General features: G+C 68.1%; 36 protein-coding genes and 1 pseudogene. 25 read left to right on the top strand and 12 right to left on the bottom strand.

Going from position 1 to position 54,829, the window contains the following annotated elements:
• Positions 1-475 (top strand): hypothetical protein (locus tag RLN94_RS18895; protein WP_350169440.1); only part of this gene is annotated, 475 nt, incomplete at its 5' end.
• Here the strand turns inward: RLN94_RS18895 and speB are convergent.
• From speB to RLN94_RS18920, 5 genes are all read right to left on the bottom strand, one after another.
• A complete protein-coding gene (speB, locus tag RLN94_RS18900; protein ID WP_350079549.1) occupies positions 472-1,320 on the bottom strand; it encodes an agmatinase in 849 nt (282 codons plus the stop codon). The genes RLN94_RS18895 and speB overlap by 4 nt on opposite strands.
• On the bottom strand, positions 1,317-2,486 hold the full coding sequence (gene nspC, locus RLN94_RS18905) for a carboxynorspermidine decarboxylase (RefSeq protein ID WP_350079547.1): 1,170 nt from the start codon (positions 2,484-2,486) through the stop codon (positions 1,317-1,319). The genes speB and nspC overlap by 4 nt, the downstream gene beginning before the upstream one ends.
• Positions 2,487-2,778: 292 nt before the next feature.
• Complete coding sequence (locus RLN94_RS18910) at positions 2,779-3,987, bottom strand: saccharopine dehydrogenase family protein (RefSeq protein WP_350131928.1); 1,209 nt, start codon at positions 3,985-3,987, stop codon at positions 2,779-2,781.
• 11 nt (positions 3,988-3,998) lie between these two features.
• Complete coding sequence (gene speA / locus RLN94_RS18915; protein WP_350131931.1) at positions 3,999-5,900, bottom strand: biosynthetic arginine decarboxylase; 1,902 nt, start codon at positions 5,898-5,900, stop codon at positions 3,999-4,001.
• A 160-nt stretch (positions 5,901-6,060) separates the two neighbouring features.
• Entirely contained in the window at positions 6,061-7,629 is a 1,569-nt protein-coding gene (locus RLN94_RS18920; RefSeq protein ID WP_350169443.1) for an asparagine synthetase B family protein, read from the bottom strand.
• Between the two features lie 284 nt (positions 7,630-7,913).
• Between RLN94_RS18920 and RLN94_RS18925 the strand changes: the two genes are divergently transcribed.
• Entirely contained in the window at positions 7,914-9,023 is a 1,110-nt protein-coding gene (locus RLN94_RS18925; protein WP_350131936.1) for a glycosyltransferase, read from the top strand.
• A 12-nt stretch (positions 9,024-9,035) separates the two neighbouring features.
• The gene (locus tag RLN94_RS18930) at positions 9,036-10,010 is read left to right on the top strand and encodes a glycosyltransferase family 2 protein (protein WP_350131939.1); all 975 of its coding nucleotides are present in this window, start codon (positions 9,036-9,038) and stop codon (positions 10,008-10,010) included.
• Here the strand turns inward: RLN94_RS18930 and RLN94_RS18935 are convergent.
• Positions 10,007-10,798 (bottom strand): WecB/TagA/CpsF family glycosyltransferase, encoded by a 792-nt coding sequence (locus RLN94_RS18935; protein WP_502949424.1) that lies wholly within the window; start codon positions 10,796-10,798, stop codon positions 10,007-10,009. The genes RLN94_RS18930 and RLN94_RS18935 overlap by 4 nt on opposite strands.
• 86 nt (positions 10,799-10,884) lie before the next feature.
• Between RLN94_RS18935 and RLN94_RS18940 the strand changes: the two genes are divergently transcribed.
• The 9 genes from RLN94_RS18940 to RLN94_RS18980 all read left to right on the top strand — a co-directional run bounded on the left by RLN94_RS18940 (position 10,885) and on the right by RLN94_RS18980 (position 29,794).
• Positions 10,885-12,321, top strand: a complete 1,437-nt coding sequence (locus RLN94_RS18940) for a hypothetical protein (protein ID WP_350131945.1) — start codon at positions 10,885-10,887, stop codon at positions 12,319-12,321.
• Between the two features lie 55 nt (positions 12,322-12,376).
• Positions 12,377-12,994 (top strand): DUF3800 domain-containing protein, encoded by a 618-nt coding sequence (locus RLN94_RS18945; RefSeq protein WP_350131947.1) that lies wholly within the window; start codon positions 12,377-12,379, stop codon positions 12,992-12,994.
• 485 nt (positions 12,995-13,479) lie between these two features.
• Positions 13,480-19,926, top strand: coding sequence for a type I polyketide synthase (locus RLN94_RS18950; RefSeq protein ID WP_350131950.1), 6,447 nt, complete (start codon positions 13,480-13,482; stop codon positions 19,924-19,926).
• Between the two features lie 5 nt (positions 19,927-19,931).
• Positions 19,932-20,942 (top strand): glycosyltransferase family 2 protein, encoded by a 1,011-nt coding sequence (locus RLN94_RS18955; protein ID WP_350131953.1) that lies wholly within the window; start codon positions 19,932-19,934, stop codon positions 20,940-20,942.
• Positions 20,939-25,540: a MupA/Atu3671 family FMN-dependent luciferase-like monooxygenase gene (locus tag RLN94_RS18960; RefSeq protein WP_350131956.1), complete on the top strand. Its 4,602-nt coding sequence runs from the start codon at positions 20,939-20,941 to the stop codon at positions 25,538-25,540. The genes RLN94_RS18955 and RLN94_RS18960 overlap by 4 nt, the downstream gene beginning before the upstream one ends.
• A complete protein-coding gene (locus tag RLN94_RS18965; protein ID WP_350131958.1) occupies positions 25,537-26,271 on the top strand; it encodes a 4'-phosphopantetheinyl transferase family protein in 735 nt (244 codons plus the stop codon). Before RLN94_RS18960 ends, RLN94_RS18965 begins: the two co-directional genes overlap by 4 nt.
• Positions 26,272-26,296: 25 nt before the next feature.
• The gene (locus tag RLN94_RS18970) at positions 26,297-27,262 is read left to right on the top strand and encodes a hypothetical protein (protein WP_350131961.1); all 966 of its coding nucleotides are present in this window, start codon (positions 26,297-26,299) and stop codon (positions 27,260-27,262) included.
• Positions 27,259-28,947 carry a hypothetical protein gene (locus tag RLN94_RS18975; protein ID WP_350131964.1) on the top strand — a complete coding sequence of 563 codons (1,689 nt, stop codon included), beginning with the start codon at positions 27,259-27,261 and terminating at the stop codon, positions 28,945-28,947. The genes RLN94_RS18970 and RLN94_RS18975 overlap by 4 nt, the downstream gene beginning before the upstream one ends.
• Position 28,948: 1 nt before the next feature.
• Complete coding sequence (locus tag RLN94_RS18980) at positions 28,949-29,794, top strand: glycosyltransferase family 2 protein (RefSeq protein ID WP_350131966.1); 846 nt, start codon at positions 28,949-28,951, stop codon at positions 29,792-29,794.
• A 214-nt stretch (positions 29,795-30,008) separates the two neighbouring features.
• Here the strand turns inward: RLN94_RS18980 and RLN94_RS18985 are convergent, their stop codons facing one another.
• Entirely contained in the window at positions 30,009-31,208 is a 1,200-nt protein-coding gene (locus tag RLN94_RS18985) for a glycosyltransferase (protein ID WP_350159244.1), read from the bottom strand.
• A 175-nt stretch (positions 31,209-31,383) separates the two neighbouring features.
• On the opposite strand from RLN94_RS18985, the gene RLN94_RS18990 reads away from it, so the two are divergent.
• Entirely contained in the window at positions 31,384-32,751 is a 1,368-nt protein-coding gene (locus RLN94_RS18990) for an oligosaccharide flippase family protein (protein WP_350131971.1), read from the top strand.
• Between the two features lie 4 nt (positions 32,752-32,755).
• On the opposite strand, the gene RLN94_RS18995 is transcribed toward RLN94_RS18990, so the two are convergent.
• The 3 genes from RLN94_RS18995 to RLN94_RS19005 form a co-directional block, all read right to left on the bottom strand.
• The gene (locus RLN94_RS18995) at positions 32,756-34,018 is read right to left on the bottom strand and encodes a GumC family protein (RefSeq protein ID WP_350131974.1); all 1,263 of its coding nucleotides are present in this window, start codon (positions 34,016-34,018) and stop codon (positions 32,756-32,758) included.
• Between the two features lie 71 nt (positions 34,019-34,089).
• Positions 34,090-34,965 carry a CpsD/CapB family tyrosine-protein kinase gene (locus RLN94_RS19000; RefSeq protein ID WP_350131977.1) on the bottom strand — a complete coding sequence of 292 codons (876 nt, stop codon included), beginning with the start codon at positions 34,963-34,965 and terminating at the stop codon, positions 34,090-34,092.
• Between the two features lie 153 nt (positions 34,966-35,118).
• A complete protein-coding gene (locus RLN94_RS19005; protein ID WP_502949448.1) occupies positions 35,119-35,820 on the bottom strand; it encodes a sugar transferase in 702 nt (233 codons plus the stop codon).
• Between the two features lie 617 nt (positions 35,821-36,437).
• Between RLN94_RS19005 and RLN94_RS19010 the strand changes: the two genes are divergently transcribed.
• Complete coding sequence (locus RLN94_RS19010; protein ID WP_350131980.1) at positions 36,438-37,721, top strand: NAD(P)/FAD-dependent oxidoreductase; 1,284 nt, start codon at positions 36,438-36,440, stop codon at positions 37,719-37,721.
• Between the two features lie 24 nt (positions 37,722-37,745).
• Here the strand turns inward: RLN94_RS19010 and RLN94_RS19015 are convergent, their stop codons facing one another.
• Positions 37,746-38,627: a LysR family transcriptional regulator gene (locus RLN94_RS19015; RefSeq protein ID WP_350131983.1), complete on the bottom strand. Its 882-nt coding sequence runs from the start codon at positions 38,625-38,627 to the stop codon at positions 37,746-37,748.
• A 101-nt stretch (positions 38,628-38,728) separates the two neighbouring features.
• Here RLN94_RS19015 and RLN94_RS19020 point away from each other — a divergent pair, with 101 nt between their 5' ends.
• The 11 genes from RLN94_RS19020 to RLN94_RS19070 all read left to right on the top strand — a co-directional run bounded on the left by RLN94_RS19020 (position 38,729) and on the right by RLN94_RS19070 (position 54,571).
• Entirely contained in the window at positions 38,729-39,949 is a 1,221-nt protein-coding gene (locus RLN94_RS19020) for a pyridoxal phosphate-dependent aminotransferase (RefSeq protein WP_350131986.1), read from the top strand.
• A 20-nt stretch (positions 39,950-39,969) separates the two neighbouring features.
• Positions 39,970-42,174 (top strand): dehydrogenase E1 component subunit alpha/beta, encoded by a 2,205-nt coding sequence (locus tag RLN94_RS19025; protein WP_350169450.1) that lies wholly within the window; start codon positions 39,970-39,972, stop codon positions 42,172-42,174.
• A complete protein-coding gene (locus RLN94_RS19030; protein ID WP_350131991.1) occupies positions 42,171-43,214 on the top strand; it encodes an ACP S-malonyltransferase in 1,044 nt (347 codons plus the stop codon). Before RLN94_RS19025 ends, RLN94_RS19030 begins: the two co-directional genes overlap by 4 nt.
• The gene (amaB, locus tag RLN94_RS19035; RefSeq protein ID WP_350131994.1) at positions 43,211-44,707 is read left to right on the top strand and encodes an L-piperidine-6-carboxylate dehydrogenase; all 1,497 of its coding nucleotides are present in this window, start codon (positions 43,211-43,213) and stop codon (positions 44,705-44,707) included. Before RLN94_RS19030 ends, amaB begins: the two co-directional genes overlap by 4 nt.
• Positions 44,708-45,134: 427 nt before the next feature.
• Complete coding sequence (locus RLN94_RS19040) at positions 45,135-47,543, top strand: GcvT family protein (RefSeq protein ID WP_350131997.1); 2,409 nt, start codon at positions 45,135-45,137, stop codon at positions 47,541-47,543.
• A complete protein-coding gene (locus tag RLN94_RS19045; RefSeq protein ID WP_350132000.1) occupies positions 47,544-49,094 on the top strand; it encodes a trimethylamine methyltransferase family protein in 1,551 nt (516 codons plus the stop codon).
• Entirely contained in the window at positions 49,095-49,769 is a 675-nt protein-coding gene (locus RLN94_RS19050; protein ID WP_350132003.1) for a TetR/AcrR family transcriptional regulator, read from the top strand.
• Positions 49,766-51,016, top strand: coding sequence for a sarcosine oxidase subunit beta family protein (locus RLN94_RS19055; protein ID WP_350132006.1), 1,251 nt, complete (start codon positions 49,766-49,768; stop codon positions 51,014-51,016). Before RLN94_RS19050 ends, RLN94_RS19055 begins: the two co-directional genes overlap by 4 nt.
• 9 nt (positions 51,017-51,025) lie before the next feature.
• Positions 51,026-51,292, top strand: a complete 267-nt coding sequence (locus RLN94_RS19060) for a sarcosine oxidase subunit delta (RefSeq protein ID WP_350132008.1) — start codon at positions 51,026-51,028, stop codon at positions 51,290-51,292.
• A complete protein-coding gene (locus RLN94_RS19065) occupies positions 51,289-54,072 on the top strand; it encodes a 2Fe-2S iron-sulfur cluster-binding protein (protein ID WP_350132011.1) in 2,784 nt (927 codons plus the stop codon). The genes RLN94_RS19060 and RLN94_RS19065 overlap by 4 nt, the downstream gene beginning before the upstream one ends.
• Positions 54,065-54,571: a hypothetical protein gene (locus RLN94_RS19070; RefSeq protein WP_350132014.1), complete on the top strand. Its 507-nt coding sequence runs from the start codon at positions 54,065-54,067 to the stop codon at positions 54,569-54,571. The genes RLN94_RS19065 and RLN94_RS19070 overlap by 8 nt, the downstream gene beginning before the upstream one ends.
• A 139-nt stretch (positions 54,572-54,710) precedes the next feature.
• On the opposite strand, the pseudogene RLN94_RS19075 reads toward RLN94_RS19070, so the two are convergent.
• Positions 54,711-54,829: pseudogene (locus RLN94_RS19075) on the bottom strand (IS110-like element ISRfsp2 family transposase); the annotation flags it as partial.

Consider the following 54,829-nt stretch of genomic DNA (forward strand, 5'->3'; position numbering starts at 1 on the left):
CTATTCCTTCGGCAACAAGGGCATGGTCTTCCGCTCGCTCGCCACCATCTACCGCGACGAGGGGCGCTATTACTGGAAGAACATCGAGATCCTGCGCGACCAGTCCACCGGCCGCACCACCGGGCTGAACAAGTACGAGGGGCTGGTCTTCTTCCTCGCCGACCGGATCTACATCATGGAATACGAAAGCCTCGAGGTGAATTCGATCACCCAGATGACGCTCTACCCCAGCTACCAACACCGGCTGGATTGCCTCTACGGCATCCAGACCGGCGGGCCGACGCGCCGCGGCCGCAAACCCGGCGCCTCCCGCGTGGCGCTGGAATACCTCGGCCGCAACATCGACGTGAAACAGGCCCTGCGCCAGACCGGCCTCTTCGACCCCTCCACCGGCGCCATCCGCGACGACATCGCCAGCGCCATCGTCAACACGATCGAGCCCGGTGATTTCGTGCTGGAGATCGACGCGCCCTAGGGGCGGCACCCCGCCATCAACCGATAGACAATCTGGGCCGTGGTGAAATCCCACGCCGTGTTGCCGTCGGGCGCCAGTTCCACCACGTCGAACCCCACGCAGCGCCGCCCCTTCAGCGCGTGCTCCACCAGGTGCAACGCCTGGTAATAGCCCAGCCCCCCCGGCACCGGCGTCCCCGTCGCGGGCATCAGCGAGGGGTCGAGCCCGTCCACGTCGAAACTGACATAGACCAGCTCCGGGAAATCCTCCGGCAGGTCGACCGCGTGGATATTCCCCGTCACCAGCTCCTCGGCATCGGTGAAGAACACCCCGTTCCGGTCGCGGCTCTCCACCTCCTGCTGACAAAGAGCCCGCACGCCGAACTGCGCCAGCCTGACCCCATCCTCGGCCAGCAGATGCATCACCGAGGCATGCGAGTGCTTCTCCCCCTGGTAGGCAATCCGCAGATCCGCATGGGCGTCGATCTGCACCAGCCCCACCGGCTTTCCCAGCGCCCGGGCCACGCCGCTCACCGCGCCATAGCTCAGCGAATGCTCGCCCCCCAGCGTCACCGGCACCCGGCCGGCTTTCACCGCCGCTTCCGTCCGTGCCGCCAGCCGTTCCATCACCTCCGGCAACGGCCCGTCGCAATCGACCGGTGCTTCGGTGTAAATCCCGTCCGCGCAAGGCTCCGCAGACCCGACCAGGCGCTCCAATTCATTCGACGACTCGATGATCGCCGCCGGCCCCTTGGCCGTCCCGGCCCCGTAAGACACCGTCCGCTCCAACGGCACCGGGATCACGCGAAACCGCGCCTCCTCGCCCCGCTCCGCCTCGGTCAACTCGCTGTCGAGAAACACGCTCATGACAACCGCCCCCTGAAATCCTCGTAGCCGAATTCGCGGATCATCCGCAGCTCGTCCGTCCGGCTGTCCCACAGCGCGATGGCGGGCAGCGGCACGCCGTTGAACGTGTTGGTCTTGACCATCGAGTAATGCGCCTGATCGAGAAACGCGAAGCGGTCGCCGATCTTCAGCGGATGCGGCCAGGTATACTCCCCGATCACGTCGCCCGCCAAACAGGACGGCCCGCCCAAACGGTATGTCTGCCCCTTCTCAACCTCGCCCATCAGCGCGGGCCGATAAGGCGCCTCGATCACGTCGGGCATGTGGCAGGTGGCGGAGATATCGGTGATCGCCAGCGGCATCCCGTTCACCGGCAGGTCGAGCACCTCGCCCACCAGTATCCCGGCATCCAGCGCCACCGCCTCGCCCGGCTCGAGGTAGACCTCGACGCCATAGGTCTCGCGGATGTGCCGGATGAAATCGACCAAGGTATCCCGATCGTAATCCCCGCGCGAAATATGATGCCCGCCGCCGAAATTCAGCCATTTCAACCCTTTGAGCCACGGCTGCAAGCGCGGCTCCACCGCTTCCCACGTGCGCAGAAGCGGGTCGACCCCCTGTTCGCACAGCGTGTGCATGTGCAGCCCGTCCACGCCCTCCAAGGCCTCGGCGTTCAACTGGCTCACCGGCGTGCCCAGCCGCGAACAGGGCGCGCAGGGGTCGTATTTCTCGACCTCGCCCTCGGAATGCTCGGGGTTGATCCGCAGGCCCACCTGCCGCCCCGCCGCCTGGCATTTCTCCAGGAACCGCGCCTTCTGCGCCGGGCTGTTGAAGATCACGTGATCCGACAGCGCGACAATCTCGTCGATCTCGCTGTCCTTGTAGCCGGCACAGAAGGTGGCCACCTCGCCGCCATACTCCTCGCGCCCCAGCCGCGCCTCGTAGATGCCGCTGGCACAGGTGCCGCCCAGGTACTGCCGCACCAGGGGCGCCAGCGCGAACATCGAGAACGCCTTCAAGGCCGACAGTACATGCGCCCCCGACCGCTCCGACACCTCGGCCAGAACCGACAGGTTCCTTTCCACCGCCGCCGCGTCGACCACGAAACAGGGGCTCGGCACGCGGTTCAGGTCGAACTCGAGAAACGCCCCGGCCTCCCCGGCCTGTGTCTGCATCATGTCAGGCATGTCGCCCTCCCATCTAGAGTGCGGAGCCGCGCATCGACGGGCCGCGGTGCGGCGATCCAACGACAGTGGCTGCCACTTTATGCCCGCCAAGCACATCCAAGCTCACGACGTCGCGCCTACCTCGCCAAATCGCCGTGCCGTCGGGGCGGCCCGTCGATGCGCGGCGGCCTTCGGCCTTGATTCCGCGCGCCTCATCAAATCACCCGCCCCGGGCTCGACCCGGGGCCTCGCGCCTCATCAAACCACCCGCCCCGGGCCTGATCCGGAGCCTCGCGCCTCAGCCCCAGCGCCCTCAGAATTCCACCGGCCCGCCCAGCTCATGCACATGCCACGGCAGGCCCTGCGTGTTCAGCATGTCCATGAAGTCATCCGGGTCCAACTGCTCCATGTTCCACACCCCCGGTTCGACCCAGTTGCCCTTCAGCACCTGCGCCGCCCCGATCATCGCCGGAACGCCGGTGGTATAGCTCACCGCCTGGCTGCCGACCTCGCGGTAACATTCCTCGTGGTCGCAGATATTGTAGATGTAATAGGTCTTCTCGCCCCCCTCCTGCGACTCGCCGGTGACGATATCGCCGATGCAGGCCTTGCCCTTGGTCTGTTCCCCAAGATCGCCCGGATCGGGCAGCAGCGTCTTCAGGAACTGGATCGGGATGATCTCGACCCCGTTATGCATCACCGGGTCGATCCGGGTCATGCCCACGTTCTCCAGCACCTTGGCATGCATGATGTAGGCATCGCCGAAGGTCATCCAGAACCGCGCCCGCTCGATCTCGGGGAAGTGCTTCGACAGGCTCTCAAGCTCCTCGTGATACATCAGGTACATGTTCTTCGGTCCGATGCCGGGAAAGTCGAACTCCACCTTGTGCGTCATCGCCGGCGTGAACTTCCACTCGCCGCCTTCCCAGTGCTTGGCCTCCTGCAACACCTCGCGCAGGTTGATCTCGGGGTTGAAGTTGGTGGCAAACGCCTGGTCGTTCGAGCCGCCATTGGCGTCCAGCACGTCGATCTGCCGGATCGACTTCAGCTTGTGCTTCTTCAGCCACGTGGCGAACACGCTCGTCACCCCCGGATCGAACCCCGAGCCGAGGATCGCGACCAGACCGGCCTCCCTGAACTTGTCCTGGTAAGCCCATTGCCACTTGTATTCGAACTTCGCCTCGTCCTCCGGCTCGTAATTCGCCGTGTCGAGGTAATGGCACCCGGCTTCGAGACAGGCATCCATCAGCTTCAGATCCTGATAGGGCAGCGCGAGGTTCACCAGAAGCTCGGCCCCCGTCTCCTTGATGAGCGCAACCGTCGCCGCCACGTCCATCGCGTCAAGCTGGGCGGTCTTGATATCCACCCCCACCCGCTCCTTCACGCTCTCGGCAATCGCATCGCATTTCGCCTTCGTCCGGCTGGCCAGCGTGATATCCGTGAAGATATCGCTGTTCATCGCCATCTTGTGCACCGCCGCGTGGCTGACGCCGCCGGCGCCCACAACTAGCGTCTTGCTCATGGGTCTTCTCCTCAGCCTGAATGTCTCTCGTAATAGGTATAGCCGTTGATCGAGTCGCGATAGGCGTCGAGCAGCAGCTTACGTTCGCGGGTCTTGACCGTGCCGGCCGATGTCGCCTCGTCCACCATCTTGCGGAAGGCGGCGACGCAATCGTTCGGGTCGAACTCCACCGCCGCCATCACCTCGGCAATCGTGTCGCCCTCCTGCTCATGCAAAAGGTCGAACCCGCCATCGGGGCGCAGGTCGATCGTCACCACGTTGGTATCGCCGAAAAGGTTGTGCAGATCGCCCAGCGTCTCCTGGTACGCGCCCACGAAGAACACGCCGAAATAATAGGGCCTGTCCTCGGGCAGCGAATGCACCGGCAGCGAGGGCGCAATCCCGTCGCCAAGGATGAACCGGTCGATCTTGCCGTCGCTGTCACAGGTGATGTCCGACAGAACCGCCCGCCGGTCGGGCGCCACGTCGAGCATCTGCAGCGGCACGATCGGGTGCAACTGGTCGATGGCCCAGACATCCGGCAGCGACTGGAACAGCGAGAAGTTGCAGTGATACACATCCGCGATCTTCTGCATGTCCTCGCCAAGGTCGCCCTCGTCGCCCTGCGCCGCCACGATCCCCTTGATCCGCGACATCAGCGACAGGTAGATCCGCTCGCCCCGCGCCATCTGCCGCAGGTCCACCACACCCCGCCGGAACAGCGCCCGCAGCTCGTCGCGATAGTAGATCGCATCGTTCCAGCATTCCTGCACCCTCTGCGGGCCAAGGTAGCCCGCCACCGCCGCAAGGTCGGAAATGAGGTGATGATCCTCGGCCTCCGGCTCCGGCGTGTCGGGCGCGTCGTAATTGGTGCTCTCCATCGCCTCGAAGATCAGCATCGACGACGTCGCCACCAGCGCCCGCCCGCTTTCCGTCACCAGAACCGGATGCGTCAGCCCGGCCTCGTCCATCGCATAGGTCACGGTCTCGACGATGTTGTGGCAATATTCCTCGACCGTGTAGTTGATCGAGTTGTCACTGGCCTTCTTCTCGCCGGTGTAATCCACCCCAAGACCGCCGCCCAGGTCCAGATGCGTCAGCGGCGCCCCCTCCGCCGTCAGCGCCACGAAATACCGGCACGCCTCGGCCACCGCCCGCCGCACGTCGATCACGTCCGGCACCTGGCTGCCCAGGTGCGAGTGCTGCAGCTTCAGGCAATGCAGCAGCCCCTCGTCGCGCAGCCGGTCCACCACCCGCAGCAACTGGTCCGAATTCATCCCGAAGGCCGACCGGTCGCCCGAGCTTTCCTGCCACTTGCCGCCGATCTTCTGGGTCAGCTTCACCCGCACGCCAAGCAACGGCTCCTCGCCCAGCTCGCGGCTCACCTCGATGACCGTCTCGGCCTCCTTGGGGCTTTCCAGCACGATCACCGTGTTGAAGCCCAGCCGCCGCGACAGGATCGCCAGCCGCACGAACTCGGCATCCTTCACCCCGTTGCAGACGATCAGCGCCTCCTTCGACAGCCGATGCGCCAGCGCGATCACCAGTTCCGGCTTCGACCCGGCCTCGAGCCCGTAGTGATAGGGCTTGCCGAACTCGACGATCCGGTCGATCACCTGCGCCTGCTGGTTCACCTTGATCGGGAAAACGCCCCTGTACGGCGCCTTGTAATTCATCCGCGCGATGGCATCGGCAAAGCTCTGGTTCAAATGCCTGATCTCGGCCTCGAGGAACGAGCTCACCCGCAACAGAAGCGGCGCGGCGATCCCCCGCTCGTCGAGGTCGTGCAGGATACCGGGCAGCGGAATCGGCGCGGCGTCGGGATGCGCCGGATCGCAGAGCGCGATCTCGCCCTCGGCCGTCACGGTGACAAGCCCCCGGCTCCACCTCTCGACGCCATAGATATCCTCGGGAAGGGGACGCGACTGATCCATGAAAGCGGCCTTTCCTGCTATCGGCGGGGTCAGGGCGTGTGTCGCCCGGCGTCGTGCGGCTTATAGGGATAACAGCTAGGCTTTCCAAGCGTCCAGTCACGCGCTCGCCAGGGTTGGCGGCAATAAATCGCGGCTCTCCCCGCCCCGGCCCCGCGGCCGCTCACGCCCCCTCGTACCGGTCCGACACCAGCCGCCCCGGCCGCCGCTCCGTCAACAGCGCGGCAAGGTCCAGCAGCCGCCGCGCCTTGGCGGCATCCAGCCCGGCCAGACTCAGCGCGTGAAGCGCGTAGATATCGCCGTGATGCCGGGTCAGCTTCTCGGGCGCCCGCACGAAACCAAGCAGGTCCGCCGCCCGGTTCTCATGCCCCAGCGCCCGCACGATCCGCACGGCATCCCCCAGCCCCCGCAGCTTGCCCAGCCGCGAATTGCGCTGTACCGGCGGCTCTGCGAACCCTTCCTGGTAGGGGATGTCGGCCACCTCCGGATAGGCCCGCGCGATGGCGTCGTTGTGCAATTGCTGGTCCTTGGTCACGCCGTAGGGCAGCGAGATGCAGAACTCCACGAATTCCGGGGCGAGATAGGGGCAGAACACCTGCCGCGCCGGGCCCAGGATCGCCTGCGGCACGAAATTGATCTCGCGCCGCGTGCGGTGGAACATCCAGAACATCTGGTAGGGGTCGGGCGCGTCGGCATATTGCGATATGGCGGGGGCCACGTAATCGCGCACCTCCGCGTCCATTCCCGGCGAATAGATCGGGCCGGCGCCCTTCCCCCAATGGGGTTGCGAGACCACCTTGCCATGCCCGTCCATCATCCCCTGCGCGATCCCCTTCCAGTCGCCCTTCCGCGACAGGCCCATGAACCAGTCGGCGGAATCGTCGGGGTTGGTCAGGATATCGCCGGCGATCCCGTCGAAGCTCACGGCATCGCGGCCAAGGAAGTAATCGTTGAGCGGCATCATCTGCGCGTGCTCGTCGGCACACAGGCTGGTCATCACCAGCGCCCGCACCACGTCGCCCAGCCTCGGCCGGCCAAAGCCCAGCATCTCGTGCGTCACGCCCAACCGTTCGCACAGCGCCCGCGCCGCCATCGCCTCGCGGTTGGGAACGGCGCCGTTATGGTGGAAGGTCACGCAGGTCTCGGGCCGCCGCCCCTGGTGCAGAACCTCCAGCAGGATGTGCCGGCTGTCCCGCCCGCCGCTCAGCGGCACGTGGAACGGGCCGGGGTGTTCCTCCAGCGCCCGGGCCACGGCGCTGCGGAAATGGGTGATCATCCCCTCCACGGCGCCCTCGCGGCTGATCTCCTGCGTGCCGGGCACTTTGGCGCCGCTCTCCACTCGCACGGCGCCCGTGCCGTCCCATGTCAGCACCCCGCCGGGCGGCAATGTCTTCACGTGTTTCAGCGGCGTGTCGTCGTTGACGAAAATCCCGATCCGGTGAAACACCGCCAACGCGCGGGCGTCCTGCGTGGCGTCGCACCCCTCGGCCACCAGCTTCACCAGCGAGGGCGAGACCGCCACCACCCCGTCCTTCTCGTACCAGAAGAGGTTGTAGAACCCGTAGCGGTCGACCTTCGCGGTCAACCGGCCATCGGCCCAGCCCCACTCGGCCCAGACCGTCGCCGCCCTGCCATGCGGGCCCGAGGCCCAGCGCTCGGCCCCCCGCGCGACCACCCGCTTCCCCTCGCGGCGCAGGATCAGGAACGGCGGGTCATCGGGCAATGCGGGCACGTGCGGCGTCCTCTCGGGCGGTTCGGCGGCATGGAACGCAAAACATGCCCCGGCGGCAAGAGCGCAATTCACCGCCCCCGCCCCGGCGATGCGCGATAGCCACCACACAGACCGATTTTCGCCATTTTTCTGGCCCTTGGCCGTGGTTTTCTGCGACAATCCGAGCAGGAAAGACAGATGACCAGACCTCGTCTTGCCCTTCGCCCCGCCCCCCGGCGGGTTCACGTGCCGCTTGTCACGGGCGGTCCGGAGGTGTTTCCTGCGCGCGGAAACGGAGTGACGGCATGATCGCGTGGCGAATCAGTCGGAAAATCAACGCGGCCCTGCATCAGCGCAGGCGGCGCGGCGCGTTCCGCAAGCCGTTCAGCGGCAAGTCGGCCCGGCGCCTGCTGCTGCTGACCATCGGAGAGCGCATCCCGCAAAGCCAGATCTTCCCGTTCCACTACTACGCCCGCGATTTCCGCGACGCGCTCGACACCGAGATCCGCGAGGTCGAGATCACCGATTACGTGGCCGGCCTGCCCGACGGGCCGCGCGATGCCACCACCGTCTGCTTCCAGACCCCGTTCGACATCCCCGATGACGAGCTGGCCCGCACCCTCGCCGCCATCCGCGAGAAGAACCCGCAGGCCCGCCTCGCCTATCTCGACTGGTTCGCCCCCACCGACCTGCGCATGGCCCACCGCCTGCCCGGCATCGACTACTACGTCACCAAGCACGTGCTGCGCGACCGCGACCGCTATGCCCGGCCAGTCTACGGCGACACCACGCTGATGGATTACTACGGCCGCAAGTACGACCTGCCGCATGACGAAACCCGCTTCCCCATCCCCCCCGGTTTCCGCAGCAAGCTGCATCTCGGCCCGTCCTTCGTCACCGCCGATTTCATGCTGCCCGCCTTCGCCGCCGGCCAGCGCCCCGACGGCCCCCGCCCGATCGACCTGCACGCCCGCATCGCCGTGGGCGGCTCGCCCTGGTACGAGGCGATGCGCGCCGAATCCCTCGCCGCCGCCGAATCCCTGCCCGACACCGAAACCGTCACCGGCACGGGCATCGGCCACCACCGCTTCATCTCGGAACTGCAGCAAAGCAAGATCTGCTTCAGCCCCTTCGGCTATGGCGAGGTCTGCTGGCGCGACTTCGAGGCCGTGCTGACCGGCGCCGTCCTGCTCAAGCAGGACATGAGCCATGTCGAGACCCAGCCGAACATCTTCGTACCCGACGAAACCTACGTCCCCCTGCGCTGGGACCTGTCGGATTTCGAGGAAAAGGCCCGCTGGCTGATCGAGGATCCCGCCGCCCGCGACCGCATCGCCCGGCAGGCCTTCGAACGGCTGCACGACTATGCCCGCTCGGGCCGCTTCGCCGCCCAGATGGCCCCGCTGGTGGCCTGAGGACGCGGGCCAATGACTTCCGCCCACCCCCGCATCGCCGCGGTCGTCATCGGCCGTAACGAGGGCGCGCGCCTCCGCGCCTGCCTCGCCTCGCTCGAGGGCGCCTCCCCCGTCATCTACGTCGATTCCGGCTCCACCGACGGCAGCGACGCGCACGCCCGCAGCACCGGCGCCCGCGTCATCGACCTCGACACCACCCGCCCCTTCACCGCCGCCCGCGCCCGCAACGCCGGGCTCGCCGCGCTGAACCGCTCCGAAACAGACCTCGTCCAGCTCGTCGACGGCGACTGCACCGTCGAACCCGGCTGGCTCGCCACCGCCTCGGCCTACCTGAACGCCCACCCCGACACCGCCATCGCCTGCGGCCGCCGGCGCGAGGATCACCCCGAGGCCTCGCTCTACAACCGGCTCTGCGACATCGAGTGGAACACACCCCCCGGCGACACACGCGCCTGCGGCGGCGATATCCTCGCCCGGCTCTCGGCGCTCGACGCCGCGGGCCTCTACCGCGACGACCTGATCGCCGGCGAGGAGCCCGAGCTCTGCGTCCGCCTGCGCCGGCAGGGCTGGAAGATCCACCGCCTCGACGCCCCCATGACCCGCCACGACGCCCGCATGACACGGCTCGGCCAATGGTGGAAACGCACCCGCCGCGCCGGCCACGCCTTCGCCGAGGGCGCCCACCTGCACGGCGCCCCGCCCGAACGCCACTGGGTGGCCGAGACGCGCTGCGCGCTGCTCTGGGGCGCCGCCCTGCCGCTCGCCATCCTCATCGCCGGGCTGATCCACCCGGCGGCGCTGCTGCTGACACTCATCTATCCGCTGCAGGTCGCCCGCCTCGCCGCCCGTCGCGGCCTGACCTCACGCGCCGCATGGGAATGGGCCGCCTTCACCGTCCTTGGAAAATTCGCCGAGGCCCAGGGCGCCCTGCAATTCCACGCCTCCCGCCTCCTGCGCCGCCGCGCCACGCTGATCGAGTACCGCTAGTGCCCGCCGCTCGACATACGCAGGCGCAGCGCCCCGATGACCAGCCGCGGCAGTATCGCGATACAGCGGGCATAGCGCGGCCCCAGCCGCCTTATATCGCTCAGCGCGCGCCAGACCCATTCCACCGCCAGCCGGCGCACCCATATCGGCGCCCGCGTCTGGCGGCCGGAAATGAAATCCAGCCCCGCCCCGATCGAGGCAAAGCCCACATGCGGCGCCAGCTCGCGCCCCCGTGCGGCAAAGCGCTCCTGCTTTGGCGCCCCCAGCGCAAGGAAGCACAGCCCCACACCCTCGGCCTCCAGCCGCTCCAGTATCTCGCCCGCCGCCGCGCCATCCGGGTCGAACCCCATCGGCGGGGCATGGCGCAGGACAACCCGCAGCCCCGGCATATCGGCCTCCAGCCGGTCGCCCGCTTCCTGCAATGTCGCCTCGTCGCTGCCCACCATCGCCACCGGCACGCCGGCCTCCCCGGCCATCCGGCACAGCGGGCGGATCAGGTCGGAGCCCGGCAACAGCTCCACCGGCCGCCCCGCCAGCCGCGACAGCCAGACGATCGGGTTGCCATCGGCCACCACCATGTCCTGCCGCGCATAGGCGCGCGCAAACGCCGCATCGCTCCGCATCTTCACGAGGTGATCGAGGTTGATCGTCGCCAGCGCGAACCCCTCGCGCGCGGCAAACCGTGCCCCGACCGCCTCCGCCAGTTTGGCGAAGTCGCGCAGGTTCACCCGAACCACCTGATCCCGAACCCTGAATTCCAAGAAAGGACGACCCCGCTTTCGCCGCATCCGACACCTGACCGGCCCGTCCACCTATACCGGGAAAGCCCGCCCGGGCCACCGTCAAATGCGCGCCTGCGGACGATCCCCGCCTGATGCCCAACGCCTTCGCATATCTCATGCTGATGATCTGGCCCGTCGCCTGCGTGGTGATGTTCCGCCGGATGGGTATCGAACGGGCAATCATCTGGGCAATCCTCGGCGGCTACCTCCTGCTGCCGCCGCAGGCGGTATTCGACCTGCCGCTGGTGCCCGACTTCAACAAGACCTCGATCCCCAATCTCTGCGCGCTGGCCTGCTGCCTCTGGGTGGCCAAGCGCCGCGTGCCGATCTGGCCGGAAAGCCGGGTGATGAAGGTGCTGCTGTTCCTCTTCCTCGCCGGCACCATCCCCACCGTTCTGACCAATACCGACCCGATCCTGTTCTACTCGGTCTTCGATGCCGAACCGGTCTCCTTCGTCACCGGCGGCCTGCCGGGGCTGCGCCTCATCGACGTGCTCTCGATCGCCTCGCAACAGGCGATCACGCTCATCCCCTTCGTGCTGGGCCGCGCCTTCCTGTCCTCGCAGACGGGCCAGCGCGAGCTGCTGCTGGCGCTGCTGGTGGGCGGGCTGGTCTATTCCCTTCCGGCGCTGCTGGAAATCCGGCTCAGCCCGCAGATCAACATCTGGGTTTACGGCTTCTTCCAGCACGATTTCGGCCAGATGATGCGGCAGGGCGGCTTCCGCCCCATCGTCTTCCTGCCGCACGGGCTGTGGATGGCCTTCTTCTTCATGACCTCGGCCGCCGCTGCCGCGGTGCTCTTCCGCATGGCCGACCGCAAAAGCCGCCCGCGCCTGCTGGCGGCCACGGGCTATCTCTTCTGCGTGCTGATCCTCTGCAAGAGCCTCGGGCCGCTGGCCTATGGCGTGGCCGTGGTGCCCGCCATCCTGCTTGCCGCCCCCAAGGTGCAGATCCGCATCGCGGTGCTCTTCGCCGGCATCGCGGTGCTCTACCCGGTGCTGCGCGACTACGGCCTCGTCCCCCTCGACCGTATCCTCGGCTGGGCCGAGGCGATCCACCCCGACCGCGCCCAGTCGCTCGGCTTCCGCTTCCAGAACGAGGAGCTGCTGCTCGAACGCGCGCACGAGAAATGGCTCTTCGGCTGGGGCGGCTGGGGCCGCAACCTCGTGCGCGACCTGACCACGGGCGAGATCATCTCGATCCCCGACGGCGAATGGATCATCGTCTTCGGCACCTTCGGCTGGCTGGGTTACCTCAGCAAGATGGGCCTGCTGGCCGTGCCGCTCTTCCTGCTCCTGCGCCATGCCCGCCAAGACCGGCCCACCCGCGCGGTGGCGGCGCTGGCCCTGATCCTCGCCATCACCCTGATCGACATGCTGGTGAACGCCATCCTCACCCCCTACACCTGGCTCATCGCCGGGGCGGTTCTCGGCTACACCGAATCCACCCGCCGGCAGGACGCCGAGGACGAGAGCCACCTGCGCCCCGGGGCGGGCCGGCCCGGCCTGGCGAAACCCCTGATCGGGTGAGGGGCTGGGGTGGCGGGCATAGACCGCGCGCCGTCAAACACGCTAATAATCGTTCATGTATGTTTTCATTGATGAATCCGGCGACCCCGGCTTCAAGGTCGAAAGGGGTAGCTCCCCCATCTTCGTGACATCAATGGTGATCTTTGACACCGCTGAGGATGCGAACCAGGCCACGAAAGAGATTTCTGCTCTTCGCGGGCGGCTCAGGGTGAAGCCCGAGTTCAAGTTCAACAAGTCTCACAGGGCGGTACGGGACGCCTTCTTCGAGGGCGTCAGCGACCTGCCCTTCCGTACCCGCTACGTGGTCGTTCAGAAGAACCTGATATATTCCGACGCCCTGAGGACCGTGAAAGATTCCTTCTACAAGTTCTTCGTCCGGAACATGATGCAGCACGATGGCGGCGCGCTCGTGCGGGCCAAGGTTGTCATCGACGGGTCGGGTGACCGGCAGTTCAAGCGCGCATTCAGAAGCTATCTTCGCAAACATATTGATGCGGATTGCGTCCGGAAGGTAGACCTGAAGGACTCCGTGAAAGACCCGTTGGTGCAATTGGCGGACATGACCGCCGGCGCCATCGCGAGATCATACAGACAAGACCGCGCCGACAGCAACAGATGGCGGTCCGCCCTGTACAGAGCCGGCAAGATCGAGAACGTGTGGGAGTTCAGGTAAGGTGCGCCCCGGTCCCTATCTGGCCGTTCGGTCCAGCACGCACACCATACGGTGACAGTTCGGGAACCAGGGGCGACTTGCAGTTTCCATATGGGCGCCTGTCGCGCAAAAGTCAATCCGTGCTCAGATATCTCACCTGTTTGACCGCCCTCCGCACCGACGCAATACCGACAAAATACCGACGTTATACCGACGTCGGTTTCCCGGCCAAAACCGCCCGTCCCGGGCCCGCCGGAAAGAATCGCCCCGCCCTTCGGTCAGGCTCGCAGAATCGATTGTTCTGGTATAGAAAACAATTTGGAACCGAATAGGAAATTGTCGCATCCGGAATGATGTTCAGCCTCAGGTTGCTGAACTTTTTAGTAAACATTTTCAGATGCTTGGCGAAAAATGCGACTTCGACTTCAACATGAACATGGGCGGTTGGCCGCGTTCGATGCAAAACCGTTGCGGGGGCCGAAGTCACGACTTCGCGCAGGTTGAGTATGATTGGTAAACGAGTGAATGCGAACGGTGGTCAGGACATAGCAATCGTGGGCATGGCACTGAAGGTGCCGGGCGCCCTAAATGTCTCTGATTATTGGAAAAATCTGGTCTCCGGCACCGAGAGTATCGACCGGCTGGACCCCGAGTCCCTCAAGGCCGCCGGCGAGCGCCCCGACCGCATCGCCGACCCCAACTATGTCCCCGCCACCGCCCGCCTCGACGGCTACGACCAGTTCGACGCCGAGTTCTTCGGCTTCGGCCCCAAGGACGCCGCCATCCTCGACCCGCAGCACCGCAAGTTCCTCGAGGTGGCATGGGAGGCGATGGAGCAATCGGGCCACCTTCCGGGCAATAAAACAAGGGATATCGGCGTCTTCGCGGGCTGCGGCATGGGCAGCTATTTCTACTTCAACATCTGCTCGAACCCCGACCTCGTCGACGACGTGGGCATGTTCCTCCTGCGCCATACCGGCAACGACAAGGACTTCATGACCACCCGCGTCAGCCACGTCTTCGACCTCAAGGGCCCCAGCGTCAACATCCAGACCGCCTGCTCAACGTCCTTGGTCGCCGTCCACTACGCCTGCGAAGCCCTGCGCTCGGGCCAATGCGACATGGCGCTGGCCGGCGGCTCGACCATCGAGCTGCCCCAGGGCCGTGGTTACCTCTTCAAGGAAAACGAAATTCTCTCCCCCGACGGCCACTGCCACGCCTTCGACCACCGCGCGAAAGGCACCGTGTTCGGCAGCGGCGCGGGCGTCGTGGCGCTGCGCCGGCTGGAGGATGCCATCGCCGATGGCGACCATATCTGGGCCGTGGTGAAAGGCTCCGCGATCAACAATGACGGCGCCGCCAAGGCCGGCTACCTCGCCCCCAGCGTCGACGGGCAGGCCGCCGCCGTCTCGCGCGCCATCGACACCGCCGGGGTCACCGCCGATAGCATCGGCTACGTCGAATGCCACGGCACCGGCACCTATCTCGGCGACCCGATCGAGGTCGCCGCGCTGACCGAGGCCTACCGAAAAACCACAGATAAATCAGGCTTCTGCCGCATCGGCTCTGTCAAAACCAATATCGGCCACCTCGACACCGCCGCCGGTGTGGCCAGCCTCATCAAGACCAGCCTCGCGCTGCATCACAAGGCGATGCCGCCCAGCCTGAGCTTCGAGAAGCCGAACCCGACCATCGACTTCGAAACCAGCCCCTTCCGCGTCAACGACAGGCTGACGGAATGGCCGCAAGGCCCCACCCCCCGCCGCGCCGGGGTCAACTCGCTGGGCGTCGGCGGCACCAACGCCCACGCAATCCTCGAGGAAGCGCCCGAGCGCGCCGCCTCGGAAGAAGGCGACTGGCCCTTCCACGTGCTGTGCGTCTCGGGGAAGGGCAAAGCCGCCCTCGACGCCAACACGCAAGCCCTCGCCGCCCACCTTCGCGCCCATCCCGAGCAGCCGCTCGAAGACGTGGCGCACACCCTGAAAACCGGCCGCCACGCCTTCGACGACCGCCGCGTCGTTGTCGCCGAAACCCACGAGGAAGCGGCCGCCCTGCTGGAAGAGGGTAACCCCCACCGCGTCTTCACCCACAGGAAGCTGGGCGAGAAGCCCGACACCGTCTTCATGTTCCCCGGCGGCGGCGCGCAATATGCCGGCATGGCCCGCGACCTCTACGAGACCGAGCCGGTCTTCGCCGAATGGATGGATCGCGGCCTCGACCATCTTGGCCCGAAGCTCGACTACGATATCCGCGCCATCTGGCTCCCCGAGCCGGGCGAGGTGGAGGCCGCCAACGCCACGCTGAAGAAGCCCTCGGTCCAGCTTCCGCTGATCATGATCGTCGAATTCGCACTGGCGAAACTCTGGATGTCCTGGGGCATCAAACCCGCCGCCCTGATCGGGCACTCCATGGGCGAGAACACCGCCGCCGCCCTCTCGGGTGTCATGAGCTTCGAGAACTGCATCGACCTCGTCCTCCTGCGCGGCCGCCTCTTCGACACGGTCGCCCCCGGCGGGATGCTCAGCGTCTCGCTGCCCGCGGCCGAGGTGCAGGAGATCATCGGCGATGCGCTCGACATCGCCTCCATCAACGCCCCCGACCTCTGCGCCGTCACCGGCCCGCAGGACCGGCTCGACGCGCTTCAGGCCGAGCTTGACGCCAAGGAGGTCGACTGCCAACGCATCAATATCGACATCGCGGCCCATTCCCGAATGCTCGACCCGATCCTGCCCGATTTCCGCGCCTTCCTGCAAAGCCTCGACCTGCAGGCGCCCGAGATCCCCTTCATCTCCAACCGCACCGGCGACTGGATCACCGAGGACGAGGCCACCGACCCCGACTACTGGACAGGCCAGCTGCGCAACTGCGTCCGCTTCGCCGACGGTATCACCACGCTCGCCACCAAGCGCGACCGCGTGTTCTTCGAGGTCGGCCCCGGCCGCGCGCTCAGCTCGCTGTCGCAAATGAGCGACGCCGTCCAACCCGGCCAGGTGTTTTCCGCCCTGCGCCACCCCGACGACGCCATTGCCGACGACAAGTTCCTCCTCGGCGTGATCGGCCGCTTCTGGGCCACGGGGATCGAGGCCGACTGGAGCCAGATCTGGGGCGAGGCGCGGCGCAACCACGTGATCCTGCCGACCTACGCCTTCCAGACCAGCCGCTATTTCATCGAACCCGGCAAGGCCCGGCTGGCCGAGGCCGCGCCCGACCTGACCCGCAGCGACGATATCGCCAACTGGGGCTTCCGCCCGGTCTGGCAACCCCGCTATGCCGAGTGCGATGCCGAGACGCTCGCCACTTGTGGCGCCGAAAAACCGCAAACATGGCTCGTCTTCACCGACGACACCGGCCTTACCGATGCTGCCACCGCCCGCCTGACCGCCGCCGGCCACACCGTCACCACCGTCCGCCCCGGCGACAGCTTCGCGCGCCTCTCGGACGACGCCTACCGCCTCGCCCCCGACCAGGGGCCCGAGGGCTACGCCCAGCTCTTCCGCGCGCTCGCCGCCGAGAACCGCCTGCCGACCCGGATCGTCCATGCCTGGCTGGTCACCGACAAGGAGAGCTTCCGCCCCGGCAGCAACTTCTTCACCCGCAACATGGAGCATGGCTTCCACAGCCTGATGCACCTCGCACAAGCCATCGAAAGCGTCGACCGCCCCGATACCATGCACCTCACCGTGCTCACCACCGGCGCGGCTCAGGTCCGGGACGAGGCGCTGCCCTACCCCGAGAAAGCCACCATCGCCGGCCCCGCGGGCGTGATCCCGAAAGAGCTTCCGGGCACCACCGTCGCCACGCTCGACATCGCCCTGCCCGCGCCGGCGCCCTCGCGCCGCCGCAAGCCCGCGCCGGTCGCGTTCCCCACCGAGCAGCTTCTCGAGGACTTCCTCGCCGAGCCCGCCAACAGCGTCGCCGCCCTCCGCGACGGCCGCCGCTTCGCGCAGGCATGGAAAGCCGCGGACCTGCCCGCCAGGCCCGAGGACACCGTCTTCCGCGACGGCGGCACCTACCTGATCACCGGCGGCATGGGCGGCATCGGCCTGACCGTCGCCCGCGACCTCGCCCAAACCCACGGCGCCAACATCGTGCTGCTCTCCCGCAGCGCCCTGCCGCCGCGCCACCAGTGGCAGACGCTGATCGACACCATGCCGGCCAGCAACCCCGCCGTCGCCCGCATCACCGCGATCCGCGAGATCGAGGCGCTCGGCGGCGCCGTCCGCGTCGAGGTGGCCGATGTCTGCGATATCGAGCAGATGCAACAGGCCGTCGCCCGCGCCAAGGCCGATTTCGGCGCCATCAACGGCGTCATCCACGCCGCCGGCCTGATCGACGACGCGCCGCTTCTGGGCAAGACCACCTTCGATGTCGAGCGCGTGCTGGCCCCGAAACTGCATGGCCTCCGCGTCCTCGACAGCCTGTTCGAGACAGACGAGCTCGACCTCATGGTCCTCTTCTCCTCGACCAGCACGATCACCAAACCGGAAGGCCAGATCGACTATATCGCCGCCAACGAATACCTGAACGCCTTCGCCAGGTCGCGGCAGGGCGGCAAGACCCGCGTGCTCGCCGTCGACTGGGGCGTCTGGAACACCGTCGGCATGGCCGCCACCGCCGTGGCCGAGCGCAACGCCGAAGGCGCGGCGCCCGAGTGGCAGCCTGCCGCCCAGCCGCTCCTCGACGAAACCGCCCAGCACGCCGCCGACCGCATCGCCCGCCTCACCCTCGACGCGGGCGAAAGCTGGATCGTCAACGAACACCGCATGTCCACCGGCGCAGCCGTCCTGCCCGGCACCGGCTTCGTGGAACTGGCGATGGAATCCTATCTCGCCTCGGGCGGCGCCCTGCCGGTCGAACTGCGCGACCTGGTCTTCCTGCGCCCGCTCGACGTGCCGGAAACCGCGCCGCGCGGGGTGGAAACCCGCCTGACGCCCTCGGGCCCCGACATGGCCTTCGAAACCCGCAGCGCCTGTAGCGTGGATGGCCGCGACGGCATGGTCCTGAACGCGCAAGGCACAATGGGCGCCATCGACGAGGTGCCCGCCAAGATCGACCTCGCCGCCCTTTCCGCCCGCTGCACCACCCTCATGGCACATCACGGCCCCGACGGCTTCGTCTCCCCGCAGGAGGCGCATCTGAATTTCGGTCCCCGCTGGCGCGTGGTGCAGGACGCCAAGACCGGCACCGGCGAAGGGCTGGCCCGGCTGGTGCTCCCGCAAGCCGCCCGCGGCGACCTCGACGCCGGCTACATCCTCCACCCCGCCATGCTCGACCTCGCCACCGGCTGGGCCATCGAGCTGATCGACGGCTATGCCGGCAACCGCCTCTGGGTGCCGGTCTCCTATGGCTCGATCCGCGTCTTCCGCCCGATGCCGGCGGAGGTGTTCAGCTGGGTGCAGGTCCGCAGCGAAAGCGACTGGGACACCGGGATGGCCGGCTTCGACGTGGTGATCTGCGACGCGCAAGGTCATGTCATCGCCGAGATCGCCGACTTCCAGATGCAGCGCCTCACCGGCGAGGCGACGCTCGGCGTCACTGCCGTCACCGCCAAGGAGGACGTCCGCTTCCCCGAGGACCGCACGGCGCGCGCCCTCTCGCCCGCCGAGGCGCAGATGCAGCGTATGGTGGCACTCGGCATCCGCCCCGAGGAAGGCGCCGAAGCCCTGCGTCGCGCGCTCGCCCGCCCCGGGGCCCAGATCGCCATCTCGCCGATCGACCTGACCACGCTGGTGCAACTGGCTGAGGCGCGCGACGAGGCGAAGGAGACGCAATCCTTCGACCGCCCGGAACTGACCTCCGACTACGCCGCCCCCGAAACCGCCACCCAGATCAAGCTGGCCGAGACATGGGAACACCTGCTCGGCGTCAAGCAGATCGGCGTCGATGACAGCTTCTTCGACCTTGGCGGTCACTCGCTCCTCGCCGTCCGCCTCTTCGCGGCGGTCAAGCGCGACTTCGGCGTGCAGTTCCCCCTCTCGGTGCTGTTCGAGGCCCCCACCATCGCCGGCCTCGCTACCATGCTCGACGCGCGCACCGGCGGCCCCACCGACACCGCCGCGCCTGAGGCCGCCGCACCGACCTCCTTCCGCTATGCCGTGCCCCTCAACGGCACCAAATCCGCCCGCATGCCCTTCTTCATCGTCGCCGGCATGTTCGGCAACGTCCTGAACCTCCGCCACCTTGCCCTCAGCATGGAGGATCGCCCGGTCTACGGCCTTCAGGCCCGCGGCCTGATCGGCGACGAGGCCCCGCATGACACGATCGAGGAGGCCGCCGCCGACTACATCGCCGAGATGCGCGCCATCCAGCCCGAGGGGCCTTACATGATCGGTGGCTTCTCGGGCGGCGGCGTCACCGCCTACGAGATCGCCCGCCAGCTCGGCGCCGCCGGGCAGGAGGTGGCCATGCTGGTCATGCTCGACACGCCCCTGCCCGTGCGCCCGTCCCTCAAACCGGCCGACAAGGCGCTGATGAAGCTGCACGACATCCGCCGCAAGGGCCCGGCCTACCTGCTGGAATGGGCCCGCAACCGCTGGGCCTGGGAAAAGACCAAGCGCGCGCAGGCCCAGGGTCTGGCGGGCGGCACCGCCCCCGCCACCGACAGCGGCAATTTCAACAACCGCCAGATCGAAATGGCCTTCCGCGGCGCCGTCGCCCGTTACGAGCTCGCCCCGTGGGACGGCCCGCTCACCCTCTTCCGCCCGCCGCTCGACCGGCACTGGAAGGTGACCGGCGGCAACTTCGTCAGCCGCGTGCGCGAATACGTCTTCGCCGACAACCAGTGGACCCCATGGGCCCCCAACCTTCAGGTCATCGAGGTGCCGGGCGACCATGACAGCATGGTGCTCATGCCCAATGTCAGCGTTCTGGCCAAGCACCTGAACGGCCTCGTCCGCGACATCGAACGCCAAAAGCCCGGCGCCCCCGCCCCGGCGCGCACGGCGGCGGAGTGACGGCCATGACAGACCCCACCGTTCTCACCATCATCCTCAACTACCGCACGCCCGAGCTGACCCTGAAATCGCTCGACGCCGCCCTGCGCGAGATGGCGGGCATCCGCGGCGAGATCCTCGTGGTCGACAACGGCTCGGGCGACGATTCCCGCGATGTGCTGACCCGCGCCATCGAGGGCCTCGCCAACCCGCCCGTGCCCGTCCGTTTCAAGGCCTCGGCCCGCAACGGCGGCTTCGGCGCGGGCAACAATTTCGGCATGCACGCGGGCCTCTCCGACGGCTCGCAGCCCGATTTCTACTCCATCCTCAACTCCGACGCCTTCCCGCAGAAAGGCGCGATCCGCCACCTGATCGCCCACATGCAGACGCACCGCCATTGCGGCATCGCCGGCAGCGCGATCCGCGGCGTCGACGGCGAACCGCACCAGACGGCCTTCCGCTTCCCCACCATCGCGGGCGAGTTCGAGGGCGCCATCCGCACCGGCCTCTTCACCCGCCTCCTGCGCAACTCCGTCGTGCCCCTGCCGCTGCCCGACAGCACGATCCGCGTCGACTGGGTCGCCGGCGCCTCGGCCCTGCTGCGCCGCCGGATGCTGAACGAGATCGGCCTCTTCGACGAGACCTTCTTCCTCTATTTCGAGGAAACCGACCTCTGCCTGCGCGCCGCCCGCGCCGGGTGGGAAACCTGGTACGTGCGCAACAGCGAGGTGCTGCACGAAGGCTCCTCCTCGACCGGCATGAAGCTGTGGAAACGGACGCCGACCTACTGGTTCGATTCCCGCCTGCATTACTTCACCAAGAACCACGGCCGCGCCTATGCCGCCGGGGCCACGCTGGCCCGGCTGACCGGCGCGCTCTTGTGGCGGACCCGCGCGATCCTGTCGCGCCGGTCGATCGGCGACCCGCCGCATTTCCTGCGCGATCTCGTCACCCATTTCGCCGGCAACATCCGCCGGCGGCCCGACCATGTCGCGGCCACCCCGATGACAAAACCTCTTGTGGAGGAGTCGAAATGACCCGGTTTACCAGTGCGCTTGTTGGCGAAGAAACCCTCCTGATCGGCTGTGGCGACCAGCTGCTCGACCACGGCCATGGCATCGCCGCCGTGATCACCACCAACCCGCAGGTGCGCGGCTGGGCGGCGGCCAAGGGCCTGCCGGTGCATGACACCACGTCCGCCCTGCGCGGCGGCACGGCCTTCGACTGGCTCTTCAGCATCGCCAACCTCTCGGTCATCCCCGACGACATCCTCGCCCTGCCCGCCAAGGGCGCGATCAACTTCCACGACGGCCCGCTGCCCCGTATGGCCGGGCTCAACACGCCCGCCTGGGCGCTCCTGAACGGCGAGGCCGAGCACGGCATAAGCTGGCACGTGATCGAGGCCGGCATCGACACGGGCGACCTGCTGGTCACCCGCGAGTTTGCCATCGACGCCGACGAGACCGCCCATTCGCTCAACGCGAAATGCTATGCCGCCGGCCTCGACAGCTTCGCCGAGCTGCTGGGCCAGATCGAGACCGACACGCTGGCCCCCCGCCCGCAGGATTTCGCCACGCGCAGCTATTTCGCGGGCTCCAAGCGGCCCCACGCGGCAGGTTTCCTCGACTTCACCCAACCCGCCGCAACGCTCGCCCGCACTGTCCGCGCGCTCGATTTCGGCGGCTACTGGAACCCGCTCGGCCTGCCCCGCCTGTTGACGGCGAAAGGCACGCTCTTCGCCCGCAGCGCCACCGCTCTTCCGGCTGCGCCCGACGCCCAGCCCGGAGACGTGACCGAGGCCACCGCCGACAGCCTGACCGTCGCCACCGCCGACGGCGCCATCCGCCTGACCTCCCTCCTTGACGCCGAGGGCAAGCCGGCCACCCCGAACGCCCTGTTCAACACCGGTGATGTCCTTCCCGCCCTCTCCCCGGAAACGGCGGACCAACTCACCGCCACCGCCGAGCGCCTCGCCAAGCACCAGCGCCACTGGCGCACCCGCCTGACCGACATGACCCCTGTCCAGGTCCCGCTCGCCCGCGCCACCACCCAGCCCGCCGACTGGGCCGTGGAAGACGTGGCCCTGCCCGCGGGCCTCGACCGCGCAACCGCGCTGACCGTGCTTGCCGCATGGGCCCTGCAGGGCGCCGGCCAGCGCACGGGCGATATCGCCTACGCCCCCGCCAGCCTCAAGCGTGACGCCCACGCGCCGTCAATCACCGCCCCGTGGATGCCTCTGCACATCGGGACCACAGACGACACCACCCTCGCCGACCTCACCGCCGCCGTCGCGCAGGAGATTGCCATCGCCGAAGCCAAGCCCGGCTTCCCCGACGACCTCGCCCTGCGCGACCCGTCGCTCGGTACGCTGCAAACCCCCGCCATCGCCATCACCGACGGCCCGGCCACCATCCCCGGCGCGGTCATCATCGCCGCGCTCAATGACAGCGGCACCTGCCACCTGCATATCGACCGCGCCCGCCTCGACGACGCCGCCATCGGCCTGCTGACCGCGCGCCTCTCGGCCATGCTGACCCGCGCGGCCAATTGCGTGCCGGACACCTTCACCATGCAGGCGCTCTGCACCCTGCCCAAGGCGGAACGCCTCCTCCAGCTCCACACCTGGAACGCCACGCAAGCCGACTACGACCCGACCCTCACCATCCACCGTGCCTTCGAACAACAGGTCGAGAAAACCCCCGACGCCACGGCACTGGTCTTCGAGGACACCGCGCTCACCTATGCCGAACTGAACGCCCGCGCCAACCGCGCCGCGCTGGCCCTGCAGGACGCAGGCGTCGGGCGCGGCGTCAATGTGGGGCTCTGCCTGCGCCGCTCGCCCGACCTGCTGATCGGCGCGCTGGCCATCCTGAAAGCGGGCGGCGCCTATGTCCCGCTCGACCCCGACCACCCGGCCGACCGCCTGGCGCATATCATGGGCGACAGCGGCGCGCGCGTGCTGCTGGCCCACGGGGCGACCCAGGGCAACCTGCCCGACACCGACGCCATGGTGATCCTGCTCGACAAGATCGACCACGACGCCGCCCCCGCCAATATCGACGGCGGCAGCGGGCCGGATGACCTCGCCTACCTGATCTACACCTCCGGCTCGACCGGCAAGCCCAAGGGCGTGATGGTCGAACACCGCAACGTCGCCAATTTCTTCCGTGGCATGGACGATTGTGTCGACCGTGATGCCGGCTCCGTCTGGCTGGCCGTCACCTCGATCTCCTTCGACATCTCGGTGCTGGAATTGTTCTACACCCTCGCCCGCGGCTTCAAGGTCGTCATCACCGGCTCGGAAAACCGCGCCGCCGTGTCGAACGGGCCGATCACCGCCTCGGGCGAACCGATGGATTTCTCGGTCTATTTCTGGGGCAATGACGACGGGCCGGGACCGAAGAAATACCAGCTCCTGCTCGACGCCGCCCGCTATGCCGATGCCAACGGCTTCGCCGCCGTCTGGACCCCCGAGCGCCACTTCCACGCCTTCGGCGGCCCCTACCCGAACCCCGCCGTCTCGGGCGCGGCCATCGCTGCCGTCACGGAAAACATTGCCGTCCGCGCGGGCAGTATCGTGGCCCCTCTCCACCACCCGGCCCGGATTGCCGAGGACTGGGCGGTCATCGACAACCTCACCAACGGGCGCACCGGCCTTGCCTTCGCCTCCGGCTGGCACCCGGACGATTTCGTCCTCCGCCCCGAGAACACGCCGCCCAACAACAAGCCCGCGCTCTACGACGCGCTCGATAAGGCTTGCGCGCTCTGGCGCGGCGAGGCGGTCGAGTTCCCCACGCAATCGGGCGAGATGCTCCCGGTGAAAACCCTCCCCCGCCCCGTGTCGCAAGAGCTGGAATGCTGGATCACCACCGCCGGCAACCCCCAGACATGGCGCGAGGCCGGCGAACAGGGCGCGCATATCCTGACCCACCTCCTCGGCCAGTCGATCGACGAGGTCGCCGAGAAGATCACGATCTACCACGACGCCCTGCGCGGCGCCGGTCACGACCCGGCCAACCACAAGGTCACGGTGATGCTGCACAGCTACATCGCCGACAGCCGCGAAAAGGCCCGCGCCGTCGCCCGCGAGCCGATGAAGAACTACCTGCGCAGCGCAGCGGGCCTGATCAAGCAATACGCCTGGGCCTTCCCGGCCTTCAAGAAACCCGAAGGCGTCAAGTCGCCCTTCGAGATGGACCTCGGAACGCTGAGCGAGGACGAGATGGAAGCCATCCTCGACTTCGCATTCGAGCGCTACTTCGAGGACTCCGGCCTCTTCGGCACCGTGGCCGACGGGGTCGCCCGCGCCGATCAGCTTCGCCGCATCGGCGTCACCGAGATCGCCTGCCTGATCGACTATGGCATCGCGCCCGAGACGGTGATGGACGGCATGGACCTGATCAAGCAGGTGATGGACACCGCCAACGCCCCGGCGGACCTGGCCGATGACGATTTCTCGCTCGCCGCCCAGATCATCCGCCACGACGTCACCCACCTGCAATGCACGCCCAGCATGGCCCGCATCCTGACGCAGAACGACGAGGCGCGCATGGCCCTGCGCCATGTCCGCCAGCTCCTGATCGGCGGCGAGGCCTTCCCCGCCGACCTCGCCAGTGACCTGCGCAGCGCGACGAAGGCCCGGATCGACAACATGTACGGGCCCACCGAAACCACCGTCTGGTCGGCGCATCATCTGGTCGACCCCGGCACCGGCGGCCACACCGTGCCCATCGGCACGCCCATCGCCAACACGCAAACCTACATCCTCGACGACACCGGCAACCCGGCCCCCATCGGCGTCGCCGGCGAGCTCTGCATCGGCGGCGACGGCGTCACCCGCGGCTACTGGCAGCGCGACGAGCTGACCGCCGAGCGCTTCGTGCCCGACCCCTTCGCCGGCGGCACGGCCCGCATGTACCGCACCGGCGACCTTGCCCGCTGGACGGCCACGGGCACGCTCGATTTCCTCGGCCGCGACGACTTCCAGGTGAAGATCCGCGGCCAGCGGATCGAACTGGGCGAGATCGAGGAGGCCATGAAACGCCTCCCCGGCGTGACCGAGGCGGTCGTCGTGCCGCTCACCTCCGACACCGGCGACACACGGCTGGCCGGTTACTTCACCGGCCCCGCCTCCGAGGAAGCCCTGCGCGCCCATCTCAAGGCCCACCTGCCCGAGGCGATGGTGCCCGCCGACCTGATGCCGCTCGACGCCATGCCGCTGACCCCCAACAAGAAGATCGACCGCAAGGCCCTGCCCGCACCGGTGCGCAAGGCAAAACCCGCCGCCCGCACCGCCGCCCAGACCACGGGGCTGGAAAGCCGCATCGCCGCCGTATGGTCCACCGTGCTCGGCATCCAGCAGATCGCACCGGAGGACAATTTCTTCGACCTCGGCGGCCATTCCCTGCTGGCCGTGCAGGCGCATCGCGACATCCGCAAGGCGCTCGACGCGCCCACGCTGTCGATCACCGACATCTTCCGCTTCCCGGTGCTGCGCGACCTCGCCCGCCACCTCGAAGGCGGCAGCGGCACCGATCCCATCCCGCCCGAGCGCGAGGAGGCCAGCGAGGCTCGCGCCGCCACCATGTCGAAACGCCGCGCCATGCGCGCCGGACGGGAGCGTCAGCTGTCATGAGCGTACATCCCGGAACCCTCTCGACCGGCTCCCTGCAGGACGACATCGCGGCCCTCTTCGCGCCCGCCGTCTCGGTCGCCCTGACCGACCCCGCGGCCGAGCACGACGCCCCCTTCGCAGAGGAGGAGACGACCCTCGCCCGCGCCAATGACAAGCGCCGCCGCGAATTCCGCGCCGGGCGCACCGCGGCCCGCGAGGCGATGCAGGAGATGGGCCTGCCGCCCCTCGCCATCCCCGCCGACGAGACCCGCGCGCCGGTCTGGCCCGAGCCCGTCACCGGCAGCATCACCCACAACGAAACGCTCTGCATCGCCGTCATCGCCGAGCGCCGCAACGTGCCCGGCATCGGCGTCGATATCGAGGAGGCCACCCCCCTCGACCCCGAGCTTTTCCCCGATATCTGCACCCTGCCGGAACGCGCGTGGCTGTCCCTGCAGACGGAAGAGACGCGCGGCATGCTCGCCAAGCTGATCTTCAGCGCCAAGGAATGCGCCTACAAGTGCCAGTTCCCGCTCAGCCGGACCTTCCTCGAATTCCACGATCTCGAGATCACCGCCGACCTCGAAACCGGCCAGTTCGAGGCGACCTACCTGCGCTCGGTGCCGGGCTTCGAGCGCGGCGCGCGGCTCTATGGCCGCTACATGGTGACCCGCGGGCAGATCATCACCGCCATCACCGCCGAACAGCACCCGACCCGCGCCGCGCAACGCCGGCGCGTGTCGTGGTGGTAGGCAGGGCGGCGACCGGATAGCGATGATGATCGACCGCACGACCCTTCTTCTCGGGCTGGCCGTCCTGGGCGCTGCCGCCGTGGCGCTCTGGATGGTGCTGTGGCGCCCCGCGCTCTCGCCCGAGAAGCTGCGCGAGGCCTATGCCGATCCCGCCCCCGCCCCGTCGGGCCGGGGGCTGCACGTCTTCCACCTCGGCCACAGCCTCGTGGGGCGCGACATGCCCGCCATGCTGGCCCAGCTTGCCCATGAGGGCCACCGCTATGAAAGCCAGCTCGGCTGGGGCACCTCGCTCAAGGAACATTACGAGCCCGGCGAAACCATCAACGGCTTCGAGGCCGAGAACGACCACCCCCGCTTCCGCCCCGCGCGCGAGGCCGTGGGATCGGGCGACTACGACGCCATCGTCTTCACCGAGATGGTCGAGATCCGCGATGCCATCAAGTACCACCAATCCGGCAAGTACCTCGCCCGCTGGGCCGCCCTCGCGCGCGACGCCAACCCCGAGACCCGCCTCTACCTCTACGAGACGTGGCACAAGCTCGACGATCCCGATGGCTGGCTCGACCGGCTCGACCGCGACATCGACCGGCACTGGATCGGCGAGCTGCTGCAACAGGACCTCACCCGCAACACACCCGAACGCCCGGTCTACCTTATCCCCGCCGGCCAGGTCATGGCCCGCTTCGTGCGCGCGGTCGAGGCGGATGGCGGCACCGGCGGCACCGGCGGCATCACCGGGCGCGAGAACCTGTTCCAGCGCAAGGAGGATGGCACGCTCGACCCGATCCACATCAACGACCTCGGCGCCTACCTCGTGGCGCTGACCCATTACGCGGTGCTTTACCAGAAATCGCCCGTGGGCCTGCCCCACCGGCTCGACCGCGCCGACGGCACCCCGGCCGACGCCCCCACCGAGGCGACCGCCCGCCTGATGCAGCAAATCGTGTGGGACGTGATCACAAGCCGCCCGGAAACCGGAGTACCGCAATGATCCGCATCCTCGCCTGCCTCGCCCTGTTACTCACCGGAGCCCCGGCCCTCGCCCAGTCCGAACCCCGCGAATTCCCCCTCGCCATCAACCTCGCCGAGGTCAATGACTGGAGCGCCGAGCAGCCCTTCATCGACGTCTTCAAGACCGCCCGCCGCTGGATCGGCCACAAGCCCGGCCAATGGGGCGGCGTCGAGTTCGAGGAGCTGGAAGAACGCGGCCTGCTCGACGCCCAGGGCTGGCCCACCTCCGTGCCGCACGACCTCGGCTCGATCGGCACGCTGATCCTCACCGACCTGCCCGCCGAGGCCGAAATCTATGCCGGCCGCTACGTCCTCAGCTTCGACGGCGAAGGCATCGTCGAGGTCGGCGGCGCCGCCAGCAACGTCCGCTACGGCAAGGGCAGCGTCGCCTTCGACTTCACGCCCCAGACCGGCGGCATGGTCCTGATCAAGATCCAGCGCTCCGACCCGATGAAGACGGGCGATTACGTGCGCAACATCACCGTCGTCCGCGAAGAACATCAGGAGGCGTTCGCCAACGGCGCCATCTTCAATCCGCTCTGGCTCGACCACATGCAGGGCTTCACCGTCCTGCGCTTCATGGACTGGATGCACACCAACAATTCCCACCAAAAGGACTGGGCCACCCGCCCGAAACCCGACGATTTCTCCTACACCCGCCACGGCGTGCCCGCCGAGATCATGATCGCCCTCGCCAACGAGCTGGGCGCCGACCCGTGGCTCTGCATGCCGCACCTCTCCGACGACACCTACCAGCGCAGCTTCGCCGAGATGGCCCTCGCCCGGCTCGACCCCGGCCGGACGGCCTATGTCGAATATTCCAACGAGGTCTGGAACTGGCAATTCACCCAGGCCGAATGGACCGAGGCCCAGGCACAGGAACGCTGGGGCCAGCGCTACAAGGGGCAGGATTACTATGGCATGAAGACCGCGCAGATGGCGGAAATCTGGGCCGACGTCTTCGCCGATGCCCGCGACCGGCTTGTCACCGTCATCTCCACCCAGACCGGCTGGCTGGGGCTGGAGCGCGCCATCCTCGACGCACCGCTCTGGGTGGCCGAGGGCAACGAACCGCCCCATAGCTTCGCCGACGCCTATGCCATCACCGGCTATTTCGGCTCCTATCTCGGCCGCGACGAGATGCACGACATTACGTTGGCCGCGATCACCGAAAGCATCGAGGCCGCCGAGGCCGACGCCCGCCAGCAGGGCCTCACCGGCGAGGCGCTGGCCGCCCATGTCGAGGCGCACCGCTACGACAGGGCCACCGACTGGGCCGTCGACGCGCTGACGAACTCCCGCCAGTACGGCGACGAGTTCGACGGGCTCGACCGCGCCACCGACACGTTCTTCACCTACCAGGCCGATATAGCGCAGGAATACGGGCTCGATCTCATCGTCTACGAGGGCGGCACCCATATCGTCGGCGTCGGTGCGCAGGTGGGCGACGACACGCTCACCGCCTTCTTCACCCATTTCAACTACACGCCCGAGATCGCCGCCCTCTACCGCACGCTGTTCGAGAAATGGGCCGAAATCAGCGATGGGCCCTTCGCGCTCTTCAACGACGTGAACGTGCCGATGAAATGGGGAAGCTGGGGCCACCTCCGCCATCTGGGCGACGCCGACAACCCGCGTTGGCAGGTGGTGGAAGAGTTCAAGTAGAATGGCCCCCCAACCCCCCGCCCCGAAGGCCACGGTCATCATCCCTGCCAACAACGAGGAAGCCTATATCGGCGCCTGCCTCGACCGGCTCGCCGCCTCCGCCGGCGATACCCCGTTCGAAACCATCGTCGTCGCCAATGCCTGCACCGACCGCACCGTCGAAATCGCGCGGCAGGTCGCCGACCTCTCGCCCGACCCGGCCCGCCCGGTCCGCATCATCGACACGCCCCAGGGCGGCAAGCTTGCCGCCCTGCAACTGGGCGACGACGCGGCCCGCGCGCCCATCCGCATCTACCTCGACGCCGATGTCACCGTCAGCCCGGCCCTGATCCCGGCGCTGATCGCCACGCTCGACACCGATGCCCCCCGCTACGCCAGCGGCACGCCCGAGATCGCCCCGGCCCAAAGCCCCGTCACCCGCGCCTATGCACGGTTCTGGCAGAAGCTTCCCTTCGTCTCGACCGGCGTGCCGGGCTTCGGCATCTTCGCCGTCAACGGCCCGGGCCGCGCCCGCTGGGAGGCATGGCCCGAGATCATCTCCGACGACACATTCGCCCGACTGAACTTCGCCCCCGCCGAACGGGTCCAAGTGCCGCAAACCTACCGCTGGCCGATGATCGAAGGCCTCTCCGGCCTGATCCGCGTCCGCCGCCGGCAGGATCGCGGCGTGCGCGAGATCGGCACGAAATTCCCCCGCCTCCTGCAGAACACCGACCCGGCGGCGTCCTCCAGCGGGGCAAAGCTGAAAGCCATCCTGCGCGATCCGCTGGGCTTCCTCGTCTACGGCTTCATCGCGCTATGCGTGCGCCTTCCCGGCGGAAAGGGCGACTGGGCGCGGGGGCGATAAGTACGCACGCCCGGAAACATCGCTGACTTCACAGGACGGCACCTGCGCGGAACAAGGGCGAAGCCCGCCGCGCATCGCTGGGCCGTCCCACGGCACGGCGATTTGGCCATCGAAGCGCCACGCTCTCAGGTTCGAAGTGCTCGGCAGGCATAAATTGCCCATCACCAATGTTGGTTCGCCGCACCACGGCCCACCGATGCCCGGCGCCTCACCGTCAGGGCTGATCCACCGCCGCCCGGAAATGCCCCGCCAGCCTCTCCGCCTCCCGGTACATGTCATGCCGCTCCAGCACCCTCGCCCGCCCGGCACGTCCCAGCTCGGCCCGCGCCTCCGCCGGCATCGCCGCCAGCGCCTCCACCGCCTCGGCCAGCGCCGCGTCATCCCCCGCCGGCACCAGCCAGCCGGTCACGCCGTCTTGCACCAGTTCCGGAATGCCCGCCACGTAGGTGGCAATCACCGGCCGCCCCGCCGCCATCGCCTCCATGATCACCATCGGCAGCCCCTCGGCGAAGCTCGGCAGCACCAGCGCATGACACCCCGCCAGCGCATCCCGCACCTCCGCCTCGGTCTGCCACCCGGCCAGCGTCACCTGCCCCTCAAGCCCGCGCGCCGATATCTCCGCCTCCAGCGCCCCGCGCAGTTCGCCATCGCCGATCAGCGTCAGGTGCACATCCGCACCGGCCACCCGGCCCATCACCGGCATCAGGATCAACTGCCCCTTCTGCTCCGACAGCCGCCCGATATTCACCAGCCGCAAGGCCCCTTCCGGCATCGGCCCCGGCTCCGGAAACGCCTCCGGGTCGATCCCGCAATGCACCACCTTCACTCGGTCCCACGCCTCATGCGGCAGCCACCGGCACAATTGGCTCCGCCCGTAGGAACTGACCGCGACGGTAAACGCCGCCCGCTCCATCTTTTTTGCCAGCGACAGGGAATGCACCGCGTCGAACTCCTCCGGCCCGTGCACGGTGAAGCTATAGCCCGGCCCGCCCAGCAGCCTGACCAGCATCGCCACGGCGGCGGCATTGGTGCCGAAATGCGCGTGCATATGCTCGACGCCCTTCACCAGCCGCAGCACATGGCAAGCCTCCACAAGGTAAACGAGATGCCGCAACCGCCCCGCGGGCGACACCCGGCCCAGCTCCAGCGCCCCCTTCAGCGCCGCGAAAAACGCCCCCGGCCGCCCCAGCATCGCCGCCAGAAGCGAGACCAGCAGCGCACCCTTGCCCGCCTCCAGCACATACTGTGTCCGCCCCTGCTCCGCCCGGTCCTGCGGATCCTTCAGCGGCACGTCCCCCCGCCGCATCGCGATCCGCTCCACCGACAGGCCCAGCCGCTCGAGCCCCTTCAGCTCGCGCCGGATGAAGCTTTGCGACGGTTGCGGATAGGTGTTCAGGATATAGGCGATTTTCACGGGCGACACCGGACGAGGGATATTTCCGCCTCACGCTACAGCCGCCACGACCTCAAGAAAAGGCGCGACATCAGGGACATACCCCACGGCCCCGCGCCCGTGTGCAATTGACCACGCCACCGCCTGCCCGTAGCGTGCGAAAAGGCACGCAACAGGCATCCGGTCACCCCTACTGATGAAACGCATCCTCCATGCATTCCAGGGCGCGACCCTGACCGGCCGGATCCTGCGCAGCACGTCCTGGGTCGTGGTGGGCTATGGCGGCGCACAGGCCATCCGCCTCGGCTCGAACCTGATCCTGACCCGCATCCTCTTCCCCGAGGCGTTCGGGATCATGGCGCTCGTCACCATGGTCACCGTCGGGCTGATGATGTTCTCGGACATGGGCATCGGCCCGGCCCTGGCGCGCAGCCCGCGCGGCGACGACCCGGAATTCCTCAACACCGCGTGGTCACTCCAGCTCATCCGCGGCTTTGCCCTCTGGCTCGTCACGCTGGCGCTGGCCTACCCCTTCGCAGACCTCTACGGCTACGAGGAACTGGCGCTCTACCTCCCCGTCGCCGGGCTCTCGCTCGTCCTCACCGGGTTCTTCCCCACCCGCATGGAGCTTGCCCGCCGCCACCTGCAGATGGGCCGCGCCACCATGCTCGACCTCACGAGCCAGCTTCTGGGCCTCGCCATCATGGTGCTGCTCGCGCTCTGGACCCGCTCGGTCTTCGCCCTCGTGGTGGGCAGCGTGCTGACCAACCTGATCAAGCTTCTGGTCATGTGGTACGGCCTGCCCGGCCGCCGCGACCGCTTCCAGATCGAGAAACCGGCGCTCACCGAGCTGGTCAGCTTCGGCAAGTGGATCTTCCTCGGCACCGCCTTCGCCTTCGTCAGCACACAGGGCGACAAGGCGGTCCTCGGCAAACTCCTCAGCCTCGAGATGCTGGGCATCTACAATATCGGCTTCTTCCTCGCCAGCTTCCCCATGGCGCTGGGGCAGGCGGTGGCGCAGGACCTGCTGATCCCGATCTACCGCAACAAGCCCCCCGCCGAATCCGAGGCCAACCGTCGCAAACTGCAACAGATGCGCGCCCTGCTCACCGGCGGGCTCTGCGCACTGCTGCTGCTGATGGCCTATGCGGGGCCCCCGCTCGTCGACTTCCTCTACGACGCCCGCTATATCGAGGCCGGGCCGATCATCGTGATCATGGCCTGCGGCTTCCTGCCCAAGATCATCGGCATGAGCTATGACCAGGCGGCGCTGGCGGCGGGCGACTCCCGCAGGGTGTTCTTCCTGACCGGCCTCCGCTCGACACTGCAGATCGTGCTGCTGATCCTCGGGCTGCACTGGTTCGGGCTGGTGGGCGGCGTCGCCTCCTACGGCGTCGCCATGGTGCTGGCGCATCCCATCCTGATCGCCCTCGGCCTGCGCCACAAAGCGTGGGACCCGCTGCACGACATCATAAGCTTCACCCTCGCCGGGCTGCTGGCGGCCGGCGCCATCTGGCTCCACTGGGACGCGCTGCTGGGCATCTCCTCGATCCCCGTCGGCTGACGCCTCAGAACGCCCGCCGGCGCCCCCGGAACGCCCGCATCAGCATCGACCGCCGCTTGCTGGGCGGCGCCTCGGGAATGACCGCCACCGGCGCAAAGCCAAGGTCGCGCTCCATCACCGCGGCGCTGCGGATGACCGGGTTCATCAGGTCCAGCAACAGCGCGATACCGAACGCCACCATCAGGCTCGCGAACGCCCCCAGCACGGCGAATTTCGTCCGCGACGGGGTCGACGGGTAATCCGGCCACGAGGCCGGCTCCAGCACGCTCAGATGCTCCGACTGCCCCTCCGATTCAAGCTGGAACCCGATCTCGGCGGCCTTGCGGCTTTCGCTCACGCTGGCCAGCTCTTCCCTCTTCGTCTCCAGCATACGTGTCAGCCGGGTCAGCTCCGCCTGCAGGGCCGGGTCGATCTCGCCCGCGGCCGACACGGTCGCAAGGCTCTCGCTCAGGTAATCGCGCTGCTCGGTCAGGTCGTTGAGCCGGGCGATGTTCTCATCCCTTTCCCGCTCTTCCAGCCGCGTCAGATTGCCGTCCCCGGCCTCCCGCTCGAGCTGCCGCTCCAGCACGATCATCTGCCGCTCGACCGACAGGATCTCGGCCCGCAGCGCCTCGATCTCGCGCTCCTGCGAGGCGCGCGCGCCCTCCTCGGGCATCCCGTTCTGCCGCCGGAAATTGGCCAACCTCTCTTCCAGGTCGGCCACCTCGGCCTCCAGCCGGCTCTGCCGCAGGGTGAAGAACGACAGCGTCTCCTCGGCCCGCTCCAGCCGCTTGTTCTGGCTCAGGTCCACCGTCCGGCGGGTCACTTCCTGCGCCAGCGCCTGCGCGGTCTCGCGGTCGCCCCATGTCGCCGTCACCCGCACCAGCGAAATCGCCCCGTCGCCCGTGGTGCCCGTCCGCGCCGCGGCCACGCCCGATACGCTCAGCGACCGGCGCAGAACCGACACCTTCTCGCTGTCCGGCAAACCCGCAAGCTCGTCCAGCACGCCCACCTCGGCGGCCATGTCGAGGATCGCGTCATGCGACATCACCCGCTGTTCGACGATCTGCAACTGCCGCGCATCCGCCCCCGACACGGTCGGCGGGGCCAGCGCGTCGGCCACCTTGGCATCCTCGACCTGCAACACCGCCTGCGAAGTATATTCATGCGCCTGCGACAGCGCGTAGAGCAGCGCGGCCACACAGCCCAGAACCGTCAGCCGCACGATCAGCCAAAAGCGGCGGCGCACCATGTCGCGAAGTTCGTCAATCCAGTCCGAAAGGCTCATCAGATACGTCCTAACCTGTCACGAAGTCACTCGTTACCAAACACCACCGGCGCGCCCCGCGCCGGCCGGCCTCACCGCCGCCGCGCCTTCTTGCGCGGCAGCCGCCCCCGGTTCAGCACCACGCCCAGCAACGGCACCCGACCGTTCAGCATCTTCTGGCACTGGGCGATATCCTCGGCCACCGTCTTGGTGCCGTCGACCACCAGAAGCACACCATCGACCTGCGGCAGGAAGGCCAGCACGTCGTCATACTCCAGAAGCGGCGGCATGTCGCACAGTATCACGTCGGGCGTCAGCCCGCCGGTGATCTCGTCCAGCACGTCGGCCGTGCTCTGGCTCTGCAACAGCTCCGAGGGGTTCTCCGGCACGTCGGAATTCAGCCCCACGGCCAGGTTCTCGCCATAGCGCTCCAAGTAGTCGTAATACGCCACCTCTCCGCCCAGCAGCGCGGCCATGCTCTGCACCGGCTTGTGGCCCAGCGCCTCGCCCAGTCCGGGCTTGCGCTGGTTGAGGTCCAGCAGCACCGTCGTCACGTCCGGGATGGCCGCCATGCTGAGCGCGAGGTTGAGCGTAGTATAGGTGGTCCCGCAGCCCGAGGTCGGCGCGGTCACCGCGACCCGGCCGATCCCGTGCGACTTCATCGTCTGCAGAAGCTGGGTGCGCAGCGTGTCGGTGGCCTGCTTGACGCTGTCCGACCGGCTCCGCAGCTTCAGCGCGGCACTCTGATGCCCGCGCCATGCGGGCTTCAGGATTTGCCACGAGCCAAGCTCGAGAAGGTCCGTTCCGGTCTGCATCATCCGGTCTCCGTCATCCTCTTCGCCCCCTGCCGACCGCACGACCATGGCCCCGCCAGTGGCGCCCGGGCCCGGCGCGACGACCGGTGCGGCGCCGGCCTCGATGGCCTCGGCGCCCAGAAGAGAATGCTTCAGCTTGCGGTCAAACGGCAAGCCCGGTTCGGGCGCAGGGCCGGAACCGGTGTCCTGATCGTCTCTCGGGCCCTTTGATTTTGCCCAGTCGAACGACACTTGGTACCTCTCGAACATCTTCCATCCATTCCTTCCGGCCCGACCCCTCGGGCACGCCCCCACCCCCTTTTTACTTCAATGGCCGGTCCGCCTCAGGACCACGCCGATCGTCTGCCACAGCACCCTGGCATCCTTCGGCAGCGACAGCTCGGCATCATAGGCGGCATCGTAATGCGCCCGGTCGGCGAACGAGCTTTCGTTGCGGCGATCGACCTGCCAGTAGCCGGTGATCCCCGGCCGCACCGCGAAGTAATGCTGCGGGTCGCCGTAAAGCGGCAACTGGTCCGGCATCATCGGGCGCGGGCCGACGAGGCTCATCTCGCCCTTCAGGACATTCCACAATTGCGGCAGCTCGTCCATCGACGTCATCCGCAGCAGCGCGCCCACGCGGGTGATCCGCGGATCCTTCTTCAGCTTCTGCGACACGTCCCATTCGCGCTTCAGCACCGGGTCGGCCGCCAGCAGGTCGTTCAGCTTCTTGTCCGCGTCGCGCACCATCGTGCGCAGCTTCAGGATCGAGAAGCGCTCGCCGTTCAGGCCCAGCCGCGGCTGGCGATAGAACGGGTTGCCCCCCTCGAGGAACAGCAGGCAGGCCGCGACGGCGACCAACGGCAGGTAGATCGGCACGAAGACCAGCACCAGAAGGATGTCGAGGGCCCGCTTGCCCGCGAGGCGATAGACCGAACGCCGCCGCGGCAGGTCGACCGCCCCCGCCGACGCGGCTGCGGGGGCCCTTGCCGCCGCGTCCAGACCCCGGATCGCTGCGGGCGCAGCCACCCGGGCCGGAGCAGAATGAAGATAAAGATCAGCAGCCACGTCACACCCCAACTGATTACACAAACACACTCGAACAGAGACGAAACCGCGCGGATCGAACCGGCCCGCAAGGCCCCGCATCCAGACACAAACCCACCACCCCGGCCGCGATCGGTGCGGCCGGCCAAACTTACCAACTCGGGCAGCGGTCCCCATTTAAGGCGGAATTTCGCCTTGAACTTGACACAATTGAACCTAACGGAACCCCGAAAATCTTAAACTTTCTAAATGGAAACAGTTTGTTTCCTTATACTTTAACACTCCCTGTACGTCCTTGTAAATAAACCATTTTTGCATTAACCATGGCAGTCAACCTGACGTTAATGCACGCCTTTCGCGCAGAAGTGGTGTTCTCGCTGCCGGGCATAAAAGGCCAAATCTGGCCAGATTGTGCATTCTGGCCCAAAAGCTGCCACATTTCTCCGCCCGATTCCCTGCCCCTACGTCAGCCCCGACCCGGGAATGTGGCCGCCCCGCAGCACCCCCTTGCCCGCTCCCGCCCGCAGGAGGGCTCTTGCAGCCGGTGCCGAATGGCCACTAGAACCGGGAACAGCGACCATCCGAAAGGGCGACACCCCGTGACCTCCGACACCAACCGCAGCCTCTGGCGGACCACCGCGACCGACCCCGTACCGTCGACCCGGTTCGATGCCGATGCCGAGGCCGACGTCGCCGTGATCGGCGGCGGCTTCACCGGCTGCGCGGCGGCGCTCGACGCCGCCCGCCGCGGCGCCGCGGTCACTGTGTTCGAGGCCGATACCGTGGGCCACGGCGGCTCGGGCCGGAATGTCGGGCTGGTCAATGCCGGGCTCTGGCTCCCCCCGGACGAGATCATCGCCCATGCCGGCGAATCCGACGGCATGCGCCTGATGTCCGCGCTGGCCGAGGGCCCGTCGACGGTCTTCGACATCATCGAGCGCGAAGGCATCGACTGCGAGGCCACCCGCGCCGGCACCCTGCATCTCGCCCACGCCCCCTCGGGCCTCGACGACCTGCGCGAACGCTTCCGGCAAGGCAACCGCCTCGGCGCCCCGATCCAGCTTCTCGACGCCGAGGAAACCGCCCGCCGCACCGGCACCACCCGGTTCCACGGCGCCCTCTGGGATCCCCGCGCCGGCACCATCCAGCCGCTCGCCTATTGCCGCGGCCTCGCCCGCGCGGCCATCGCCGCCGGGGCCCATATCCACGAGAACACCCCCGTCACCCGCCTCAGCCGCGACAGCGACACCTGGGTGATCGAGGCCGCGGGCCACCGCCTCCGCGCCCGCCACCTGCTGCTGGCCACCAACGCCTACCACCGCGAGGTCAGGGGCGCCGCCGCCCCCGGCTTCGTGCCCGTCTGCTTCAGCCAGTTCGCCACCGCCCCCCTGCCCGACAGCCTGCGCGAAAATATCCTGCCGGGCGGCGAGGGCTGCTGGGACACGGCGCTGGTGATGTCCTCCTTCCGGATGGACAAGGCCGGCCGCATGATCGTCGGCGGCATCGGCGACGCCACCGGCCCCGCCAGCCCGATCCACGCCGCCTGGGCCCGCCGCAAGCTGCGCGAGGTCTACCCCGAACTGGCCGACCAGCCCTTCGAGCACTCATGGAGCGGCCGCATCGCCATGACCAGCGACCACATCCCCAAGATCGTCTCCTTCGGCCCCAACGCGCTGGCGGTCTTCGGCTATTCCGGCCGCGGCATCGCGCCGGGCACCCTCTTCGGCACCGCCGCCGCCAAGGCGCTCCTGACCGACGACCCCTCGCACCTGCCCCTGCCGGTCACCACCGGCCATGCCGAGCGCTTCACCACGATCCGGCAGGCCTATTACGAAACCGGCGCCGCCCTCACCCACCTGACCAAGCCGCTGCCATTCACGTGAGCGGCGGGCCGGCACTCCGGGCCGTCACAAGATCCCCCGCAACCACCCGGTGAACTTCTCCAGCGGCGGCCGCACCGCCGCCTCCGACGGCCAGACAAGGTAATACCGCCCCTCCACAAGGCTCGCCTCCCCGTAGGGCACCACCAAGGTCTGCCGCTCCAGCTCCACCTGCGCCAGGTAATCCGGCAACAGCGCCACCCCCATCTCGTGCACCGCCGCCTGCGTCATCGTCGCGAACTGGTCCACCAGCATCCCCGTCACGCTGCCCACCTCGACCCCATGCGCCGCAAACCACTGCTCCCACGCCCCCGGCCGCGTCTCGAGTTGCAAGAGCGGCAAATCCAGCAAATCCGCCGCAGACCCCAGCGGCTCCGGCGCCAGCCGGGGCGAGCACACCGGCACCACCCGCTCCTCCCGGATCGGCAAATACTCCACATCCTGCCAGTCCCGCCCCCCGAAATGGATCGCCGCATCGAAACTCTCCTGCCCGAAGTCGAACGGCGCCAGCCGCGTCGACAGGTTCACCGTCACCTCCGGATGCGCCCGTGCGAAATCCTGCAGCCGCGGCGCCAGCCAGTGCATCCCGAAGGCCGGCAAGATCGCAAGGTTCAGCCCGCCCCCCGTCGGATTCGCCTTCAACTCCAGCGAGGCATGCGCCAGGTCGCGCAGGTATTTCCGCACCTTCCGGCAGTAATCCTCCGCCGCCGGCGTCAGGTGTAGACGTGTCCCCCGCCGCTGCACCAGCGTCGTGCCCAACTGCCCCTCAAGCACCTTCAACTGCCGGCTCACCGCGCTATGGGTCAGCGACAGCTCCTCCGCCGCCGCGCTGGCGCTTCCCAGCCGGTCCACCGCCTCCAATGCCAGAAGCGAACTGATCGAGGGCAAAAAGCGGCGCGGCGTCAGCATTGTGAGTTTTTCTCCAGGTTATGTCAGCTAGTTTCGCTTTTCCTTTCCCGAGATTCCACCCAAATTGCGCGCAAACGCGTCAAACAGGGCCCCGCACCACCATGACGAAAGCGAACAGTTCCGCCCCCCACCGCCCGGCCGACCGCCTGTCGGGCATCGCCCTGTCCGAAATCGTCCAGGTCTCCGAGCGCGCCCGCCAGATGCGCGCCGAGGGCCGCGACGTCATCGCGCTCAGCACCGGCGAGCCCGATTTCCCCACCCCGCCCGAGGTGATCGAAGCCGCCCACAAGGCCGCGCTCTCGGGCCAGACCCGCTACACCCCCACCGCCGGCACGCCCGAGCTGCGCGCCGAGATCGCCCAGCAATCCGGCACCGCGCCCGCCAATGTCATCGTCTCCACCGGCGCCAAGCAGGTGCTGGCCAACACCATGCTCGCCACGCTGAACCCCGGCGACGAGGTCATCATGCCCGCCCCCTTCTGGACCAGCTATGCCGACATGGTGCGCATGGCGGGCGGCACGCCGGTCGTCCTGCCCTGCCCGCTTTCGCAGGGCTTCAAGCTGACGCCCGAGCAACTGGCCGACGCCATCACGCCCAACACCCGCTGGCTGATGCTGAACTCACCCTCCAACCCCTCCGGCGCCATCTACACGGCCGGGGAATACGCCCAACTGGCCGATATCCTCGCCGCCCACCCCCATGTCTGGATCGTCGCCGACGAGATCTACGAACATCTCAGCTACACCCCCTTCACCAGCTTCGCCGAGGCCGCGCCGCAGCTCCGCGACCGCGCCCTCATCGTCAACGGCGTCTCGAAAGCCTGGTCCATGACCGGCTGGCGCATCGGCTGGGGCATCGGCCCGGCCGAGCTGATCCGCGACATGACCGCCGTGCAGGGCCAGACCACCTCCGGCGCCCCCTCCGTCTCGCAGGCCGCGGCGCTCGCCGCCCTGCAATCCGACCGGCAAATCGTCGAGGACCGCCGCGCCACCTTCCTTGCCCGTCGCGACGCCACCATCGACGGCCTCAACGCCATCCCCGGCCTCACCTGCCCGGCCCCCGACGGCGCCTTCTACGCCTTCCCCGATTGCTCCGCCCTCATCGAAACCCGGTTCGACAACGACGCCGCCCTCTGCCAGTGGCTGCTGGAAGAAACCGGCGTCGCCCTCGTTCCCGGCCGCGCCTTCGGGATGCCGGGCCATGTGCGCCTGTCCTTCGCCTACGCCGAATCCCAGATCCGCGAGGCGCTCGCCCGCATGAAAACCGCCATCGACCGGTTGACCTCCACCCCCGCCCCGGCCTTCGCTGGCCACAGCGGCTGACGACAGAGCGAGGCGCCCCGATGGACAGAGCCCAGATCGTACATGACAACTTCCTGCGCCGCGTGGCCGCGGGCGACCTCCCCGCAGGCGCCCCCCCGGCCGACGGCCTGAGCCGTTCGGAAGCCGTCTCCCTCTTCCGCTCCCAATGCCTCTCCCGCGCCCTCGACCGGCACAGCCGCGCCATGCAGAAGGCGGGCCAGGGCTACTACACCATCGGCTCCTCGGGGCACGAAGGCATGGCCGCCATCGCCGCCGCCACGCGCCCCACCGACCCGGCCTTCCTCCATTACCGCGACGCCGCCTTCCAGATCGCCCGCGGCGCACAGGTGCCGGGCCAGACCACCACGTGGGACATGCTCCTCTCCTTCGCCTGCTCCGCCGAAGACCCGATCTCCGGCGGCCGCCACAAGGTGCTGGGCTCCAAAGCGCTCAACATCCCCCCGCAAACCTCCACCATCGCCAGCCACCTGCCCAAGGCCGTCGGCGCCGCCTATGCCATCGGGCTGGCCAAACGCCGCCCGCCCGAACACCGCCACTATGCCGAGGATGCCATTGCCATCTGCTCCTTCGGCGACGCCTCGGCCAACCACTCCACCGCGCAGGGCGCCTTCAACACGGCCGGCTGGACATCCTACCAGTCGATCCCCCTGCCCCTCCTCTTCGTCTGCGAAGACAACGGCATCGGCATTTCCGTCAAGACCCCCAAGGGCTGGATCGCTGCCGGCTTCGCCCACCGCCCGGGCCTGAAATACTTCTCCTGCGACGGGCTCGACATCTTCGACACCTACCGCGCGGCCCGGGAAGCCGCCCACTACGTCCGCACCCGCCGCAAGCCCGCCTTCCTCCATGTCCGCACCGTCCGCCTCTACGGCCACGCCGGCGCCGACATGCCCACCACCTACATGCCGAAATCCGAGGTCGAGGCCGAAGAGGCCAACGACCCCCTTCTCCACTCCGTCCGCCTCCTCTCCCAATCCGGCGCGCTGGAGCCGCAACAGGCGCTCGACATCTACAACGACACCTGCACCCGCGTCGAACGCGTGGCGGAGGAGGCCATCACCCGCCCCCGCCGCAAAACCGCCTCCGACGTCATGGCCAGCCTGATCCCCCCGGCCCGCCCCTGCAAACCCACCAACGGCCCCGACGCCGCCACGCGCGAAGCCGCCACGCGCGAAGCCGCCCTCGGCCCCGACCTCAAGGCGCAATCCGAGCCCCAGATCATGTCCCGCCTTATCAACTGGGCGCTCACCGACCTGATGCTCGAACATGGCGAAATCGTCATGATGGGCGAGGATGTGGGCCGCAAGGGCGGCGTCTACGGCGTCACGCAAAAGCTCATCACCCGCTTCGGCCCCGACCGCGTGATCGACAGCCTGCTCGACGAGCAATCCATCCTCGGCCTCGCCATCGGAATGGCCCAGAACGGCTTCACCCCGATCCCGGAAATCCAGTTCCTCGCCTACCTCCACAACGCCGAAGACCAGATCAGGGGCGAGGCCGCCACCCTGCCCTTCTTCTCCAACGGCCAGTTCACCAACCCGATGGTGATCCGCATCGCCGGCTTGGGCTATCAGAAGGGCTTCGGCGGGCATTTCCACAACGACAACTCCGTCGCCGTCATCCGGGACATCCCCGGCATAATCCTCGCCTGCCCCTCCAACGGCGCCGATGCGGCCCGGATGCTGCGCGAATGCGTCCGCCTCGCGCGCGAGGAACAGCGCGTCGTCGTCTTCCTCGAACCCATCGCCCTCTACCCCATGCGCGACCTGCATGACGAGAAAGATGGCGGCTGGATGACCACCTATCCCGAGCGCGGCGAAACCATCCCCTTGGCCTCCGTCGGCACCCATGGCGACGGCACCGACCTCGCCATCGTCAGCTTCGCCAACGGCCACTACCTCTCCCGCCAGGCCGCCAAACGCCTCGAGGCCGACGGCATCACCACCCGCACCATCGACCTCCGCTGGCTCTCCCCCCTGCCGGAAGAGGCGCTGCTCGACGCCATCAAGGGCGCCAAGCGCGTCCTCATCGTGGACGAGACCCGCCGCACCGGCGGCATCGCCGAGGCGCTGATGGCCCTGATCTCCGAGCGCACCAACCTCCCCCACGCCCGCCTCACCGCCGAGGACAGCTTCATCGCCACCGGCCCCGCCTACGCCGCCACCATGCCCTCGGTCGACAGCATCGTCGACGCGGCCACGAACCTCGTGAGGGGCAAGACATGAAAACAGCCGTCATCATCTGCCCCGGCCGCGGCACCTACAACAAAGCCGAACTCGGCTACCTCTCCCGCCACTTCCCCGACGCGGGCCTCCTCGCCAAGTTCGACGCAATCCGCGAGAACGCCGACCAAAAACCGCTGACCGCCCTCGACGGCGCCGCCCGCTTCTCGCCCTCCGAATTCTCTCGCGGCGACAACGCCGCCGGCCTGATCTACGCGGCCACGCTGGGCGACTTCCTCTCAATCAACACAGAACAAATCCGCCCCGTCGCCGTCACCGGCAACTCGATGGGCTGGTACTCCGCGCTCGCCTGCGGCGGCGCCACCACGCCCGAGAACGGCTTCGAGATCGCCAACACCATGGGCACGCTGATGAACGAGGCCCTGATCGGCGGCCAACTCGTCTATCCCTTCCTCGGCAACGACTGGCGCCCCGACCTCGCCCGCAAATCCGAGCTTCTGCAGCAGGTCGCCGACATCGACACCCGCGACGACCACACCCTCGCCCTCTCCATCAACCTCGGCGGCATGCTCGTCCTCGCCGGCGACACCAACGGCCTCAAGGCCTTCGAACAAGCCGTCCCCAAAATCGACGACCGCTTCCCGATGCGCCTCAAGGGCCACGCCGCCTTCCACACCCACCTGCAACGCCCCGTCGCCGAAAAGGGCCGCGCCGCCCTGCCGCAATCCCTCTTCACCCAGCCCGACCTCCCCCTCATCGACGGCCGCGGCGCCATCTGGTGGCCCGGCGCCACGGACACCGCCGCGCTCCACGACTACACGCTCGGCCACCAGGTCACCGAACCCTACGATTTCACCCGCGCCATCACCGTCGCGGCCCGCGAATTCGCCCCCGACCTCTTCATCGTCACCGGCCCCGGCACCACATTGGGCGGGGCGGTGGCGCAATCGCTGGTCCTCGCCAACTGGCGCGGGATCGGCAGCAAACAGGACTTCACCCAACACCAGAACGCCACGCCCCTTCTGGCCGGCATGGGTCATGCCGACCAGCGCGCGTGGGTCACGAAAGGAGACGCCAAATGAACCACCAAGACGCCCTCACCGCAGCCGGCCTCACCGAGAAGGACCTCACCGGCGGCACCCTCGCCGTCCGCTCGCCCATCGACGGGGCCGAGGTGGCGAAGATCCACGAAACCCCCGCCGACAAGATGCCCGAGGTGATCGACCGCGCCCAAAAGGCGTTCAAGCAATGGCGCACCGTTCCCGCCCCGCAACGCGGCGAGCTTGTCCGCCTCCTCGGCGAAGAGCTTCGCAACGCCAAGGAAGAGCTCGGCGCCATCGTCACGCTCGAGGCCGGCAAGATCACCTCCGAAGGCCTAGGTGAAGTGCAGGAGATGATCGACATCTGCGATTTCGCCGTCGGCCTCTCGCGCCAGCTCTACGGCCTCACCATCGCCTCCGAGCGCCCCGGCCACCGCATGTCGGAAACCTGGCACCCGATGGGGCCCTGCGGCGTCATCACCGCTTTCAACTTCCCCGTCGCACCGTGGTCGTGGAACGCGGCCCTTGCGCTGGTCTGCGGCGACCCGGTGATCTGGAAACCGTCGGAAAAGACCCCGCTGACCGCGCTGGTCACCCAGCGCATCTTCGATCGCGCGCTGGCCCGCTTCGGGTCCGACGCGCCGGCCGACCTGCTTCAGGTTGTCATCGGCGGAGCCGACATCGGCGAAGCCCTCGTCAACAGCCGCGACGTGCCCGTCCTCTCGGCCACCGGCTCCACCCGCATGGGCGCCGTCGTCGGGCCCAAGGTGCAGGCCCGCTTCGGCCGCCCGATCATGGAGCTTGGCGGCAACAACGCCATGATCGTCGCCCCCTCCGCCGATCTCGACATGGCGGTGCGCGCCATCGTCTTCTCGGCCGTCGGCACCGCCGGCCAGCGCTGCACCTCGCTGCGGCGACTGATCGTGCATCACTCGATCCGCGAGGAACTGACCGAGAAGCTGAAACAGGCCTACGCCTCGCTCACCATCGGCGATCCGCGCACCGAGGGCACCCTCGTCGGCCCCCTGATCGACGAGACCGCCCGCAAGGCCATGACCGCCGCGCTCGAGGCCGCCCAATCCGAAGGCGGCACCGTCCATGGCGGCGGCGATGCCAAGGGCGTCGACGGCGGCATCTACGTATCCCCCGCTCTGGTCGAAATGCCCCGCCAGACCGAAACCGTGCAGACCGAAACCTTCGCGCCGATCCTCTACGTCATGGGCTACGATACGCTCGAGGAGGCCATCGAGCTGCAGAACGACGTGCCGCAAGGCCTCTCCTCCTGCATCTTCACCCTGAACGTGCGCGAGGCGGAAACATTCCTGTCGGCGGTCGGCTCCGACTGCGGCATCGCCAACGTCAATATCGGCCCCTCCGGCGCCGAGATCGGCGGCGCGTTCGGCGGCGAGAAGGAAACCGGCGGCGGCCGCGAAAGCGGCTCGGACGCCTGGAAAGGCTACATGCGCCGCCAGACCTCGACGGTGAACTACTCCTCCGAACTCCCGCTGGCCCAGGGCGTGAAGTTCGACATCTGAGGGGCCTGTGGATGGAACGGTGATCCATCCGCCGGAACCGCCAAATCCCCAGATGAACCCCGGCTCAAGGTCGGGGTTCTTCAATTCTGGCTTTTCACGATCCCACCGAAAGCCACCAATCCGGGCAGCGCCCGACCGCGGGTGGGCGCACCAACGCCCATGATGGTTGATTTATCGCGCAGCCCGCATCTGACGATGGCTCTGCATGTATCCATCGCAGAAGCGCCCGCCCGGGGGGCGGTCGGGCGCTGCCCGGCGGCGAGCCCCGGGGTCGCCTTGACTCCGGGCACAGCAACTTCTTCGCCCCCCCCAAAAAAAACCTCCCCCTAGACAAACCTGTCCAGCCATGCTCTGACCATTGGACATAACTGTATAGACTCCGCCCGCGAGTCGCTGCACCGCGGCGGACCAGCACAGGGAGCGTGCCATGAAATCTCACTACCGCGTCGTTGTCATCGGCGGGGGCGTCGTCGGCGCCTCCGTTCTCTACCACCTTGCCCGCGAAGGCTGGTCCGATGTCTGCCTGATCGAACGCTCCGTTCTGACCGCCGGGTCAAGCTGGCACGCCGCCGGCGGTTTCCACGCGCTCAACGCCGACCCCAACATCGCCGGGCTTCAGGCCTACACCATCGACCTCCTCTCCGAGATCGAAAAGGAATCCGGCCAGTCCGTCGGCATGCACATGACCGGCGGCATGACGCTCGCGGGCACCCCCGACCGCTGGGAATGGCTGCAATCGGCCTACCGCACCTTTCAGTCGATCGGCATCGAGGATGTCCACCTCATCACGCCGGAGGAGGCGGGCGAGCTCTGCCCGATCATGTCCACCCACGGCATCTTGGGGGGCATGTGGGCCGAGCGCGAGGGCTATATCGACACAACCGGCACCGTCCACGCCTACGCGGGCGCGGCCAAGAAACGCGGCGCGCAGGTGATCGAGCACAACCGCGTGCTCGAGCTGAACCAGACCGCCGAGGGCTGGGAAGTCGTCACCGAGAAAGGCACCATCCAGACCGAACACGTGATCAACGCCGCCGGCCTCTGGGCCAAGCAGGTCGGCCGCATGGCGGGCATCGAACTGCCCGTCTCGCCCCTCAACCACCACTACCTCATCACCGACACCATCCCCGAGATCGCCGCGCTCGACAGGGAACTGCCCCTCGTCGTCGACCTCGAAGGCTTTACCTACATGCGGCAGGACCAGAAGGGCATGCTGCTCGGCATCTACGAGATCGACCACCAGCACTGGATGATGGACGGCGCCCCCTGGGAATACGGGTTCGAGCTGCAACAGGAAGACCCCGACCGCATCGAGAACGAACTGACCCTCGGCTTCCAGCGCTACCCCGTCCTGCAGGAGGCCGGCATCAAGTCCTGGGTCAACGGCGCCTTCACCTTCTCGCCCGACGGCAACCCGCTCGTCGGCCCCGTGCGCGGCAAGCCCGGCTACTGGTGCGCCTGCGCCGTGATGGCGGGCTTCCTGCAAGGCGGCGGCGTGGGCAAGTCGCTTGCCGAATGGATCATCCACGGGGAGCCGGAAGCGGATGTCTTCGGCATGGATGTCGCCCGCTACGGCGACTTCGCCGAGAACAAGGAATTCATCCGCCAGACCACGGGCCAGTTCTACACCCGCCGCTTCGTGATGACCTACCCCAACGAACAGCTCCCCGCCGGCCGCCCGCTCAAGATGGCCCCGGCCTATACCGACATGACCGCCGCCGGCGCCCGCTGGGGCGCAAGCTGGGGGCTGGAGCTGCCCCTCTACTTCGCCCCCTCCGAGGATTTCGAGGAAAGACCCACCCTCAAACGCTCCAACGCCTTCCCCATCGTCGCCGAGGAATGCAAGGCGGTGCGCGACACCGCCGGCCTGCTCGACATCTCTGGCTTCTCCCGCTTCGAGGTCAAGGGCGAGGGCGCCGAGGCGTGGCTCGACCACCTCCTCGCCTCCAAGCTCCCCGCGCCGGGCCGCGCCAAACTCGCCCCCATGCTGGCGCCGGATGGCCGCCTCAAGGGCGACCTCACCGTCTTCAACTGGGGCGACGGCACGTGGTGGCTCATGGGCTCCTACTACCTGCGCGAATGGCACATGCGCTGGTTCCACGACCACATGGGCGAACGCGTCACCCTCCGCGACATTTCCGACGCGACCGTGGGCTTCGGCGTCTCCGGCCCCAACGCCCGCAAGATCGTCGAGAAACTCACCGATGGCCCCATCGCCGAGCTGCCCTTCATGGGCTGCGGCACCTTCGATATCGGCCTCTACCGCTGCAAGGTGGGCCGCCTCTCCGTCGCGGGCGAGCTGGGCTACGAGATCCACTGCTCCGCGGCCGAACATATCGGCCTCCGCAAGCGACTCCTCCAAGCCGGCGCCGATCTCGGCCTTCGCGAGGTCGGCTTCAACGCCCTGCTCAGCCTCCGCCTCGAAAAGAGCTTCGGCATCTGGAGCGCCGAATTCACCCAGGGCTACACCCCCGCCGAAACCGGCATGGACCGCTGGATCGCGTGGGACAAGCCCGACTTCATCGGCAAGGCGGCGGCCCAGGCCGAACGCGACAGCGGCGGCCCCTCAACCCACATCGTCACCCTCGAGATCGACGCCGAAGACGCCGACGCCTCGGGGTTCGAGCCCGTCTGGCAGAACGGCAAGCGCGTGGGTTTCGTCACCTCCGGCGGCTATGGCCACACCACCGGCAAGTCGCTCGCCATGGCCATGCTCGACCGCGCCGCCACGGCGGAAGGCACCGACCTCACCGTCCACATCGTCGGCGCCGAACGGCCCGCGAAGGTCATCGCCCCCTCGCCCTACGACCCCTCCGGCAAGGCCATGAGGGCCTAGATGGAACAGGAAACCCGAGGCCGCACCTCCCGCCGCCGCCGCGCCCGCGACGGCGGTGCAGGCGCCCCCGCCCAGCGTCAGGTCAACTACCGCCAACTCCGCAACCCCTTCCCGCAGATGGCCGTCTTCTCCGACGACCGGATCGCGGCGATGCATGACAGCGCGCTGACCATGCTCGAAGAGCTCGGCATCAAGGTCCTCCTCCCCGAGGCCCGCCAGATCTTCGCCCGCGCCGGCGCCCGCGTCGACGAGTCCAGCCAGATGGTCTACCTCGGCCGCGACATCATCGCCGAGGCGCTCTCCACCGCGCCCAAATCCATCACCGCCCGCGCCGCCACGCGCGAGCGCGACCTCCTCCTAGAACTCGGCACGCTCACCTTCCAATGCGGCGCCGGTGCCCCCCATGCCACCGATCTCGAACGCGGCCGCCGCCCCGGCACGGGCCGCGATTTCCGCGAATTCGTCCAGATCGTGCAGCATTTCGACGTCCTCCATCTCATGCCCCCCGTGGTCGAGCCGCAGGATATCGACACGCATCTCCGCCACTACTTCACCATGGAGACGCAGCTTTCCCTCTCCGACAAGCTGCCCTTCGTCTTCGCCCGCGGCACGCCGCAGGTCACCGAAAGCTTCGAGATCCTCCGCGATTTCCGCGGCCTGACCGACGCCGACTTCCAAGCCGACCCCCACTGCTACACCGTCATCAACACCAACAGCCCCCGCGTCATCGACACGCCGATGGCGCAGGGCCTCATCGACTTCGCCAAACACCGGCAACTGTCCATCGTCACCCCCTTCACCCTGATGGGCGCCATGGCCCCCATCACCGTCGCCGGCGCCGTCACCCTCTCCCATGCCGAGGCGCTCGCCGCCATCGCGCTCACCCAGATGACCAACCCCGGCGCGCCGGTCATGTACGGAACCTTCACCTCGAACGTCGACATGAAGTCCGGCGCCCCGGCCTTCGGCACGCCCGAGCATTTCAAAGCCTCCCTCGCCGCCGGCCAGATGGCCCGCCTGATCGGCCTGCCCTGGCGCTGCGCCGGCGGCTCGGCGGCCAACGTCAACGACGCGCAGGCCGCCAATGAAAGCCAGTTCGGCCTCTGGGGCTGCCTCATGGCCGGGGCAACCACGATCATCCACGCCGCCGGCTGGCTCGAAGGCGGGCTCACCGTCTCCTACGAGAAGATCATCACCGATCTGGAAGTCCTGCAGATGGTCGCCGAGATGTGCGCCGCGACCCAGGCCGGCCCGGACGAGATCGCGCTGGATGCCCACCGCGAAGTCATGCCGTCGGGCCATTTCTTCGGCTGCGCCCACACCATGGCCCGCTACCAGACCGAGTTCTACCAGCCCCTCGTCGCCGACTGGTCGAATTACGGCACGTGGGAAGAGAACGGCAGCCGCACCGCCAGCGAGCGCGCCACCGGCATCTGGAAAAAGATCCTTCAGGATGACGTGCGCCCGGCGATGGACGAGGCTAAACTCGAGGCGATGCATCGTGACATCGCCAACCGCACCGCCGCCGGCGGTGCCCCGCCGGAGAGCTGAATGAGCAAGCGAGACCTGCCGATCCTGCACCGCGACGACCCCGAGAAGGAACCGCTCGTCGGCCATGTCAAGGTGACCCGCGAAGACTGGCTCAACGTCGCCCGCGACGTGCTGGTCAGCGACGGCGTGGCCGAGGTCAAGGTGCTCGCCCTCGGCCAGCGGCTCGACGTCTCGCGCTCCAGCTTCTACTGGTATTTCAAAAGCCGCAAACACCTGCTCGAAGCCCTGCTCGAGGACTGGGAGGCGCGCAACACCCGCACCATCGTCGCCCAGTGCGAACTGCCCGCCGCCTCCATCACCGAGGCGGTCGGCAACTTCTTCAAATGCTTCCTCAACCCCGACCTATTCGACCGTGGGCTCGACTTCGCCGTGCGCGAATGGTCCCGCCGCGACGGCACCGTCCGCCAGCGCATAGACGAGGCCGACCGCTCCCGCCTTGCCGCCGTGACACAGATGTTCGAACGCCACGGCTTTACCCCCTACGAGGCCGACGTGCGCGCCCGCATCCTCTATTACATGCAGCTGGGCTACCACGCCCTCGACGTGCGCGAACCGATGCAGGCCCGCTGCGACCGGCTGGCGGGCTACCTCAAGGGCTTCACCGGGCAGGAGGCCTCCGACGAGGAACTCGCCGCCATGTTCGCCTATGCCCACGCCCAGGACGGCAAGCAGTGACACGCTACTCGGCCTTCACCCTCTTCCGCGAAGGGCTGCGCGGTCACAAGGGCTGGCCGCAGGCCTGGCGCTCGCCCGCGCCGAAACCGGAATACGACGCCATCGTCATCGGCGGCGGCGGGCATGGCCTCGCCACCGCCTATTACCTCGCCAATAACCACAAAATCACCAAGGTTGCCGTGCTCGAAAAGGGCTGGCTCGGCGGCGGCAACACCGGGCGCAACACCACCGTGATCCGCTCGAACTACTTCTACCCCGAAAGCGCCGCGCTCTACGATTTCGGCGTGAAGCTCTACGAGGGGCTGTCTCGCGACCTCAACTACAACATCATGTTCTCGCAACGCGGCATGATCGTCACCGCCCATTCCGAGCACGACATGGAAATGGCCGCCCGCCAGACCAACGCCATGCGCCTCAACGGTGTCGATGCGGAACTCCTCGACCGCGACCAGGTGCTCAAACGCATCCCGCTGGCCAACACCCGCCCCGACTGCCGCCACCCGATCCACGGCGGCGTCCTGCAACCCCGCGCCGGCACCGGGCGCCACGACGCGGTCGCCTGGGGCCTCGCCCGCGCCGCCGATGCACGCGGCGTCGACATCATCCAGAATTGCGAGGTCACGGGTTTCATCACCGAGGCCGGCCGCTGCGTCGGCGTCGAAACCTCCCTTGGCCCGATCCGCGCAGGCGTCATCGGCGCCGCCACCGCCGGCCACTCCTCCGTCATCGCGCAGATGGCGGGCCTGCAACTCCCCATCACCAGCTACGCCCTGCAAGCCTTCGTCTCCGAACCCCTCAAGCCGGTGATGGATACCGTCTGGCTCGCCCCGCCCTTCGGCACCTATTTCAGCCAGTCCGACAAGGGCGGCCTTGTCATCGGCGGCGGGCTCGACCGCGTCCCATCCTACGGCCAGCGCGGCAACCTGCCCATGCAGGAAACCGTGCTCGCGGGCCTCTCCGAAATGGTCCCGGCGCTCGCCAAGGTCAAACTCCTGCGCCACTGGGCCGGCATCGTCGACGTCACCCCGGACAGCTCGCCCATCATCGGCCCCTCCGGCCTCGACGGGCTCTACCTCAACTGCGGCTGGGGTACCGGCGGCTTCAAATCCATCCCCGCCGGCGGCTGGCTCCTCGCCCACCTGATGGCCACCGGCACTCACCACGACCTCAGCCGCCCCTTCGACCTCACCCGCTTCCCCACGGGCCGCCTCATCGACGAAGGCGCCGCCTCGGGCATCGCGCATTAGGAGGCCCTCATGCAGATCTTCACCTGCCCCTTCTGCGGCCCCCGCGACGAGCGCGAATTCCACTTCGCCGCCGAGGCCGGCAAGACCCGCCCGGACACCACCGGCGAAGTCAGCGCCGAAACCTGGGCCGCCTACCTCCACGCCCAGCGCAACGACAAGGGCCGCACACGCGAAGTCTGGATGCACCTCCCTTGCGCCGAGCTCTTCCTCATGGAACGCGACAGCGTCACCATGGAGGTCTACGCCACCCACCCCCTCCGGAAAGCGCCGCAATGACCCTCCGCCTCCCCACCGGCGGCCTCATCGACCGCTCGAAACCCCTACGTTTCACCTTCGACGGCAAACCCCACACCGGCTTCGAAGGCGACACGATCGCGTCCGCCCTGCTGGCCAGCGGCACCCGCATCCTCGGCCGCAGCTTCAAGTACCACCGCCCCCGCGGCCTCTGGGGCGCCTGGGTGGACGAGCCCAACGCCATCATGTCCGTCACCCTGAACGGCCAGACCTTCCCCAACTGCCTCGCCACCACCACATACTTGCAAGACGGCATGCAAGCCCGCGCCGTCAACGCCTGGCCCTCCGCCCGGTTCGACGTGAAAGCCGGCCTCGACCTCTTCCACCGCTGGTTCGCGGCAGGCTTCTACTACAAGACCTTCATGTGGCCCGACTGGCACCTCTTCGAACCAATGATCCGTCGCATGGCCGGCCTCGGCGCCGTCTCCCCCGACCACCTCGACACCTACAGTTCGGATCAATCCCACGACCGCTGCGACACAATCGTCATCGGCGGCGGCCCGGCGGGCCTCGCCGCGGCAGAGGCGGCGGCCCAGGCCGGGCAGGATGTCCTCCTCGTCGAAGACCACGCCGACCTCGGCGGCACCGCTCACCAACTGGCCGATATCGAAGGCATCCCCACCTCCGACTGGATCACCGCCCGCCATTCCGCCATCCAATCCGCAGGCGGCCGCATCCTCACCCACACCACCGCCTTCGGCATCTACGACCACGGCCTCGTGGGCCTCGCCCAGAACGGCCCCTTCGGCACCGCCCCCCGCCTCATCCGCCTGCGCGCCAACCGCATCATCCTCGCCACCGGCGCCATCGACCGCCCGTTGACCTTCGCCAATAACGACCGCCCCGGCATCATGGCCGTCGCCGCCGCCGCCGAATACCTCGCCCGCTACGCCACCCTCCCCGGCCGCCAGATCGCCCTCCTCGCCACCACCCCGCAGGCCGACACCCTCGCGGCCCAACTCACCCAAGCCGGCGCCAACGTGACCCGCGTCGACCCCGCCCAAAGCCCCTTAAGCGCCCGGGGCGGCAAACGCCTCACCGCCCTGCAAGCGGGCGACCGAACCCACCCAGCCGACACCATCCTCGCCTCGGGCGGGCTCACCCCGCTCGTCCACCTCTGGCGCCACGCCGGCGGCAAGCTCGACTGGTGCGAACACCGCAACGCCTTCCTCCCCGGCACGCCACCGGCGAACATGACAGCCACCGGCGCCGCCAACGGCACCTTCGAAACCGACGAAGCCCTCGAACACGCCCGCGCCACAGGCGCAGGCACCCCCACCAAACGCCCCGACCCGAAACACCACCTCACCCCCCACTGGCCCACACCGGGCAGCCCCGGCCGCCAATGGATCGACTTCCAGCATGACGTCACCCTCAAGGATGTCGAACTTGCCGCCCGCGAAAACTACACCTCCGTCGAGCACCTGAAACGCTACACAACCCTCGGCATGGCCTCCGACCAGGGCAAAACCTCCAACATGCCCGGCCTCGCCGCCATGGCCGCCATTCAGGGCCGCCCCATCCCCGAGATCGGCACCACCACCTTCCGCCCGCCCTTCGTGCCCGTGCCCATCGAAATGTACCGCGGCGCGCACAGCAAACAGCTCTGGACCCCCCTCAAGCGCCTGCCCCTCGAACCCCAACACCGCGCCTCCGGCGCCGCCCTCGGCGACTACGGCGGCTGGCTCCGCCCCGGCTGGTGCGGCAAAGGCGACCCCGCAGAGGAAGCCCAATCCGAAGCCCTGATGGCCCGCCAAACCGCCGCCATCTTCGACGCCTCCCCCTTGGGCAAGATCGAGGTCATCGGCCCCGACGCCGGGGCCTTTGTCAACTTCGTCTACTACAACACCATCGCCACCCTGAAGCCGGGCCGCATCCGATACGGCTTCATGTTGACCGAGGGCGGCGCCGTCTTCGACGACGGCGTCATCGCCCGGCTCGACACGAACCGCTTCGTCATCTCGTGCTCCTCCAGCCATGTCGATGCCGTCCGCACCCATCTCGAAGCCTGGCGGCAGGACGGCAACGACCCCGACCGCATCTTCATCCACGACACCACCCAGCACTGGGCCACCCTCACCGTCACCGGCCCCCGGGCGCGCGCCCTCCTCGACACGCTCGACCTCGACACCGACGACATGCCCCACATGTCCCTCCGCGAAACCGCGTGGAACGGCACCCCCCTCCGCCTCGCCCGCGTCAGCTTCACCGGCGACACCAGCTTCGAACTCTCGATCCGCGCCTCGCACGCCCCGGCCCTCTGGGACGCCCTCCTCACCGCCGCCAAACCGCTCGACGCCGGCCCCATCGGCATCGAGGCCCTCTCCATCCTCCGCGCCGAGAAAGGCTTCCTCATGATCGGCAAGGACACCGACGGCGAAACCATGCCGCACGACCTCGGGTTCACGGCCCCGCGCCTGAAGAAATCCACCCCCTTCGTGGGCGACCGCAGCCTGCATACCGACAAGGCCAACGCCCCCGACCGCAAGCAACTCGTCGGCCTCACCGTCCCCTCCGGCACGCCCCCGCTTCCCACTGGCGCCCACCTGATCACCGACGACACCACCCCGCGCTCCTTAGGCTACGTCACCTCCAGCTACCAAAGCCCCACGCTCGGCCGCCCCATCGCCCTCGCCCTCCTCGAAAACGGCACCGACCGCATGGGCGACACCATCACCGCATGGCACCTTGGCAAGACCCGACAGGCCACCGTCAGCCCGCCCTGCGCCCTTGACCCCGAAGGAGACCGGCTCGATGCGTGACGACACCGCCCTCTGGGACGCCCCCCGCGACCCGGCCGCGCCCATCGACCTAGGCAAGGCCAAACTCACGCGGGTGCAGCTCACCCGCCAGACCCTCGTCTCCGGCCCGAACGTCCTGCAACAAACCGACCTCCCCCTCGTCGACTGGCCCGGCGCGGCCCCCGCCGGCGCCTACGCCGCCATCCTCCGCCGCGACCGCGTCCTGCTGGTCAACGCCCCCGAGGCGCCCGACGGCTGGAACGACACCGCCCAACAGGCCACCTCCGACGTCACCGACGCCTACACCGTCTTCGACCTGACCGGAGACGCGCTGCCGTTCCTCCAGCGCGGCGCCGAGATCACCCCCGACATCCCCTCCCGATCCGTCGCAAGGCTCCTCTTCGGCCTGGGCGTCTTCCTCTACCGGCTGGACGACGGCACAACCTACCGCCTCCACGTCCCCCGCGCCCACGCCGAGGCGCTGATCCAACATTTCGAGAAAGCCGCCAGCCACACCTGACCCCACCCGCCAAGCCGGGCGAGCGCCACATCGCGTCGTGGTATTAACCCCGTCCCGGCCTCCGAGCCGGGACCTCGCACCGCAAGAGGCCCCGGGTCAGGCCCGGGGCAGGAAGCTAAACCCGTAGCAACTGTCTTTCTCATCCCGCCACTGGCTGGTGCTCCCTCTGATCCCGCAGCATGGCATTGAGGATAGTGAGCAGCTTGCGGGCGCAGGCGATGATGGCGAGTTTGACGGGCTTTCCCGCCTCCTGCAGCT

This window comes from Roseovarius sp. (assembly GCF_040223625.1).
In the GTDB taxonomy this organism is placed as follows: domain Bacteria; phylum Pseudomonadota; class Alphaproteobacteria; order Rhodobacterales; family Rhodobacteraceae; genus Roseovarius.

Excerpts from the sequence above, each read along its gene's own strand:
- speB (WP_350079549.1), bottom strand. The coding sequence starts at position 1,320 with ATGAGCGTGTTTCTCGACAGCGAGTTGACCGAGGCGGAGCGGGGCGAG.
- nspC (WP_350079547.1), bottom strand. The coding sequence starts at position 2,486 with ATGCCTGACATGATGCAGACACAGGCCGGGGAGGCCGGGGCGTTTCTC.
- RLN94_RS18910 (WP_350131928.1), bottom strand. The coding sequence starts at position 3,987 with ATGAGCAAGACGCTAGTTGTGGGCGCCGGCGGCGTCAGCCACGCGGCG.
- speA (WP_350131931.1), bottom strand. The coding sequence starts at position 5,900 with ATGGATCAGTCGCGTCCCCTTCCCGAGGATATCTATGGCGTCGAGAGG.
- RLN94_RS18925 (WP_350131936.1), top strand. The coding sequence starts at position 7,914 with ATGATCGCGTGGCGAATCAGTCGGAAAATCAACGCGGCCCTGCATCAG.
- RLN94_RS18930 (WP_350131939.1), top strand. The coding sequence starts at position 9,036 with ATGACTTCCGCCCACCCCCGCATCGCCGCGGTCGTCATCGGCCGTAAC.
- RLN94_RS18935 (WP_502949424.1), bottom strand. The coding sequence starts at position 10,798 with ATGCGGCGAAAGCGGGGTCGTCCTTTCTTGGAATTCAGGGTTCGGGAT.
- RLN94_RS18940 (WP_350131945.1), top strand. The coding sequence starts at position 10,885 with ATGCCCAACGCCTTCGCATATCTCATGCTGATGATCTGGCCCGTCGCC.
- RLN94_RS18945 (WP_350131947.1), top strand. The coding sequence starts at position 12,377 with ATGTATGTTTTCATTGATGAATCCGGCGACCCCGGCTTCAAGGTCGAA.
- RLN94_RS18950 (WP_350131950.1), top strand. The coding sequence starts at position 13,480 with ATGATTGGTAAACGAGTGAATGCGAACGGTGGTCAGGACATAGCAATC.
- RLN94_RS18955 (WP_350131953.1), top strand. The coding sequence starts at position 19,932 with ATGACAGACCCCACCGTTCTCACCATCATCCTCAACTACCGCACGCCC.
- RLN94_RS18960 (WP_350131956.1), top strand. The coding sequence starts at position 20,939 with ATGACCCGGTTTACCAGTGCGCTTGTTGGCGAAGAAACCCTCCTGATC.
- RLN94_RS18965 (WP_350131958.1), top strand. The coding sequence starts at position 25,537 with ATGAGCGTACATCCCGGAACCCTCTCGACCGGCTCCCTGCAGGACGAC.
- RLN94_RS18970 (WP_350131961.1), top strand. The coding sequence starts at position 26,297 with ATGATCGACCGCACGACCCTTCTTCTCGGGCTGGCCGTCCTGGGCGCT.
- RLN94_RS18975 (WP_350131964.1), top strand. The coding sequence starts at position 27,259 with ATGATCCGCATCCTCGCCTGCCTCGCCCTGTTACTCACCGGAGCCCCG.
- RLN94_RS18980 (WP_350131966.1), top strand. The coding sequence starts at position 28,949 with ATGGCCCCCCAACCCCCCGCCCCGAAGGCCACGGTCATCATCCCTGCC.
- RLN94_RS18990 (WP_350131971.1), top strand. The coding sequence starts at position 31,384 with ATGAAACGCATCCTCCATGCATTCCAGGGCGCGACCCTGACCGGCCGG.
- RLN94_RS18995 (WP_350131974.1), bottom strand. The coding sequence starts at position 34,018 with ATGAGCCTTTCGGACTGGATTGACGAACTTCGCGACATGGTGCGCCGC.
- RLN94_RS19015 (WP_350131983.1), bottom strand. The coding sequence starts at position 38,627 with ATGCTGACGCCGCGCCGCTTTTTGCCCTCGATCAGTTCGCTTCTGGCA.
- RLN94_RS19020 (WP_350131986.1), top strand. The coding sequence starts at position 38,729 with ATGACGAAAGCGAACAGTTCCGCCCCCCACCGCCCGGCCGACCGCCTG.
- RLN94_RS19025 (WP_350169450.1), top strand. The coding sequence starts at position 39,970 with ATGGACAGAGCCCAGATCGTACATGACAACTTCCTGCGCCGCGTGGCC.
- RLN94_RS19030 (WP_350131991.1), top strand. The coding sequence starts at position 42,171 with ATGAAAACAGCCGTCATCATCTGCCCCGGCCGCGGCACCTACAACAAA.
- amaB (WP_350131994.1), top strand. The coding sequence starts at position 43,211 with ATGAACCACCAAGACGCCCTCACCGCAGCCGGCCTCACCGAGAAGGAC.
- RLN94_RS19040 (WP_350131997.1), top strand. The coding sequence starts at position 45,135 with ATGAAATCTCACTACCGCGTCGTTGTCATCGGCGGGGGCGTCGTCGGC.
- RLN94_RS19045 (WP_350132000.1), top strand. The coding sequence starts at position 47,544 with ATGGAACAGGAAACCCGAGGCCGCACCTCCCGCCGCCGCCGCGCCCGC.
- RLN94_RS19050 (WP_350132003.1), top strand. The coding sequence starts at position 49,095 with ATGAGCAAGCGAGACCTGCCGATCCTGCACCGCGACGACCCCGAGAAG.
- RLN94_RS19060 (WP_350132008.1), top strand. The coding sequence starts at position 51,026 with ATGCAGATCTTCACCTGCCCCTTCTGCGGCCCCCGCGACGAGCGCGAA.
- RLN94_RS19065 (WP_350132011.1), top strand. The coding sequence starts at position 51,289 with ATGACCCTCCGCCTCCCCACCGGCGGCCTCATCGACCGCTCGAAACCC.
- RLN94_RS19070 (WP_350132014.1), top strand. The coding sequence starts at position 54,065 with ATGCGTGACGACACCGCCCTCTGGGACGCCCCCCGCGACCCGGCCGCG.